The 54,522-nt window shown below is 64.3% G+C and carries 56 protein-coding genes, 1 tRNA gene and 2 pseudogenes (1 of these 59 only partly in view); 34 read left to right on the plus strand and 25 right to left on the minus strand.

Annotated elements, in window-relative coordinates; translation table 11 throughout:
* Window positions 1-97, plus strand: a pseudogene (locus tag IVB36_RS40390) (IS21-like element helper ATPase IstB); the annotation flags it as partial.
* A 61-nt stretch (window positions 98-158) separates the two neighbouring features.
* Here IVB36_RS40390 and IVB36_RS10295 read toward each other — a convergent pair.
* On the minus strand, window positions 159-1,130 hold the full coding sequence (locus tag IVB36_RS10295) for a LysR family transcriptional regulator (protein WP_240543311.1): 972 nt from the start codon (window positions 1,128-1,130) through the stop codon (window positions 159-161).
* Here IVB36_RS10295 and IVB36_RS10300 point away from each other — a divergent pair.
* The 5 genes and pseudogenes from IVB36_RS10300 (at window position 1,106) to IVB36_RS10325 (ending at window position 6,189) form a co-directional block, all read left to right on the plus strand.
* Window positions 1,106-2,173 (plus strand): four-carbon acid sugar kinase family protein, encoded by a 1,068-nt coding sequence (locus IVB36_RS10300; RefSeq protein WP_026232484.1) that lies wholly within the window; start codon window positions 1,106-1,108, stop codon window positions 2,171-2,173. The two genes, IVB36_RS10295 and IVB36_RS10300, sit on opposite strands and share 25 nt — an antisense overlap.
* Window positions 2,170-3,174 carry a 4-hydroxythreonine-4-phosphate dehydrogenase PdxA gene (gene pdxA, locus IVB36_RS10305; RefSeq protein ID WP_026232485.1) on the plus strand — a complete coding sequence of 335 codons (1,005 nt, stop codon included), beginning with the start codon at window positions 2,170-2,172 and terminating at the stop codon, window positions 3,172-3,174. Before IVB36_RS10300 ends, pdxA begins: the two co-directional genes overlap by 4 nt.
* Complete coding sequence (locus tag IVB36_RS40395) at window positions 3,174-4,208, plus strand: cupin domain-containing protein (RefSeq protein ID WP_345946341.1); 1,035 nt, start codon at window positions 3,174-3,176, stop codon at window positions 4,206-4,208. The genes pdxA and IVB36_RS40395 overlap by 1 nt, the downstream gene beginning before the upstream one ends.
* A 73-nt stretch (window positions 4,209-4,281) precedes the next feature.
* A pseudogene (locus IVB36_RS10320) lies at window positions 4,282-4,521 on the plus strand (cupin domain-containing protein); the annotation flags it as partial.
* Between the two features lie 345 nt (window positions 4,522-4,866).
* On the plus strand, window positions 4,867-6,189 hold the full coding sequence (locus IVB36_RS10325; RefSeq protein WP_018453207.1) for an FAD-binding oxidoreductase: 1,323 nt from the start codon (window positions 4,867-4,869) through the stop codon (window positions 6,187-6,189).
* Between the two features lie 101 nt (window positions 6,190-6,290).
* Here IVB36_RS10325 and IVB36_RS10330 read toward each other — a convergent pair.
* Window positions 6,291-6,375 (minus strand) — tRNA-Leu (locus tag IVB36_RS10330).
* Window positions 6,376-6,529: 154 nt separating this feature from the next.
* Here IVB36_RS10330 and IVB36_RS10335 point away from each other — a divergent pair.
* Window positions 6,530-7,069, plus strand: a complete 540-nt coding sequence (locus IVB36_RS10335; RefSeq protein ID WP_018453208.1) for a disulfide bond formation protein B — start codon at window positions 6,530-6,532, stop codon at window positions 7,067-7,069.
* A gap of 3 nt (window positions 7,070-7,072) precedes the next feature.
* Here IVB36_RS10335 and IVB36_RS10340 read toward each other — a convergent pair whose 3' ends face one another.
* Together IVB36_RS10340 and IVB36_RS10345 are read right to left on the minus strand one after the other, a co-directional pair.
* Window positions 7,073-8,158 (minus strand): AbrB family transcriptional regulator, encoded by a 1,086-nt coding sequence (locus IVB36_RS10340; protein ID WP_085350767.1) that lies wholly within the window; start codon window positions 8,156-8,158, stop codon window positions 7,073-7,075.
* Between the two features lie 98 nt (window positions 8,159-8,256).
* Window positions 8,257-8,541 (minus strand): PsiF family protein, encoded by a 285-nt coding sequence (locus IVB36_RS10345; RefSeq protein WP_018453210.1) that lies wholly within the window; start codon window positions 8,539-8,541, stop codon window positions 8,257-8,259.
* A gap of 202 nt (window positions 8,542-8,743) precedes the next feature.
* Between IVB36_RS10345 and IVB36_RS10350 the strand changes: the two genes are divergently transcribed.
* Entirely contained in the window at window positions 8,744-9,235 is a 492-nt protein-coding gene (locus tag IVB36_RS10350; protein WP_085361101.1) for a hypothetical protein, read from the plus strand.
* 47 nt (window positions 9,236-9,282) lie between these two features.
* On the opposite strand, the gene IVB36_RS10355 is transcribed toward IVB36_RS10350, so the two are convergent.
* Complete coding sequence (locus tag IVB36_RS10355) at window positions 9,283-9,831, minus strand: TetR/AcrR family transcriptional regulator (RefSeq protein WP_018453212.1); 549 nt, start codon at window positions 9,829-9,831, stop codon at window positions 9,283-9,285.
* A 109-nt stretch (window positions 9,832-9,940) separates the two neighbouring features.
* On the opposite strand from IVB36_RS10355, the gene IVB36_RS10360 reads away from it, so the two are divergent.
* The 3 genes from IVB36_RS10360 (at window position 9,941) to IVB36_RS10370 (ending at window position 11,607) form a co-directional block, all read left to right on the plus strand.
* The gene (locus IVB36_RS10360; RefSeq protein WP_018453213.1) at window positions 9,941-10,369 is read left to right on the plus strand and encodes an acyl-CoA thioesterase; all 429 of its coding nucleotides are present in this window, start codon (window positions 9,941-9,943) and stop codon (window positions 10,367-10,369) included.
* A gap of 3 nt (window positions 10,370-10,372) precedes the next feature.
* On the plus strand, window positions 10,373-10,849 hold the full coding sequence (locus IVB36_RS10365) for a PaaI family thioesterase (protein ID WP_018453214.1): 477 nt from the start codon (window positions 10,373-10,375) through the stop codon (window positions 10,847-10,849).
* Between the two features lie 98 nt (window positions 10,850-10,947).
* Window positions 10,948-11,607 (plus strand): DsbA family protein, encoded by a 660-nt coding sequence (locus IVB36_RS10370; RefSeq protein ID WP_026232486.1) that lies wholly within the window; start codon window positions 10,948-10,950, stop codon window positions 11,605-11,607.
* Between the two features lie 77 nt (window positions 11,608-11,684).
* Here the strand turns inward: IVB36_RS10370 and IVB36_RS10375 are convergent, their stop codons facing one another.
* The 3 genes from IVB36_RS10375 to IVB36_RS10385 all read right to left on the minus strand — a co-directional run bounded on the left by IVB36_RS10375 (window position 11,685) and on the right by IVB36_RS10385 (window position 14,044).
* Window positions 11,685-11,891: a hypothetical protein gene (locus IVB36_RS10375; protein ID WP_018453216.1), complete on the minus strand. Its 207-nt coding sequence runs from the start codon at window positions 11,889-11,891 to the stop codon at window positions 11,685-11,687.
* Window positions 11,892-11,973: 82 nt separating this feature from the next.
* Complete coding sequence (locus IVB36_RS10380; RefSeq protein WP_018453217.1) at window positions 11,974-13,044, minus strand: phospholipase; 1,071 nt, start codon at window positions 13,042-13,044, stop codon at window positions 11,974-11,976.
* Between the two features lie 28 nt (window positions 13,045-13,072).
* On the minus strand, window positions 13,073-14,044 hold the full coding sequence (locus tag IVB36_RS10385; protein WP_018453218.1) for a S1C family serine protease: 972 nt from the start codon (window positions 14,042-14,044) through the stop codon (window positions 13,073-13,075).
* A 283-nt stretch (window positions 14,045-14,327) separates the two neighbouring features.
* On the opposite strand from IVB36_RS10385, the gene IVB36_RS10390 reads away from it, so the two are divergent.
* The 6 genes from IVB36_RS10390 (at window position 14,328) to IVB36_RS10415 (ending at window position 21,629) form a co-directional block, all read left to right on the plus strand.
* On the plus strand, window positions 14,328-15,746 hold the full coding sequence (locus tag IVB36_RS10390; protein ID WP_018453219.1) for a M20 family metallopeptidase: 1,419 nt from the start codon (window positions 14,328-14,330) through the stop codon (window positions 15,744-15,746).
* A 261-nt stretch (window positions 15,747-16,007) separates the two neighbouring features.
* The gene (locus IVB36_RS10395) at window positions 16,008-17,798 is read left to right on the plus strand and encodes a peptide ABC transporter substrate-binding protein (protein ID WP_026232487.1); all 1,791 of its coding nucleotides are present in this window, start codon (window positions 16,008-16,010) and stop codon (window positions 17,796-17,798) included.
* A gap of 28 nt (window positions 17,799-17,826) precedes the next feature.
* On the plus strand, window positions 17,827-18,786 hold the full coding sequence (locus IVB36_RS10400; protein WP_007597394.1) for an ABC transporter permease: 960 nt from the start codon (window positions 17,827-17,829) through the stop codon (window positions 18,784-18,786).
* Window positions 18,752-19,669, plus strand: a complete 918-nt coding sequence (locus tag IVB36_RS10405; RefSeq protein WP_007597392.1) for an ABC transporter permease subunit — start codon at window positions 18,752-18,754, stop codon at window positions 19,667-19,669. The genes IVB36_RS10400 and IVB36_RS10405 overlap by 35 nt, the downstream gene beginning before the upstream one ends.
* Window positions 19,669-20,664, plus strand: a complete 996-nt coding sequence (locus IVB36_RS10410; RefSeq protein ID WP_085350758.1) for an ABC transporter ATP-binding protein — start codon at window positions 19,669-19,671, stop codon at window positions 20,662-20,664. Before IVB36_RS10405 ends, IVB36_RS10410 begins: the two co-directional genes overlap by 1 nt.
* Window positions 20,661-21,629, plus strand: coding sequence for a dipeptide ABC transporter ATP-binding protein (locus tag IVB36_RS10415; RefSeq protein ID WP_247391468.1), 969 nt, complete (start codon window positions 20,661-20,663; stop codon window positions 21,627-21,629). Before IVB36_RS10410 ends, IVB36_RS10415 begins: the two co-directional genes overlap by 4 nt.
* Window positions 21,630-21,653: 24 nt before the next feature.
* Here IVB36_RS10415 and IVB36_RS10420 read toward each other — a convergent pair whose 3' ends face one another.
* From IVB36_RS10420 to IVB36_RS10430, 3 genes are all read right to left on the minus strand, one after another.
* Entirely contained in the window at window positions 21,654-22,301 is a 648-nt protein-coding gene (locus tag IVB36_RS10420) for an HAD family phosphatase (protein WP_026232488.1), read from the minus strand.
* A gap of 65 nt (window positions 22,302-22,366) precedes the next feature.
* The gene (locus IVB36_RS10425; protein ID WP_018453223.1) at window positions 22,367-24,271 is read right to left on the minus strand and encodes a diguanylate cyclase; all 1,905 of its coding nucleotides are present in this window, start codon (window positions 24,269-24,271) and stop codon (window positions 22,367-22,369) included.
* A gap of 158 nt (window positions 24,272-24,429) precedes the next feature.
* Entirely contained in the window at window positions 24,430-24,651 is a 222-nt protein-coding gene (locus IVB36_RS10430; protein WP_018453224.1) for a dodecin, read from the minus strand.
* A 302-nt stretch (window positions 24,652-24,953) separates the two neighbouring features.
* On the opposite strand from IVB36_RS10430, the gene IVB36_RS10435 reads away from it, so the two are divergent.
* On the plus strand, window positions 24,954-25,955 hold the full coding sequence (locus tag IVB36_RS10435) for a glycoside hydrolase family 16 protein (RefSeq protein WP_018453225.1): 1,002 nt from the start codon (window positions 24,954-24,956) through the stop codon (window positions 25,953-25,955).
* 72 nt (window positions 25,956-26,027) lie between these two features.
* Here the strand turns inward: IVB36_RS10435 and IVB36_RS10440 are convergent, their stop codons facing one another.
* From IVB36_RS10440 to IVB36_RS10475, 8 genes are all read right to left on the minus strand, one after another.
* Entirely contained in the window at window positions 26,028-26,585 is a 558-nt protein-coding gene (locus IVB36_RS10440) for an HNH endonuclease (protein WP_007597381.1), read from the minus strand.
* Window positions 26,586-26,799: 214 nt separating this feature from the next.
* A complete protein-coding gene (locus IVB36_RS10445; protein ID WP_018453226.1) occupies window positions 26,800-27,777 on the minus strand; it encodes a peptidyl-alpha-hydroxyglycine alpha-amidating lyase family protein in 978 nt (325 codons plus the stop codon).
* Window positions 27,778-27,829: 52 nt separating this feature from the next.
* Window positions 27,830-29,617 carry an NAD(P)/FAD-dependent oxidoreductase gene (locus tag IVB36_RS10450; RefSeq protein WP_247299277.1) on the minus strand — a complete coding sequence of 596 codons (1,788 nt, stop codon included), beginning with the start codon at window positions 29,615-29,617 and terminating at the stop codon, window positions 27,830-27,832.
* A gap of 253 nt (window positions 29,618-29,870) precedes the next feature.
* Window positions 29,871-30,500 carry a general stress protein gene (locus IVB36_RS10455; RefSeq protein WP_018453227.1) on the minus strand — a complete coding sequence of 210 codons (630 nt, stop codon included), beginning with the start codon at window positions 30,498-30,500 and terminating at the stop codon, window positions 29,871-29,873.
* A 12-nt stretch (window positions 30,501-30,512) separates the two neighbouring features.
* Window positions 30,513-30,833, minus strand: coding sequence for a hypothetical protein (locus IVB36_RS10460; RefSeq protein ID WP_026232489.1), 321 nt, complete (start codon window positions 30,831-30,833; stop codon window positions 30,513-30,515).
* Between the two features lie 179 nt (window positions 30,834-31,012).
* On the minus strand, window positions 31,013-32,521 hold the full coding sequence (locus IVB36_RS10465) for an acyl-CoA synthetase (RefSeq protein ID WP_247299279.1): 1,509 nt from the start codon (window positions 32,519-32,521) through the stop codon (window positions 31,013-31,015).
* 22 nt (window positions 32,522-32,543) lie between these two features.
* Window positions 32,544-33,728 carry an ABC transporter substrate-binding protein gene (locus tag IVB36_RS10470; protein ID WP_018453230.1) on the minus strand — a complete coding sequence of 395 codons (1,185 nt, stop codon included), beginning with the start codon at window positions 33,726-33,728 and terminating at the stop codon, window positions 32,544-32,546.
* A gap of 33 nt (window positions 33,729-33,761) precedes the next feature.
* Window positions 33,762-34,736, minus strand: a complete 975-nt coding sequence (locus IVB36_RS10475; RefSeq protein ID WP_018453231.1) for a nitronate monooxygenase family protein — start codon at window positions 34,734-34,736, stop codon at window positions 33,762-33,764.
* Window positions 34,737-34,913: 177 nt separating this feature from the next.
* On the opposite strand from IVB36_RS10475, the gene IVB36_RS10480 reads away from it, so the two are divergent.
* Complete coding sequence (locus IVB36_RS10480) at window positions 34,914-35,801, plus strand: LysR family transcriptional regulator (RefSeq protein ID WP_018453232.1); 888 nt, start codon at window positions 34,914-34,916, stop codon at window positions 35,799-35,801.
* Between the two features lie 98 nt (window positions 35,802-35,899).
* On the opposite strand, the gene IVB36_RS10485 is transcribed toward IVB36_RS10480, so the two are convergent.
* A complete protein-coding gene (locus IVB36_RS10485; protein ID WP_085361089.1) occupies window positions 35,900-36,553 on the minus strand; it encodes a DNA-3-methyladenine glycosylase in 654 nt (217 codons plus the stop codon).
* 223 nt (window positions 36,554-36,776) lie between these two features.
* Here IVB36_RS10485 and gluQRS point away from each other — a divergent pair, with 223 nt between their 5' ends.
* Entirely contained in the window at window positions 36,777-37,649 is an 873-nt protein-coding gene (gene gluQRS, locus IVB36_RS10490) for a tRNA glutamyl-Q(34) synthetase GluQRS (RefSeq protein ID WP_026232490.1), read from the plus strand.
* Between the two features lie 104 nt (window positions 37,650-37,753).
* Entirely contained in the window at window positions 37,754-39,055 is a 1,302-nt protein-coding gene (locus IVB36_RS10495; protein ID WP_026232491.1) for an ATP-binding protein, read from the plus strand.
* Here the strand turns inward: IVB36_RS10495 and IVB36_RS10500 are convergent.
* Entirely contained in the window at window positions 38,982-39,875 is an 894-nt protein-coding gene (locus IVB36_RS10500; RefSeq protein ID WP_026232492.1) for a YihY/virulence factor BrkB family protein, read from the minus strand. The genes IVB36_RS10495 and IVB36_RS10500 overlap by 74 nt on opposite strands.
* Before the next feature lie 204 nt (window positions 39,876-40,079).
* On the opposite strand from IVB36_RS10500, the gene IVB36_RS10505 reads away from it, so the two are divergent.
* The 6 genes from IVB36_RS10505 (at window position 40,080) to IVB36_RS10530 (ending at window position 44,083) form a co-directional block, all read left to right on the plus strand.
* A complete protein-coding gene (locus IVB36_RS10505) occupies window positions 40,080-40,274 on the plus strand; it encodes a twin transmembrane helix small protein (RefSeq protein ID WP_018453237.1) in 195 nt (64 codons plus the stop codon).
* Between the two features lies 1 nt (window position 40,275).
* Window positions 40,276-40,848: a cob(I)yrinic acid a,c-diamide adenosyltransferase gene (locus IVB36_RS10510; protein ID WP_018453238.1), complete on the plus strand. Its 573-nt coding sequence runs from the start codon at window positions 40,276-40,278 to the stop codon at window positions 40,846-40,848.
* A gap of 124 nt (window positions 40,849-40,972) precedes the next feature.
* Window positions 40,973-41,722: an electron transfer flavoprotein subunit beta/FixA family protein gene (locus tag IVB36_RS10515; RefSeq protein ID WP_018453239.1), complete on the plus strand. Its 750-nt coding sequence runs from the start codon at window positions 40,973-40,975 to the stop codon at window positions 41,720-41,722.
* On the plus strand, window positions 41,722-42,666 hold the full coding sequence (locus tag IVB36_RS10520; protein ID WP_018453240.1) for an FAD-binding protein: 945 nt from the start codon (window positions 41,722-41,724) through the stop codon (window positions 42,664-42,666). The genes IVB36_RS10515 and IVB36_RS10520 overlap by 1 nt, the downstream gene beginning before the upstream one ends.
* Window positions 42,667-42,858: 192 nt before the next feature.
* Entirely contained in the window at window positions 42,859-43,740 is an 882-nt protein-coding gene (locus tag IVB36_RS10525; protein ID WP_018453241.1) for a 3-hydroxybutyryl-CoA dehydrogenase, read from the plus strand.
* A gap of 148 nt (window positions 43,741-43,888) precedes the next feature.
* The gene (locus tag IVB36_RS10530) at window positions 43,889-44,083 is read left to right on the plus strand and encodes a hypothetical protein (RefSeq protein WP_007615312.1); all 195 of its coding nucleotides are present in this window, start codon (window positions 43,889-43,891) and stop codon (window positions 44,081-44,083) included.
* A gap of 11 nt (window positions 44,084-44,094) precedes the next feature.
* On the opposite strand, the gene IVB36_RS10535 is transcribed toward IVB36_RS10530, so the two are convergent.
* Window positions 44,095-44,784, minus strand: a complete 690-nt coding sequence (locus IVB36_RS10535) for a TlpA disulfide reductase family protein (protein WP_026232493.1) — start codon at window positions 44,782-44,784, stop codon at window positions 44,095-44,097.
* A gap of 106 nt (window positions 44,785-44,890) precedes the next feature.
* On the opposite strand from IVB36_RS10535, the gene argH reads away from it, so the two are divergent.
* The 3 genes from argH to lysA all read left to right on the plus strand — a co-directional run bounded on the left by argH (window position 44,891) and on the right by lysA (window position 47,962).
* Window positions 44,891-46,288 (plus strand): argininosuccinate lyase, encoded by a 1,398-nt coding sequence (gene argH / locus IVB36_RS10540; protein WP_018453243.1) that lies wholly within the window; start codon window positions 44,891-44,893, stop codon window positions 46,286-46,288.
* Window positions 46,289-46,382: 94 nt separating this feature from the next.
* Window positions 46,383-46,673 (plus strand): lipoprotein, encoded by a 291-nt coding sequence (locus tag IVB36_RS10545; RefSeq protein WP_007615309.1) that lies wholly within the window; start codon window positions 46,383-46,385, stop codon window positions 46,671-46,673.
* A gap of 23 nt (window positions 46,674-46,696) precedes the next feature.
* Window positions 46,697-47,962 (plus strand): diaminopimelate decarboxylase, encoded by a 1,266-nt coding sequence (lysA, locus tag IVB36_RS10550; RefSeq protein WP_018453245.1) that lies wholly within the window; start codon window positions 46,697-46,699, stop codon window positions 47,960-47,962.
* Between the two features lie 56 nt (window positions 47,963-48,018).
* Here the strand turns inward: lysA and IVB36_RS10555 are convergent, their stop codons facing one another.
* Window positions 48,019-48,537 (minus strand): SRPBCC family protein, encoded by a 519-nt coding sequence (locus IVB36_RS10555; RefSeq protein WP_026232494.1) that lies wholly within the window; start codon window positions 48,535-48,537, stop codon window positions 48,019-48,021.
* A gap of 182 nt (window positions 48,538-48,719) precedes the next feature.
* Here IVB36_RS10555 and IVB36_RS10560 point away from each other — a divergent pair, with 182 nt between their 5' ends.
* On the plus strand, window positions 48,720-49,418 hold the full coding sequence (locus tag IVB36_RS10560; RefSeq protein ID WP_018453247.1) for a helix-turn-helix domain-containing protein: 699 nt from the start codon (window positions 48,720-48,722) through the stop codon (window positions 49,416-49,418).
* 131 nt (window positions 49,419-49,549) lie between these two features.
* Window positions 49,550-49,876, plus strand: a complete 327-nt coding sequence (locus tag IVB36_RS10565) for a DUF1330 domain-containing protein (protein ID WP_018453248.1) — start codon at window positions 49,550-49,552, stop codon at window positions 49,874-49,876.
* Between the two features lie 400 nt (window positions 49,877-50,276).
* On the opposite strand, the gene IVB36_RS10570 is transcribed toward IVB36_RS10565, so the two are convergent.
* Together IVB36_RS10570 and IVB36_RS10575 are read right to left on the minus strand one after the other, a co-directional pair.
* Complete coding sequence (locus tag IVB36_RS10570; RefSeq protein ID WP_018453250.1) at window positions 50,277-51,173, minus strand: NAD(P)-dependent oxidoreductase; 897 nt, start codon at window positions 51,171-51,173, stop codon at window positions 50,277-50,279.
* Between the two features lie 217 nt (window positions 51,174-51,390).
* Window positions 51,391-51,774, minus strand: coding sequence for a carboxymuconolactone decarboxylase family protein (locus IVB36_RS10575; RefSeq protein WP_007597318.1), 384 nt, complete (start codon window positions 51,772-51,774; stop codon window positions 51,391-51,393).
* A 166-nt stretch (window positions 51,775-51,940) separates the two neighbouring features.
* Here IVB36_RS10575 and IVB36_RS10580 point away from each other — a divergent pair, with 166 nt between their 5' ends.
* Together IVB36_RS10580 and IVB36_RS10585 are read left to right on the plus strand one after the other, a co-directional pair.
* Complete coding sequence (locus IVB36_RS10580) at window positions 51,941-53,887, plus strand: TIGR02302 family protein (protein WP_018453251.1); 1,947 nt, start codon at window positions 51,941-51,943, stop codon at window positions 53,885-53,887.
* Window positions 53,875-54,522, plus strand: the 5' portion of a protein-coding gene (locus IVB36_RS10585) for a DUF4175 family protein (RefSeq protein ID WP_085350740.1). It continues 516 nt past the right edge of the window; only the first 648 of its 1,164 coding nucleotides appear in the window; the start codon lies at window positions 53,875-53,877; the stop codon falls past the right edge of the window. Before IVB36_RS10580 ends, IVB36_RS10585 begins: the two co-directional genes overlap by 13 nt.

The raw sequence follows: 54,522 nt of genomic DNA on the forward strand, positions 1-54,522 counted from the left end.
GACCAGCTCCGACGGTGCGAGCGCTACCGCCAAAACCCGCCGCTCGAAGGGGTCAAAATTGGACGCCGATACGGGGTCAAATTTGAACGCCGATTGACACTCAAGTCGGGTTCAACGCCTGATAGCGCCGAGCCCTTGAGGAGCGCGAAGTTGAATCATTAGATCAGATTGCACTGTTCCTGCAGCCATGAAGCAAGATAGTTCGCTTTCCCAGACAGTTCAGTTTCTCCCGCCCAGATGAGGCCATAGTGGCTTTCGTCCGGATCGAAACCGGCAGGTGCGATGAGCCGCCCTCTATCTACGTCGTCCGTTGCAAGGACCCGCGGGCTGAGGGCAACGCCCAATCCCGCCAATGCTGCTTCGACGATGAGGAAGTGGTGATCGTAGAAGCGTATCTCCGCGGGGCGCCGCACCGACGGGTGGGTGGAAAGCCATCGCGACCAAGCGTCCGCCCGAGTCTTCGAACCTAGGGCGATGTAGTTTCCTGAGGCAAACACCGCTGCGAGCTGAGGGCTCATGACCGGTCCTACCCTTTCAGGAAAAAGGCGCCGGACGTGCCACGCCTCTGGGAGCGCAAAGTCGAGCCGACGTATAGCCAGATCGATCCGATCGCGGCGAAACTCGACGGGGCCGCCGGCGACTGACAGATGTAGAGCGATGTCGGGATGGACGGCCTGAAAGCTTGCAAGCCGTGGAATAAGCCAGCGCATAGCGACTGAAGGCTCGCATGAGAGAACGAGGGAGTTCTGCTGTGCGTTGGCAGCACGCAAGCTCTCAACGGTTGTCGCCAGCTCGGTGAAGAAACGGCCGAGTGTGAGGTTGAGCACTTCTCCAGAGGCAGTGAGACTCAAGCCACGTCCGCTTTTTTCGAAGAGTTTGAAGCCAAGGTCTTCCGACAGTTTGGTGATACGGCGACTCACAGCCCCATGGGTCAAGGCAAGGCTGTTCGCGGCAAGCCGAACCGACCCCAGCCGCGCAGCGGTCTCGAACGCACGCAAGTCGTCCAATGAAGGTATTTCTGATCGCCTCATTGGTGATCTCATATCACCAATGTAGCGCAAAAAATATCGCTTTTTATGTTGAATTTGCTTAGCATAATTGATCCATGCGAACCAATGGCGAATACACAATCGGTATCCTAGCCGACGACCTGACCAGCGCCGCCGATGGGGCCGGTCCGTTTGTCGAGCGCGGTTTGCGAGCCGTTGTCGGCCGACGCCGGCTGCCGCACCAGGAGGCCACGATTGTCGCCGTTGATAGCGGATCTAGATCAGTGCCGGTTTCGCAAGCGGCGCGGCGGCAGTCAGAACTTGCCGAGCAGCTCGCTTCGCGGGTTGTCCTCTACAAGACCGTCGACTCGACTCTTCGCGGGCACGTGACGGCCGAGATGGAAGCGGCCTTCACCGTAAGCGGCCGCAAGATGCTGGTCTTTGCACCTGCGTTCCCTGGCGCTGGGCGTACAACCGTCGACGGCGTTCAGCTTGTGGACGGCATTCCTGTAACGGAGACCGAATACGGTCGCGACCCCGTCCATCCGGCGCGACATTCTCGGCTGGCTGAGCTCGTTCCGGCCTCCATCGGAAGCGTCGTCATCCTTGATGCTGCAACACAGGCCGATCTCGACAAACAAGTTGCGGCCCTGCCGGATCCGGAGTCGATCCTATGGGTGGGCTCTCCGGGCATGGCCCTTGCCCTGGCGAAGCGTCTTGCGCCGCTTGCGGTTGCGTCGGACGTGACCGCCGCGGTTAGTGGGGACATTCTTGTTGCGATCGGCAGCGCCAATCCGCGCAGCCATCGTCAGGCCGACTGCATCGCAATGGAGCCTGGAATCGCTCTGCTGCAGGCTCCGATCGAACGGATGAATGATCCCGGATCCGTCCTGCGCGACATTGCTCAAAATGCGGCTCGACGGCTGGCCGACGAGCGTTTCGATATGGTGATCGCCACAGGCGGGGACACCATGGAGGCGATTCTGGACGGCCTGGACATTTATGAGTTCGAGATCCTGCAAGAGCTCGAGCCAGGCTTTCCGCTTGGCCGCACGTCCCTCGGAGATGGACGAGAGCTGCTGATCGCCATGAAGGCAGGCGGCTTTGGCGACGACGATACGCTGCGTCGTGCGATCACGCGGCTCCGCCTTGGCACCTCGGTATCAGAACTGGTTGTATCATGACCCAATCCGCTCCCCTCGCCGTCACAATGGGCGATGCCTCCGGCATCGGCCCGGAGATCGTGGCGAAGACATTGGCCAAAGCCGGCGAAGGCACGGTCGTATTCGGCAGCTACGTCGTGATGGAGAATATCGTCCATCGTCTGGGTCTCGAGCTGACGGTCAGGCGTATCGCCCGACCTGAAGAGGCGCGCTCTGAGCCGCGGTCCATCGAAGTCGTCGAGGCGACGCAAATCATCGCGCCGCCTCCGCTCGGGAGCGTCAGCGCCATGTCCGGCCAAGCTTCCTTCGATGCCATCGTCGCCGCCGTCGCGGCAGCCAAGGCCGGCAAGGTCAGCGGCATCGTCACCGCACCGATCAACAAGGAAGCGATGGCAAGCGCGGGCATTCGCTATCCCGGGCACACCGAAATCCTCGCCGACTATGGTGGTGCGGAGCGCGTTGCGATGATGCTGGCCAACGATGATATCCGCACGGTTCTCGTCACCATCCACATGTCGCTGCGCAAAGCCATCGACCAAGCGGATTTCGATGCCCAGATGTCGGCGATCCGGCTCGCAAATGAGGGCGGCAAGGCCCTCGGGATCGCGGCGCCGCGCATTGCAGTGGCAGGGCTCAACCCCCATGCCGGCGAAGGTGGTCTCTTCGGCGACGAAGAAATCCAGATCATCCGGCCTGCGATCGAAGCGGCCCGCGCCGAGGGCATCGACGCCAGTGGCCCCTGGCCCGGGGACACTGTCTACATGCAGGCCCGCAAGGGCCGCTTCGATGTGGTCGTGGCCCAATATCACGATCAGGGCCTAATTCCGGTGAAATATCTCGGCCTCGAAAAGGGTGTGAACATCACGCTCGGCCTGCCGTTCGTCCGTACAAGCCCTGATCACGGCACGGCATTCGACATTGCGGGTCGAGGCATCGCCGACACCGGCAGTCTCGAGACCGCGCTGGCTTACGCGCGAAGGCTCGTCGCCGCGCAAATTAAGACCAAAGAAGGGGTAGTCTAATGGGCCTTCGCTTTATCTTCATGCTCACGCGCAACGATCGCACCGTCGGGGACGCCTCTGAACAACTCAAGACCGCCCTGAGGCTTGGCGTTCGCCACATCGGTTTCAAGGACATCGGCCTGCCGATTGATCGACTCAAAGTTCTCAACCGGGTCATCAAGGCAGACGGCGCCACCTCCTATCTCGAAGTCGTCTCACTCGACCGGCAAAGTGAGATCGTTTCGGCGAAAGCGGCGGTTGAAATCGGCGTCAACGTCTTGCTCGGCGGCACACATGTTGACGACGTGTTGCCGATCCTTGCTGGCACCGGCATTCAATACTGCCCCTTCCCGGGTCGCATCACCGGTCATCCGAGCGTGCTCGAAGGGAGCATCGAGGAGATCGTTGAGAGCGCCCAGGCGCTCGCCGTGCGGGAGGGCGTGTATGGCCTCGACCTGCTCGCCTATCGCTCCAAGGAAGACGTCCCGGCCCTCATCAAGGCGGTGTGCGCGGCGGTGCCCAAGCCCGTCTATGTGGCCGGCTCGATTGATACGCCTGAGCGGATCGCCATCCTGAAGGACGCAGGAGCCGCCGGCTTCACTATCGGCACGGCCGCGTTGGACGGCAAGTATCCGGCCGACGACAAGGACGTCGCTCGCCAGCTTGGGGCCATCATCCGTGACGTGGCCGCTCTGAACCGGCATCTCTCGCCGCTCCACAAGAAGAACCTGGCCAGCTCGTTCGGGCAGCTCAAGGAGACTTGGTCTCCGAAGATCGCGGGTCAGATTAACGACATGCAGATCAAGCTCGCCAAGTTCGCGGGCGAGTTCGCCTGGCGCTTTCACAGGAGCGGTGACGAACTCTTCCTGGTGCACAAAGGCCGCCTGCTGATGAAGTTTCGTGATCGGGACGAGATCATCGAGCAAGGCGAGTTCATCGTGGTCCCGCATGGGGTAGAGCATTGCCCTGTCGCGCTGGACGACGTCTGCGAGGTCGTGCTGCTCGAACCCGGCACATCCATGGATGCCGGCACCGCTCACGACCTCGAAGGCTAGACCGTCTGCCTGCGATCGGAGCAAACGCTTGACGCCGTCGACCGGCCTTCGCCGGTCCGGCCTCGATGACCTCAGGACCTGGGAGCAGGACTCCTCCCGCGCCGACTCGGTGAAGACCGGAGTCTGGGAAGCCACGCCTGGCGAGAACCGCTCGATCAAGGGCGAGACCTTTGAGTACTGCCACATCCTTTCCGGCGTGGTGGAGCTGACCGAGGAAGGCAAGGAGCCTCGCATTTTCCGCGCCGGCGACAGCTTTGTGATGAAACCCGGCTATGTCGGCGTATGGAAGACGATCGAGACAGTGCGGAAGATGACTTCGGGCGCCGAAATGGGCTTTGCCGCCGCGCTGGTGCCTTCTCGACGCTCGTGGTTCAGGACATCACTCGTCCCGGTGTCGCCGAGCCAATCGCGACGGTCTGGGTCCATTTTTCTGGGGCATCGAAAAGCGGTCCAGTCTCCGTGGACAAGCAGGTCGCGCCGCCGTTGCGCCGAACTGGGACGATCGCGCTTGAGCAGCTCGTATCGCTCAAGCGCTCAAAAACCCGAACATCTTGCGAAGTCCTAGATGATTTCAGCACATTCTATCGGGCGCCTGATGCGATGAAGGGTTGATCGGAATTTTGCTTCCGCGTTCTTGGCAGCCGAGGTTCGTTGGAACATGTCGCCCCATGTCGAGCGCATTCACAGCGATGAGCGTCTCCCGGCCGAGGCCGATGTCGTCATAGTCGGCGGCGGTATCCTCGGCGCTACGGCCGCCTATTACCTGGCGAAGCGCGGCCTCTCTGTGGCGCTCCTCGAGAAGGGTCACGTCGCCTGTGAACAATCGAGCCGAAACTGGGGTTGGTGCCGGCAGCAGAACCGCGATCGCCGCGAACTGCCACTCTCGGTGATCTCTATGCGGCTGTGGGACGAGCTCACGCGCGATATCAATCGGGACCTCGGATTTCGGCGCTGCGGACTCGTCTATGCGACCCACGACGAGGCTGTGCTCGCCGGCTGGGAAAGGTGGCGCGAGGTCGCCAGGGAGTACGACGTCGACACCCGCGTGCTGAGCCGGGCGGAGGTGGCCGAGCGCGTCCCCGAAGCGCGCGACAAATGGGTCGGCGGGACCTATTCGGCTCGGGACGGCAAGGCCGAACCTGCGCTCGCCGCGCCGGCTATCGCCGAAGGGGCCAGAATTCTGGGCGCCACGATCCACCAGGGATGCGCCGCGCGGGCGCTCGACTTGGCCAATGGCAAGATTGCAGGCGTGCACACGGAGAAGGGCTATATCAGAACCAGCGCGGTGCTTTGCGCCGCCGGCGCCTGGTCCTCGCGCTTCCTTCGGCCGCTCGGGATCAGTTTTCCCCAAGCGAGCATCCGTCAGACCGCGCTGCGTTCCACCCCGACAATCAACATAGGCGAGGCGGTCTCCACACCCTACTGCACGATCACGCGTCGACTGGACGGCAGCTATACGCTTGCGATCAGCGGCAAGGCGAACCTCGAAATCACGCCCCAGGCTATCCGGTACAGCCGGGAATTCATGCCGCAGTTCTTGCGTCGCCTGAAGAACGTCAGGATTGGCGTCGGCCAATCGTTCGTTTCGGGGCCGGATTCAATGACGGCGCTGCTGACCAACGACGATCGGATCTTCGAACAGAATCGCGTGCTGGATCCTCCGCCCTTGAAATGGCTGGTGAGCCAAGTGGTGGCGAGTGTCCGGAAAACCTTCCCCCAACTCGGCGAAATAAAGCTCGGTAGCGCTTGGGGCGGCTTCGTCGATTGCACGCCGGATGCAGTGCCTGTCGTGTCGAAGGTGGACCGGGTGGAAGGCCTCGTCCTCGCAGCGGGCTGCTCGGGTCACGGCTTCGGTTTGGGCCCGGGCCTTGGCTATCTGGCCGCACAGCTTCTCGTCAACGACACTCCTTGCGTCGATCCCGCACCGTTCCGGCTGTCGCGTCTGACCGATGGCTCGAAGCTGGACATCTCGGCCATCTGAAGATCGAGCCGGAAGTCGGGCCTGACGCGTACCGAGCAACGCCAGGTTTGGAGTACTGCGGATGGTTGCGGACGATTTAGAACGGGCTTGAACAGCCTAGTTGGTGCCCCTGGCCGGAATCGAACCAGCACTCCTTGCGGAACTCGATTTTGAGTCGAGCGCGTCTACCAGTTCCGCCACAGGGGCCCTCGGTCGGCCCTAGGCGGGCGTCGCGAAGCCGGCGGACTATAGCCATGGACCAAGCGGGGTCAACCCGCGCCAAAGTGATCCGGGCCGTTCTCGACAGCCGCATGAGCCGGGGTTACAGCCTTGGAAAGCGACCCATCGAAAGGAGGCTGCCGTGACAACCCAGAGTGCCGCAATACCTGCGTTCAAACCGGCGGCCACGACCCCTGCGCTGGCCGCTTCGCTCGCGGTCGCGCTGACGGCAGCCGCGACCATCGCGGGCGCCTGGTTCTTCCAGCTGGTGCTCGGGATTGTGCCCTGTCCGCTCTGCCTGGAGCAGCGCTACGCCTATTACCTCGTGATCCCGCTCGGCCTGCTCATCGCACTCGCGGCGCGGGGCGGTGCGCCGAGACCGCTGCTGCTCGCGGGCCTGGCGATCCTTGCGCTCGCGAGCATCGCCAATGCCGGGCTCGGCACCTATCATTCCGGCGTCGAATGGGGCTTTTGGAAGGGACCGACCGACTGCTCCGGTCCCGTCGTCAATCTCGGCAGCGCCACCGACCTGCTGTCGCGGCTCGACACCGTGAAGGTGGTCCGCTGCGACGAGGTGCAGTGGCGCTTCCTCGGCCTCTCGCTTGCCGGCTACAACGTGCTGATCTCGCTCTTGATGGCTGCGATCGCCGCGTGGGGATTCGTTGCGACGGTGAAGCGCTGAGGCTCAATCATCCACATCGTCCTGCGTCCGGCCGAACAGGTGCACAATGCCCGGCGTCGCGATCGTCACGAAGACGAAGCGCGAGAGGTGATGTGCGCCGACGAAGATCGGATCGATGTGCAGCGTCAGGGCCAGCGCCAGCATGGCGTCCATCGCGCCCGGTGCGTAGGCGACCACGACGTCGGAGAATTTCACCTGCGTGGTGAGCGCCACGATGCCGACGAAGATCGCGGAAACGGCGATGGCGATGGCAAACGAGCCCAGTGCCGCGTTGATGTGGCCGGCGAGCGTCTTGATCCTCATCCGCGCGAAGCGGCTGCCGATCAGGGCGCCGATGCCGACCAGCGCCACGCCGCGTACCCAGTCCGGCAGGCCGCCCTCGACCCAACCGGCGCCATGCAGCACGCTTGAGCCGATCATCGCACCGAACATCCAGCTCGCCGGAAACCTGATCAGCCGCAGGAGGAGTGCCGCGGCCAGCGAGGCCGCGACCAGCTCGACGAGGTCGAGCGGCGAGGCGATCGTCGTCGTCAGCGATGGCGCGACGGAGGGCGCGACGCCGGCGAACGCCAGCACCATCGGCAGGGCCGCGGTGAGGATGATGACGCGCATGGTCTGCACCACCGCGATGCCCGGCAGGTCGGCGCCGCGCTCGACCGCCAAAATCGTGATCTGCGACAGCGCGCCGGGGCTGCCGGCGAGGAAGGCCGAGGTGCGGTCCCAGCCGTGAATGCGCTGGAGATAATAACTGGAGCCGAAGGTCGAGCAGAAGGTCGCGAGCGCGAGCAGCCCGATGGTGAGCGGATAGGCACTGACCTGTTGAAGCAGGTGGCGAGAGACGACTGATCCTAACGAAATGCCGAGCAGCACCAGCACCGTCTGGGTCAGGATCGGCGGCAGCGTCAGCTGGCGACCGGCGATCGCGGCGATCCCTACCGCGATCATGGAGCCCGAGATCAATCCCCCCGGAAGGCCCGCGAGCAGAAACACGAGGCCCCCGGCGGTGCCAATGACGAGCGTTTCCACCGTGCTCAACATCTTGGCACGGCTCGGCCATTCGAACGGCAGGGAGGCGGTGATTTGCTTCACACCACCTTATCGCAAATCAACAAGAGGCGCACAATTGCGGCCACGTCATACCGCAATGCGCGCGCCTCTCGCCGAAGCCGCGAGCAGGGGGGAAGGATTTACTTCTTCTCCGCAGCCGGCGCGGCCATGCCGGCCTTGGCGGTCTTGATGCATTCGGAGCGGAATTTCTTGCGCTCCTTGCCGTGCAGGCCCTTGGCGTCGGCCTGCTTGGAGCATTCGAGCGACTCGGCCGAGTGCTCCTTCGGTGCCTTCTTGTCCATGGGGGCGGCGGTTGTGGTTTTGGTGTCGGTCTTTGCTGCCGGCGCGGCGGTCTGCGCGAAGGCGGTGCCGGTGGCGAGCAGGGAGGCGAGAGCGACGACGGCGAGGCGAGATGTGAGGGTCATGGTGCTGCACTCTTCTTGCGGGAATTGCGAAGGGCGCGAAAGTCGGCTGGCGTTGCTGAACGCGACATGAATAATTGGAACGTGGAGGATCACTATATTTTGGCGGCAGCAGCCATCGCTTCCTTGTCGCGGGCGGGCGGCACGCTAGGATAGCAATCCTCGGTTCACTTCCCTCGGGGGAAGATCAAGGAGGAGACCAAGGATGACCATTCAATCAAAGTTGCTATGTGCAGTTGCGCTGTCGGGCTTTGCCGCGCTGGTGGCAAGTGCGCCGGCGCAGGCGCTGACCTCGCAGGAGTGCAGCGCGAAATACCAGGCCGCCAAGAAGGACGGGTCGCTCGGCACCACGAAGTGGAATGACTTCCGCAAGGCCCAGTGCGGCGCGGACGCGACGCCAGCGGCTGCGCCGACCGCGGCCGCTCCTGCTGCGCCCGCCGCTCCCGCCGAGCCGAAGCAGGCGAAGAAGGAGGCCGCCCCGGCTGCTGCCCCGACCCTGCCGGCCGGCCCCGCGATCTATCCGAACGCGGTCGATCCGAAATACGCCAAGGAGACCCCCGGCAAGGGGCGCCTGCACACCTGCGTCGACCAGTACAACGCCAACAAGGCCACCAACGGCAATGGCGGCATGAAGTGGATCGAGAAGGGCGGCGGCTATTACAGCGAATGCAACAAGAAGCTGAAGGGCGCCGCCTGACGCTTCAAGACGACGCAGAGGCCGGAGCCAAGCTCCGGCCTCTTGCTTTAATCCAGGAGCTTCTCGGCCGATTTTGCCACGAGCTGCGATCGCTTGCGCGGGCCGCGCTCGACGAACAGCAGGCTCTGGCCGAAGATGAAGCAGTAGAACAGGAAGGCCTGCGCTTCGGCTGCCTCGGTATCGAGGCCGGTCGCGCGATAGAGTTCGGCGACGTGCTTCAGCCGCGCGGCGTCCACGTTCGCCACCGCTGCCGCGGCGCCCTCGTCCGAGCGAGCCCATTGCCGGATCGCAAGCTCGATTGCCATCCCGTCCGGATTGAGCCGCTCCGAATAGAGCTGGATCACCGCCCGCAGCCGTTCACGGGGCTCTTGGCCATCGAGACTCGTTTGCTGCGCGATCGCCGTTGAGCGCCCCTCGCGCCAGCGTTCCAGCATGGCACCGAGCAGTGCGGCACGGTCGGCGAAGCGGCGGTAGAAGCCGCCCTTGGTGACGCCCAGATTCTTGGCGAGCACCTCGACCCGAACCCCCTCGACTCCCGATCGGGCGAGCTCGGTGAGCCCTGCCTCGACCCAGACATCGCCTTTGCCGTCACTCATGCAGGCAGCCTCGCCGATTCTTGATACGGTGCCGTATTGCTAACGCGGGAGGAGGTTGATACGCTACCGTATCGACAATCAAAGGCAGAAAAGGCCAGGGAGAATTGCGATGGAGCAGGAGGCGACCTATCGCGGCACGGTCTATCCATGGCAGTGCGATCACGTCGGCCATATGAACATCATGTGGTATGTCGGCAAATTCGACGAGGCCAACTGGAATCTGTTCGCTCGCCTCGGGCTGACGCCGAGTTATCTGCGCGGCTCCGGCCGCGGCATGGCCGCCGTGCAGCAGAACATCACCTATAAGCGCGAGCTGCGCGCCGGCGACATCGTCGAGATCCGCAGCCATCTGCTTGAGATCCGCGACAAATCGATCCGCTTCCGGCACGACATGACCAATGCCGAGACCGGCGAGATCGCCGCGTTCTGCGAGATCACGGGCGTGCACATGGACCGGAGCCAGCGCAAATCGGTGCCGTTCACGGATGCCATCCGCGAGGTGGCCTTGAGGCACCTCGCCGAGAAGGCGGAGGCCTGAGCCATGGCTGCATATGAGCCGAAGAACCCGGGCTATCGCGCGGCTGGCATCGCCATGTTCGACGGCCAGCCGGCGATGCACACGCTCGGTATCGTGATCGTCCGCCTTGCGCCGGGCGAGGCTGAATTAGCCATGCTGCATTCGCCGGCCCTCACACAGCAGAACGGCTTTGTCCACGCCGGCATCATTACCGCAGGCCTCGACAATGCCTGTGGTGTCGCCGCCTTCACCCTGATGCCGCGCGAGGCCGATATCCTCACCGTCGAGTTCAAGACTACGCTGCTCGCGCCGGCACGGGGCGAGCGTTTCGTCTTCAAGGCAGAGGTGGTCAAGCCCGGCCGCACGCTGACCTTTTGCGAGGCCAGGGCGTTTGCCGAGCACGAGGGCAAGGTCACGTTGATCGCCACGATGACCGGCACGCTGATGGCAATGCTGCCCCGCGTTGCCGCTTCCCAAGCGCCGGCCCCGATACCGGCATAGCGTGGCGATGACATCGGCGCCGCGACACTCTATATGACCTGTAACAATTCCCAGTCTCGGACCGTATCCACGGAAATGGGACCGAAATGGAACGAGATATGGCTGGATTCAGGAATAAGAGCCTTGTGCCGACGCGGCGCGCGGCGCTGACGCTGATTGGAGCGGGCGCCCTTGTCGCCGGTGGGATCACCGCGGCGCGGGCGGCAACCGACGAAGACGAGGTGCTGACCGAAGCCAAGGTGCTGCGCGATCCCGACGTTCCCGTGGCCGGCAATCCCGACGGGAATATCAGCATCATCGAATGGTCCGACTATAACTGCCCCTATTGCCGCAAGCTCGAGCCCGAGTTGCGTCAGGTCATCCAGGACGACGGCAAGGTCCGGCTGGTGATGAAGGACTGGCCGATTCTCGGTCCGGTTTCGGTCACGGCCGCGCGGACCGCGCTGGCGGCGAAATTCCAGGACAAATACCACCAGGCCCATGACGCCATGATGGGCGTCAGCTCGCGCCTGACGGAGCCGCGCATCAACGAACTGCTCGCGGCGGCCGGCGTCGACATGGATCGGTTGAAGCGCGATCTCGCCGATCACGCCAAGGACATCGACGCCGTGCTCAAGCGCAACAACGAGCAGGCCGAAGCCTTCGGTTTCCGCGGCACGCCGTCCTTCATCGTCGGCAAATACCGCGTGCCCGGCGTGCTCAGCATGAACGAGTTCGAGCAGGTCATCGCCGACGCCCGCAAGGCCAAGATGAACTGAGCCGAGCGATATTCACCGCGCAATACGAAGGCGCCGCCGCGGACCCGCGACGGCGCCTCATTCATGATACCACATCGTTACTTGGAGGAGATGCGGACCCAGTCCTTGTGCGCGCGATCGCGCAGCGCGTCCCAATCGGCTTTGGCGACATCCCAGTTTACGATGGTGCGATTGGTCGTCGCGACCTCGCCATGAGCAACCGACGACGTCTGCATGGAGTCATAGACATACACGCCGCAGGCAAGCAGCAGCGCGCCCAAAATCATTCCAAGAAACATCCGCATGGCGAAACCTCCGATGACGGGCGATAACGTCGGCCCGGATCGATTGTTCCGCGGCAGTAGGGCGCAGGGAAGGAGAGGTTGTTCATTCTCCATTCAGCCACTGCACCAGCTCCGCGTTGATCTCGCGAGGATAGGTGTGGCTGAGGTCGTCGATCTCGCGATAGGTGACGTCGGCGCCGGCGGCGGCGAGGGCCGCCTGCGTCTGCCGCGCGGTCTGCACCGGAAACATCCAGTCGAGCTTGCCGTGCGCGATGAAGATCGGCAGGCGCTGCAGACGCGCAGCGTCAGCCATTTCGACCCTCAGCGGATGGAAGGTCGCCGACACCGGCGCGAGATGCGTGAAGGGCGAGGCGCCGTCGAGGCCGGTGACATAGCAGAAGGTGCCGCCGTCGCTCATGCCGGTGAGCAGCATGCGCGAGGCGTCGATGGTCCAGCGGCTGCGCACGGTTTCGAGAATGCGCATGAGGTTGGGCGTGTCGGAATCGTCACCCATCAGCGCCCAGGTTGGGCCGGTCGCGGTCGGCGCCACCAGGATCGCACCAAGACTGCGGGCATCGCGCAGCCAGCTCCACAGGAAACCGCGGCCGTTGCCGCTGCCGCCGTGCAACGCCATCACCAGCGGCATGGCGCGATCGGGCGTATAATATTCGGGCACGTAGACCGAAAAGCCACCGCGGCTGCCGGGCTCGTTGTGATCGTGGATGATGCCGGTGTGCGCGTCCGCGCCGGCTTCGAGCCGCGACAACAGGTCGGCATTCTCGCGATTCGCGGCGTTGAGGAAGAAACTGCTGACCGGCGGAAACCGCACGGCCAGCGGATAGAGTGCCTCCTGCGCGCGCGGCACATGACGTAGTGCGCGGAAGACCGCGACGAGGTCGCCATTGCCACGTTCGACCTCGCGCAGGCCGGCAAAGGCGGCGAGCGTCTCGTCGCAGGCACGATCGAGCCGCTCGCGCAGTCCGGTGAACTCCTCCGGCCATTCTCGGATTGCCGCGCGCGCCGTTTGCAACGCCTCGTCGGGAGCGCCAATCGCATTCATCACGGAGCCGAAGGCCGGCGGGTGCAGGTTGCGCTGAAAAAAGGCGAGCGCCTCCAGCGCATTGAGCAGCGGCGGCAGCACGGCCACGATATCGTCAACGACGGCCTCGCTCATCGTCGCTTCCTTGCGTCAGTTCTGATCGTCAGTGCAGCTTCGGCGCCTTCAAGAGCTTGTAGCGATCGGTCGAGGTCACCGTGACGTCGAAGGTGACGCCTTCATGATGTACCGTCAGCGGCACGTCGACGCCGGCAGCGCCGAGGCCCCACAGCTTCTTGTAGAAGCCGGTTTGGCTCGTGACCTTCTCGCCGTCGACCGCGAGGATGACGTCGCCGGTCTTGAGCTCGGCACGGGCGGCGGGACCATTGGCGGAGATCCCGATCACAACCACGCGGTTGTCGATCTCGGTCGAAAACAGTCCGAGCCACGGCCGTGCCGGCTTGTTGACGCGGCCGAATTTGCGCAGATCGTCCAGGATCGGTTTCAACAGGTCGATCGGCACGATCATGTTGACGTGCTCGGCCTTGGCCTCGCGCTCGCGTTCGAGCTGCAGCGAGCCGATGCCGATCAGCTCGCCGCGCTCGTTGAGGAGCGCCGTGCCGCCCCAATTCGGGTGCGCGGGATGGGTGAAGATGGCCTCGTCCAGCAGATATTCCCAGTAGCCGGCGAATTCCTGCTTGGCCACGATCTGGCTCGCGACCGAACGCGTGCGTCCGCCGGCGCCGCCGACCACGACGCGGTCGCCGAGCCGGGTCTCGGCCGAGATCCCGAGCGGCAAGGGGGCGACATCGAGCTGGCCGAGCGCCTGCACCAGGCCAAAGCCGGTGACGGCATCGAAGCCGAGCACATGTCCCTCCACTACGCGCCCGTCTCCGACATGCAGCCACACCGACTCTGCTTCGGTGATGAGGTAGCCGATGGTGAGCACCAGCCCGTCGTCGATCACGACGCCGTTGCCGGCGCGTTCAGTCCCCAGTGTCTCGGCGCTGAAGGCGTCCGGCGGGATGATGGCATGCAGGCCGACGACGGAGGCGAGCGCGCGGTCGAGATCGAAACCGTAATCGCTCGCACGCGGCTGATTGGCCGGTGGCACTCTCCATTCGGTCAGGGCGGGCATGGAGTTCTCCTGGCTGAGAGCATCGCTCCGCCGATTAGCGGAACGACGCGCGAAGCACGGATAATTTAGGCCGGAGGAGGCCGTCTTGAAAGCCTCGTTCCCCAACTATTCCCGAGGCACCGGATGAAATCTTTGAAAGGCGCGGGAAGGCTTGATGCACGGTCGGTCGAGCGGGCCTCCGGCATTGGCCGCATGGCTGCTGTCCGGCGAGGTGCTAGGCGCGGTACAATGAAGCTGCTAACCATTGCCGCTTCGTTTGACCGAGGGATCACGGGGCCGAAGCATGGACAACCGCAGCGACATCTGGCGTGGCATCGACACGATCAAGGCACGTTTCATCGACCTCAGCGACAAGGTCTGGGGCATGCCCGAAGTCTGCTACACCGAGGCGCGATCCGCCGCCGAGCATCTCGCCGAGTTGCGTCATCAGGGTTTCCGCATCACCGAGCAGGTCGCGGGCATTCCGACCGCGGTGATGGGCGAATGGGGCGAGGGCGGACCGGTCATTGCCTTCATGGGGGAATATGACGCGCTCCCGGGCCTGAGCCAGGAGGCCGGCGTCGCGGAGCATCGTCCGGTCGAGACTGGCGGCCACGGCCATGGCTGCGGTCACAATCTGCTGGGTTCCGCAGCTCTCCTCGCCGCGACGGCGGTGAAGGACTGGCTTGCCGAGAACAAGGTGCCGGGCCGCGTGCGCTATTACGGCTGCCCCGCGGAGGAGGGCGGCGCGGCAAAAGCCTTCATGGTGCGCTCCGGTGCATTCGAAGACGCCGACATCGCCATCACCTGGCATCCGCACAGCTTCTGGGAAGTCGCGGTGACGCCGTCACTCGCCAACACCCGCGCCGATTTCATCTTCACCGGCCGTACCTCGCATGCGGCGGCCTCGCCGCATCTCGGCCGCTCCGCGCTCGACGCCGTGGAGCTGATGAATGTCGGCGTGAACTATATGCGCGAGCACATGCCGAGCGACGCGCGCGTGCACTACGCGCTGCTCGACACCGGCGGCATCGCCCCGAACGTGGTGCAGGCGCATGCGCGCGTGCGCTATTCGATCCGCGCCCGTGATCTGCCCGGCATGAACGAGCTGGTCGGACGCGTGAGCAAGATCGCGGACGGCGCGGCGCTGATGACCGAGACCAAGGTCGAGATGAAGATCATCTCCGCGGTCTCCAACATCCTGCCGAACACGCCGCTGGAGCAGGCGCTGCATCGGGTCATGGAAGAGCTCGGACCGCCGCATTTCGACGACGTAGACAAGGGCTTTGCCACGGAGATCCGCGCAACGCTGAGCGACAAGGACATCGAGTCGGTCTATTACGCGATCGGCATGGAGCCGACCGACCGGCCGCTGGCTGACTTCCTGGTGCCACTGGATGCCAAGCGCAATCCGCTGGTCGGCTCGACCGACGTCGGCGACGTGAGCTGGGTGGTGCCGACCGTGCAGGTCCACGCACCCACGGTTGCAATCGGTACGCCCTTCCACACCTGGCAGGTGGTCGCGCAGGGCAAGAGCGCGCATGCGCACAAGGCCATGGTGCAGGCCGCCAAGGCGATGGCCGGCATCGGTATCAAGGCGCTGACGGACCCGGAGCTGATCAAGGCTGCCACGGCTGACCTCCAGAAGCGGACAGCCAAGACGCCTTACGTCTGTCCGCTGCCAGACCACGTCGCGCCGCCGCTCGACATGTCCGTGGCGTAGAATTTCGCCTCGATACTTCGTCTGATGCGGCGATCAAATTTTCTGCAGTGCAGCGCGGAATTCAGCGTGTTTTGATGCTGGATTGCCGATCGGATGGGCTGCGGAATATGGTTTTGCCCAACAGACAGTCAGAAGACCGTTTGCATACACACGGTCGCAGTTGACGCGCACCCCATTCGGTGTGCCATCTACCGCCAGCCAAGCCCGGTGGTCGCCTCGCGCGACCGCCTGCATCCATACGGGAACCAGACGGGGACAACCATGCTGGATAAACAACTGCGTTCGATGATCGGTGACGTGAAGGACGGGCGGATGGATCGCCGCGGCTTCATTCAGCGTCTTGCCGCCGTGGGTCTCACCGCGCCTTTGGCCAACCAGATTCTCGCCCTTGGCGGCGTCGCCATGGCCGAGGGCGCCTCGACCTACAAGCCGACCAAGCGCGGCGGCGGTGGCGCGCTCAAGCTGCTGTGGTGGCAGGGGCCGACCCTGCTCAATCCGCATTTCGCCACCGGCACCAAGGACCAGGACGGCGCGCGTCTGTTCTACGAGCCGCTCGCCTGTTGGGATCCCGACGGCAACATGAAGCTGGTCCTGGCCGCCGAAATTCCCTCGATCCAGAACGGTGGCCTCGCCGCCGACGGCAAGTCGGTGACCTGGAAACTCAAGCCCGGCGTCAAATGGCATGACGGCACGCCGTTCACGGCCGACGACGTCGTCTTCAACTGGGAATATGCCAAGGATCCGGCGACCTCCGCACTGACCATCGCGACGCTCCGCGACATCACCGTCGAGAAGGTGGACGACCTCACGGTCCGCATCCTGTTCAACAAGCCGACGCCGTTCTGGGCCGACGCTTTTGTCGGGGCTCCCAATACCATCATCCCGAAACATCTGTTCAAGGACTATATGGGGTCCAAGTCGCGGGAGGCGCCGACCAACCTCTCGCCGGTCGGTACCGGCCCCTACAAGTTCGTCGAGTTCAAGCCGGGCGATCTTGTCCGCGGCGTGATCAATCCCGATTATCACATGGCCAACCGCCCCTATTTCGATTCGATCGAGATGAAGGGCGGCGGCGACGCCGTCTCTGCCGCGCGCGCGGTGATCCAGACTGGCGAATATGATTTCGGCTGGAACATTCAGGTCGAGGACGACGTGCTGCTGCGCCTGGAGAAGGGCGGCAAGGGAAAAACCGTCTACGCCGTCGGCGGCGACACCGAATTCATCGCGCTGAACTTCACCGATCCCAACACCGAGGTCGATGGCGAACGCTCCTCGATAAAGACCAAGCACCCGCTGTTTTCTGATCCAGCGGTGCGCAAGGCGCTCTCGCTGCTGATCGATCGCGAATCGGTCAAGAAGGCCATCTACGGCCGCGCCGGCCGCACCACCGCCAACTTCCTCAACGGGCCCGAAAAATTCGTGTCCAAGAACACCTCGTGGGAGTTCAGCGTCGAGAAGGCCTCGAAGATCCTCGACGACGCCGGCTGGAAGCCGGGCGCCGACGGCATCCGCGAGAAGGACGGCAAGAAGCTGAAGCTCCTCTACCAGACCGCGATCAACGGGCCGCGCCAGAAGACGCAGGCCATCGTCAAGCAGGCCTGCCAGAAGGCGGGTATCGACGTCGAGCTGAAATCGGTCGTCGCCTCCGTGTTCTTCTCCTCCGACGTCGGCAATCCCGACACCTATTCCAAGTTCTACGCCGACATGGAGATGTTCCAGATCCCGCTGAGCCAGCCCGATCCGTCGCAGCACATGCGTCGTTACCTTTCGAACCTCGTCGCCACCAAGGAGAACAAGTGGCAGGGCACCAACTTCCCGCGCTGGGTCAACAAGGAGTACGACGCGACCATCCTGGCCGCCGACGGCGAAATGGATCCGGTCAAGCGCGCGGCGCTCTACATCAAGGCCAATGATCTCATGTACCACGACATCGTTTTCATCCCGGTGCAGCACCGTCTGAAGGTCGAGGCGGCCGCCAACAATCTGCGCCCGGTCGTTTCCGGCTGGGCCAACGAGACCGACAATTTGTTCGACTGGTACCGCGAAGAATGATCACGCACGCCTAGAGCGGTCCTTCTTCATGAGCCAGTATGTCCTGCGTCGCCTCCTGATCGCGATTCCGAGCCTGCTCGGAATTTCGCTCGTGCTGTTCGTCGTGCTCGCACTCGCCCCGGGCGATCCCTTCTCCGAGCTAGCGACCAATCCGAACGTGCCGCCCGAAGTCGCTCTCGCGCTTCGGGCGAAGTTCGGCCTCGACGATCCGATCTACCTTCGTTACCTGCACTGGCTCAACGCCATGCTGCACGGCGACTGGGGTTTCTCCTTCGTCAGCCGGATGAACGTGGACACGCTCATTCTCCAGCGACTGCCAACGACGCTGTACGTGATCGGCTCGGCGCAGATCCTTGCGCTCCTGATCGCGATCCCGGTCGGGGTCTACGCCGCGACGAAACCTTATTCGCTGTTCGACCAGGTCGCCAACACGCTCGCCTTTGTCGGCTTCTCGCTGCCGACCTTCTTCACCGGCATCCTGTTCATCCTGATCTTCTCGGTCACGCTGGACTGGCTGCCTTTCGTCTACACGACCGACATCAAGGGCACGGGGATTCACTGGGTGCTGGAGATGATCCGTCAGGCGATCATGCCGGTGGCGGTGCTCGGCCTGTTCCAGGCTGCGTCGATGACGCGTTTCGTGCGCTCGGCGATGCTCGACGTGATCCGGCTCGACTACGTCACCACCGCGCGCGCCAAGGGCATCGGCCAGAGGCGGGTGATCATCAAGCATGTGATGCGCAACGCGATGATCCCGGTCGTCACGTTGATTGCGTTGCAAATCCCGGCGGTGTTCGGCGGCGCCATCGTCACCGAGCAGATCTTCCGCATCCCCGGCATCGGCTCGCTGCTGATCTCCTCCATCCTTTCCAACGACACGCCGGTGGTGATGGCCGTCACCTTCGTCTTTGCGTGCCTGGTCGTGCTGTTCAATCTCATCGCGGACGTTCTTTATGGCTGGCTTGACCCTCGCATCTCCCTCCGCTGAGCGGCGCGTCTACTCGCCCTGGCGCGAGACGTGGCGGCGCTATAGCCGCCACAAGCTTGCCGTGGTCAGCGCGTTCCTGCTCCTCGTTCTGATCCTGGCGGTGGTGGTCGGCCCCTTTATCTGGCGGGTCAAGATCGACGACATCGACATCGTGGCGGGCATGCAGGGGCCGTCGCTGGCCCATCCCTTTGGCACCGACGATCTCGGGCAGGATATCCTCGCCCGCATGATCTATGGCGGGCGCATCTCGCTCGCGGTCGGTCTCGCCGCGATGCTGGTCTCGGTCTTTGTCGGTGTGCTGATCGGCGCGCTCGCCGGCATGTCGCGCGGCGCGCTCGGCCATGGGCTGATGTGGCTCACCGATCTCTTTTTGTCGCTGCCGCAATTGCCCCTGCTGCTGCTGCTGATCTATCTCTTCCGCGACGGGCTGAAGGCAGCGTTCGGCCCCGAGGGCGGCATTTTCATCCTGATCGTGCTCGTGATCGGTGGCTTGCGCTGGATGCCGGTCGCCCGCCTCGTTCGCGCCCAGTTCCTGTCGATCCGCGAGAAGGAATTCGTCGAAGCCGCGCGCGCTCTCGGAGCCAGCCCGGTACGGCAGGTGGTGCGCCATATCCTGCCCAATGCGCTCGGTCCGGTGATCATCGCCGGCACCATCGACGTGGCCGCAGCCATCATCGCGGAATCGACGCTGTCCTTCCTCGGCCTCGGCTTCCCGCCGGATACGCCGACCTGGGGCCGGCTGCTTTATGACGCGAAAGACTTTCTCGACATCGGCCCGCACTGGGCGCTGTTCCCGGGCGGCGCGATCTTCATCGCAGTGGTCGCCATCAATTTTATCGGCGACGGCCTGCGTGACGCGCTCGATGCGCGGCGGGTGATCTGATGGCGCCGCTGCTCGAGATCAAGGGACTGAAAACCCACTTCTCCACCGACGACGGCATCCTCCAGGCGGTCGACGGTGTCGACATCTCCATCAACCGCGGCGAGACGCTCTGCGTCGTCGGCGAATCCGGTTGCGGCAAGACCGTCACCGCGATGTCGATCCTGAAGCTGATCGCGATGCCGCCGGGCCGCATCGCGGCAGGCGAGATCATCTTCGAGGGCCGCGATCTCGTGCCGCTGACGAGCAGTCAGCTCGACGAGATCCGCGCCAAGGAGATCGGCTTCATCTTCCAGGAGCCGATGACCTCGCTCAATCCGGTGCTGACCATCGGCGAGCAGATCGCCGAAAGCCTGCGCCGCCATGAGAATGTCACCAGGAAACAGGCGCTCGATCGCACCATCGAGATGCTCAAGCTGGTGCAGATTCCCAACGCCGAAGGCCGCGTGCACAACTATCCGCATCAGTTCTCCGGCGGCATGCGCCAGCGTGTGATGATCGCGATGGCTCTCGCCTGCAAGCCGAAACTGATCATCGCCGACGAGCCCACCACGGCCCTCGACGTCACTATTCAGGCGCAGATCCTCGACCTGCTCCAGGACATGAAGGAACGCTTCGGCATGGCGGTGATGCTGATCACCCATGCCATGGGCGTCGTCGCCGAGACCGCGCAACGCGTCGTCGTGATGTATGCCGGCAAGGTGGTGGAGGAGGCGCCCGTCGACGACCTCTTTGGCAATCCCGGCCATCCCTATACCCAGGGACTGATCCGCTCGATCCCGCGCATCGATCTCGCCAGCGAGCACAAGGTGCGGCTGGAGGCGATCGGCGGCTCGGTGCCGATCCTGATCAATCCGCCGGTCGGCTGCCGCTTCGCTCCGCGCTGCCGCCACGCCATGAGCGTCTGCACCGAGAGGGAGCCGCTGCTGCGCGAGATCGCGCCCGGCCACCGTATGGCCTGTCATCTGGGAGATACGCAGTTGGGAGGCGCAGCATGACCGAGCCCCTGCTCCGCGTCAGCAGCCTGAAGAAATATTTTCCCGTGCATGGCGGCCTGTTGTCGCGCCAGGTCGGCAGCGTTTATGCCGTCGATGGGGTCTCGTTCTCGGTCAACCGCGGCGAGACGCTCGGCCTCGTCGGCGAATCCGGCTGCGGAAAGTCGACGACGGGACGCTGCGTGCTGCGCCTGATCGAACCGACCGACGGCGAGGTCGTGTTCGACGGTCAGGATGTCCGCCAGCTCGGCGGCAACGATTTGCGCGCGATGCGGCGGAACATGCAGCTTGTGTTCCAGGACCCGTTCGCCTCCCTCAATCCGCGCATGACGGTCGGCGCCATCCTCGGCGAAGCCCTCGTCATCCATAAGCTCGGCTCATCCGCCAAGGAGCGTGAGGATCGCGTCGCGAGCCTGCTGGTGAAGGTCGGGCTCAAGGCCGAGCACATGCGCCGCTATCCGCATGAATTCTCCGGCGGTCAGCGCCAGCGCATCGTGATCGCGCGTGCGCTCGCGGTCGAGCCGAAACTGATCGTCTGCGACGAACCGGTGTCTGCGCTCGACGTCTCGATCCAGGCGCAGGTCATCAACTTGCTGGAAGATCTCCAGGCGGAGCTGAACCTCACCTATCTCTTCGTTGCGCACGATTTGTCGGTGGTCGAGCACATCTCCGACCGGGTCGCGGTGATGTATCTTGGCCGTATCGTCGAGCTCGCCAAGGCCAGCGACCTCTACCGCAATCCGCAGCATCCCTACACGAGGGCGCTGTTATCGGCGGTGCCGGTGCCCGATCCCAAGCTCAAGCGCGAGCGCATCCGCCTCAAGGGCGACGTTCCGAGCCCGATGAAGCCGCCGTCGGGCTGCCACTTCCACACCCGCTGTCCTATCGCCCAGCCGCGTTGCGCGGAAAGCGCACCGGAGCTGAAGGAGGGAGCAGGCGGGCACTTTGTGGCGTGCCATCTCGCCTGACGCCGGGAAAAGCGGATCGCGCATTCATGCGTGAAGCAGGCCGTGCTCCGACAGGGCCCGCCTGAAAGCCTCAACCGAGGTGTGGTGATGCGCGAACAGGCCCGCCTCTCGCGCACCGGCGACATTGGCCATGAGATCGTCGACGAACAGGACGTTCTCCGGTTTGACGTCGAGCTCCGACAGACAGAGGCGGAAGCAGCGCGGGTCCGGCTTCGCCGTCTTGAACCGGGCCGAGGCGTAGATTCGCGAGCCGAACAGCGGTGGCAATTCCGGCAGCAGCGCTGCGATATGGTCGGCGACCAGCGTCGTGTTGTTGGTCAGGACGGCAATGTCGACGGTTTGACGCAAGCTGCCGACAATCTCCAGCATGGCACGATCGGCCTGCATTGAACGGCGTCGCGCCTCGATCCACTCGTCCAGTGACAGCGGATAGCCGATGCGGTCGCCGAAACCCCGCAAATAGTCCGCGGCATCGAGTGTGCAGGAATCGCCGAGCAGCTCGAAGCCGCTGTCCCAGATCGCCTTGTGGACGGATTCGCTCGTGGTCCCCGCAACCTTCGCCAGCCATGCGACACGCTTTGCCGTGTCGTAGTCGCAGAGGACATTGTCCATGTCGAAGAGGACGAGTTTGATTTGACCGGTCACCGCAGCACTCTCGGATTGGCCGAACATCCGGCCGTGATCCAAGCCATACCGCGCTGGAGCGCAGGCAACAAATCGGGCCAGCGGTCGATCCGTCACGCGCTCCTGGCGGGCCAGGGAACGACCTGTCCCGACATCACCAGCCGGTCACGGCCGTTGTCCTTGGCGGCGTAGAGCGCGCGGTCGGCGGCGCCGACCAGCGTGCTGCAGTCCGCCGTGGTTTGGGACGGCAGACTCGTCGCGCCGCCAACGCTTGCGGTCACCAGGCGCGAGGGGGGACTTTGCGCATGCGGCATGGCGAGATCGTGCAGAGCCTTGCGAATCCCTTCGCCGACCTCGGCGCAGCCCTCGGGACCGGTGTTCGGCAACAGCACGGCGAATTCTTCGCCACCGTAGCGCGCCGCGACGTCGGCCTGGCGCTTGGTGTGGGTTGATAGGATCCGGCCCAGCGCGCGCAGGCATCCGTCGCCCGCCAGATGCCCGTATTGGTCGTTGAACTTCTTGAAATGATCGACATCGATCAGCAGGAGCGAGAGCTGCGTGCCATCGCGCCGGGCCCGGGCCCATTCCTCGGCGAGGCGCTCGTCGAACGCGCGCCGGTTGACGAGTCCGGTGAGGCCGTCGGTCGTTGCAAGCGAGGCGAGCTTGTCCTGAAGATCCTTCTGCTCGGTGATGTCGCGCACCACCGCGACGACGCCGTCGATCTCACCGCTGTCCGACGCCAGGGTCACGTGCAACGCCGCCTCCGCCCAAATCTCGCCCTTGTCGCGATGACGGTGGCGATAGACGAACCGCGTCTCCTCGGCCTCGCCATTCTTAAGCGCGGCGATAGCCTGCTCGACCCGCTCCATGTCGTCGGCGTGAATGCCGGCCAGGGCCGAGGTGGATAGCAGCTCGTCGGAGGACCAGCCCGTGATGCGTACGCACGAGGGGGAAACGTAGAGCAGCCGGTTGTCCAGCCCGATCCGGGTCACCATGTCGCTGGATTGCTCGGCCAACAGGCGGAAGTTTGCTTCGTTGACGACGAGGGCCTGGGCCGTGCGCTGCCGCTGTACGAGCTGACGGACCAGGTAGAAGCCGATCACCGCGATCAGCAGCACAAGGCCGAGGACGAAGGTGGTGCGCGCAGCCGCGGCTTGCCGCCACGGCGCCAGCACGTCGTCCCGCGACTTGCTCGCCAGCACCATTAGGGGATAGCGGCTGCTGCGTTGGTAATAGCTCAGCCGCTGGACGCCATCGAGCGGCGACTTGAAATAGTAGACTGCTGCGGCGGGGCGACTTTCCCATCCCTTGAACAAGGGCGCATTGGACAGGTCGCGTCCGACAAAGGCGCCACTGTCGTCGCGGCTGCGCGCCAGCATGATGCCGCTATCGTTGAGCAGCGATGCCGAGCCGTTCGTACCGATGTCGAACCGCTCGTAGAACTTGACGAAATAGCCGACGTCGATCGTGAGCAGGGCAACGCCGGCGAAGCCGCCGTCGGCATCGTTGATCCGGCGGGACGCGGTGACGACCCATTGGCCCCCGGCTCGACTCTTCACGGGCGGTCCGATCAGCGTGCCCATCTCCGGCGAGTGCCGATGACGCTGGAAATATTCGCGGTCGCTGTTGTTGAGCTTGGAGAAGTCGAGCCGCTCGGTCGTGGCAAGCCACTGCCCGCTCGCGTCATAAACGAAGATGCCGCGGATCCGGTCCGATGATTTTCGTGTCGGCAGATAGGCCTGAAGCTTGGTGATCGTGTCCGGACCCGTCCCGTCGATTTCGAGCCGGTGGACCAGGCCTACGAGGATTGTATCAACGAGTTCGAAGGTGTCGTCCGCGTGCTGGATCAGCGAATGCGCCAGATTGGCGACGTCGATCTCGGCGTTCTTGAGATCGGCATTGCGTGTTTCCCATTCACGCCAGGCGCTCAAGCCGAGGATGGCGAAGCAGGTCAGGATGACGAAACCCGCTGCCCAGAGCGGAAGGCGCGTCTTTCCGAGTTCGCGGCCCGTGGTCATCAGGCTTGCTCCATTTCGGCGCAAACCTCTCACTTTGGCCTTAACGGGCTGTTGCAACTTCCGTGCGGATTGTGCGCTTCCGGTCGGAACAATCCTCGACAATTGACGGGCTATCGTCGAGCTAACCAGGCTGACCCCGCGCGCCGGGCCTTTCTGCCTCACTCATCCAGCGTGAAGCCGACCCGCAGCGTCACCTGGTAGTGGCGCACGGCACCGTTCTCGATATGGCCGCGCGTTTGCACCACCTCGAACCATTTCATCTCGCGAACGGTCTTTGCGGCCCGGCTGACCGCGTTCTTGATCGCATCCTCGATCGACGTCTCGGACGATCCGACCAGTTCCAGGATCTTGTAGACGTGATCCGTCTCGCTTGTGGCCATGACTATTCTCCCCTCGTGCTGTGGCGGGACCGGATATGTCTGTCGCGGACAACTGGCGCCCGCGCGACATCCGGCCTCGACTCTGAACGGATGCCGGCGCCCCGAGTTCCGTCCCGGCAGGAGCCTGCCGCTCGCCTTCCGAGCGCTGCCTAGGCGTCCCAATTTTTCTAAGTGCACGAAAATCTGGATCGCGTGTGCAAGCGGCGCTCCTGAATTGGCGCGCGGTCGCCGGCCCGCTCTTGCCGGTTCCGATATGAGTAAGCTAACCTTGGCCTTTCCTCTGGCGTCTTCGAAGTGCGGTGATGATCGAGCGTTGGACGAGGGGCGCTCTGGCTGCGATCGGTCTCTGCGTTGTGCCCGCGCCGGCCATCGCGCAGGACGATCTCGACGGTGCCCCGATGAGCATGTCGCTGCAGGTCACGACCGATCCCTCCACCATCGAGTGCCGTCGGCTGGAGAAGGTCAATCCGGCCTCGCTGGTCTTCTTGCCGCTACGCCGGACCTTCAACGAGGATTTTGACGAGCATCCGCTGGCAAACGGACGCTGGGTGCCGCATTACGCCGGCGGCGCGGCCTGGCCGGAGGCGCGTTACTGGGGCGGCGACGGCTCCGACTTCAAGCGCAAGACCAGCGCCAATGGCGAGCAACAGATCTATGTCGATCCGCGCTATGCGGGGCGCAACGCGGCGCCGCTCGGGCTCGATCCGTTCAAGGTCAAGGACGGCGTGCTGTCGATCGTCGCCAGCCGTACCCCGCCGGGGTTGAAGCCGGTGCTGTTCGACAACGAGTACATCTCCGGGATACTGACGACCCAGGGCACGTTCGCGCAGAAGCACGGCTATTTCGAGATCCGCGCCAAGGTGCCGGTCGGGCACGCAGTGTGGCCGGCGTTCTGGATGCTGGCGGATGACGGTGGCTGGCCGCCGGAGGTGGACGTGCTGGAAGGCCGCGGCGAAAAGCCGGGCGATCTCGTGATGACGACGCATTGGCGGATTCCCTCGACCCAGAAGATTCAGTCCTGCGGCTTCGACTTCGCGGTCGGCGACGCGTCGAGCGCATTCCACACTTACGGTGTGCTGTGGGAGGAGGATCGCCTGGTCTATTTCATCGACCGCAGACCGGTGTCCGACATCAAGGTGCCGATCGGTTTCGACGATCCCATGTACATGATCGTCAATCTCGCGATCGGATCCAAATTCTTTCTCGGCGTCGGTCCGGTCGACGCGGAGTCGCCGCCTACCGTCGCATTCGAGATCGACCGGATTTCCGTCTATCAGATCGATCTGGAGCAGGCGCGCAGATAGAAGCTCGCTGATCTCTCCCGGCGTTGGGCGGCGCGAGTCAACGATGGATTGCCGAGGGCCTGCACGCCGACGTTACGGATCCAGCTCCGTATCCCAGTAGAGATAATCCAGCCAACTGTCGTGCAGATAGTTCGGCGGGAACAGGCGGCCGTTACGGTGGAGCTGGTGCACGGTCGGCGCGAAGGCGTGCTGGCGTGGAAACATCTTGGCCTGCACCGGCGTCAGATTGCCCTTGCGCAAATTGCAGGGGGAGCACGCCGCGACCACGTTCTCCCAGGTGGTCTGGCCGCCTTTGCTGCGCGGGATGATGTGGTCGAAGGTGAGGTCTTCGGGCGAGCCGCAATATTGGCAGGCGAAACGATCGCGCAGGAAGACGTTAAATCGGGTGAAGGCAGGGTGGGTGGTCGGCTTGACGAAGGATTTGAGCGAGACGACGCTCGGCAGCTGCATTTGCAGCGTGGGGCTATGGACCGCCTGATCGTAATGCGCGACGATGTTGACGCGGTCGAGGAATACCGCCTTGATCGCGTCCTGCCACGACCACAAAGACAGTGGGTAGTAACTCAGCGGCCGGAAGTCCGCATTCAGCACCAACACCGGCCAATGGCCTTGCGAGACATGTGCGTTCAAGTAACGCTCCTGGCCTCCAATGTACGCTGCGAAGCAGCACGTAACTGACATACTACATGCAGCGTGACGGGATTGTGAAGCCCGTTGAGCGACTTATTCCGGCACAAGCAATGCGGCCGGGGGGTGGCAAAGCGCGCAAAACGCTGTGATTTCCAAGTCCGAGGCCGTTGAGGCAGCGTCATCCTGACAGCGCGACGTGGATGTGCCGAGGCAGCTACTCCCGCACGCGCTCCAGCTTCTGCAAACATCGCGTCGCGCGCACCACGGCCGGCATCTCCTCGTCCGGAAAGCTGGTCTTCCAGTCGGTGACGCCGACCTCGCCGACATAGATGTCGCCCCTGGAATCCAGTGCGATGCCGTGCGGCGCCAGGAACTTGCCGCTCGCAACGCCCGGGCCTTCCTCGCCACCGAGCCGCGCGATGCGGTTGCCCTTGGCGTCCACGATCGAGAGCCGCGGGCCGAGATTGGGCACCTTGCGGTTGACGGCCAGGCCAGGGCCGAGTTCCCCGATGACGAAGGTCGGGCTCTTAGCCCCACCGCAACAGCATAGCGCACAAGGGCGGTGCAGATTGTTCCACTGCGTCTCGTACTTGCCGTTGCCGTCGAACACCTGCACGCGGTGGTTCTCGCGGTCGGCGACATAGACAAAGCCGTCGGCGTCGGTGGCGATGTTGTGCACGATGTTGAACTGGCCGGGATCGGTGCCGGGTTCGCCCCAGCTTGTCATCAGCTTGCCGCCGGGCGTGAATTTGTGCACGCGCGCATTGCCATAGCCGTCGGAGACGTAGATTTCACCCTTCGGCGACAGCGCGGTGTGGGTGCAGCGGTGGAAGGGATCGCCGCTCATGAACGGCGACGGTTTCTCGGGGATGCCGATCGTCAGCAGCACCTTGCCGTCGGTGGTGCACTTGCGCACGGTGTGGTCGCCGTCATCGGTGCAATAGAGATTGTCGTCGGCATCGATGTGCAGGCCGTGGGCGCGCGAGAACAGGCCTTCGCCCCAACTTCGCAAGAAATTGCCCTCGCGGTCCAGCACGACCATCGGATGGGCCCCGCGGTTGAAGACGTAGACGCGGTCCTTGCTGTCGACCGCGACCGAGGCGACGTCGGTGAGCTGCCATCCGTCCGGCAGCTTTGCGAAGTTTTCAACGACGCGGTAGCGGTGCTCGCCGGTGCCGAGAATGGCTGGCATGAATTCTCCTCTTGTTCGTTATCGTGATGCGACACTGCTTCTACGGTGTTGTTCAAGCGGTGCTCGCCGCTGCCGCTCCAGCCTGCCCCAAAATCCCTTCCTCGATCGCCTTGATCTGCAGCGCCAGATATTTCGAGTTGATCCGGCATTGCGCGAGGCTGCCGGCGATGAACCAGAGGCCGGGCTGCCTGGTGCGCGTATACATGTTACGCAGCTCGAGGCCGTCGCCAAAGCCCCAGATCGGGCCGACCCGGTCGGCGACGGCGTCGCCGAACAGTTTCTGCACCAGATATTCCTGTGTCTTGTAACCGGTCGAGAGCACGATCAGGTCGGCCGAAAGGGTTGTGCCGTCCTTCATGCGAACGCCCTCGGTGACGAAGCTCTCGATGTCGGAAAACTGCCTGAGCTTGATCGCGCCCTCGATGATGAGGTTGGAGCAGCCGACATTGAAATAATAGCCGCCGCCACGGGTGAGATATTTGAACTGCCAGCCGGTGCCGGCCTCGCCGAAATCGAGCTTGAAGCCGACGCGCCGCAACCCGTCGAGCAGTTCCTTGTCGAGCTCCTTCGACTGCTCCGTCAGCATCACATGGGTCTTTTTCGCGAGCGGTGTCGGCATCGAGGTCGCGATCAGATCGTTGTCCTCGAGCGTGCCCTCATTGTAGGTCGCATAAGCGAGTTGGGCCGACGGCTCGATATTGGTGACGAGCGTAGGTGAACGCTGCACCAGCGTCACTTCGGCACCACTGGAGTGAAGATCCTGCGCGATGTCGTGGCCGCTATTGCCGGTGCCGATGACGATGGCGCGTTTTCCTGTCCAGGTCTCGCCGTCCTCGTAGCGGCTCGAATGCAGCAGCGTGCCCTTGAAGTTATCCAGGGTCGGAATGACAGGCACATTGGCGATGCCGCTGACGCCGGTCGCCATCACCACATGGCGCGGGTGCATGATACGCTCACTGCCGTCGGTGTGCCGCAGTGTGACGGTCCAGTGGTCTTTCGCATCGTCGTAGGCGCCGCCCTCGAATTCGGTTCCGGTCCAGAAGTTCAGCTCCATCGCCTCGACGTAAGCTTCGAACCAGTTGGCGAGCTTGTCCTTGGGGATATAGGTCGGCCAGCTCGGCGGAAACGGCATGTAGGGCAAATGATTGACCTGCACCTGGTTATGCAGGGTCAGCGCGTGGTAGCGCTTGCGCCAATTGTCCCCGATCCGTGCCTCGCGATCGACGATCAGGGTGTCGATGTTCAACTGTTTCAGCCGCGCCGCGATCGCGAGCCCGGCCTGGCCGCCGCCGACCACCAGCACGGCGGGATCGCGATCGGCGTAGTCGCGCGAGCCGTTGCGCAAGTCCAGCCAGTTCGGTCCACGGAAGTCGCGCGAATAGGCCTGGCCGCGCGGCCGCGAGGTGCCGAGCTGCTCCTCGAAGCCCTTGAGCTCGTCGAGCGCGGTGAGGAGCGTCCACGCTTTCAGGCGGTCGCCGTCGGTGGCGTCGGGCACAAGCCTGACGATGCCGCTGCCGCGCCCCAGTGCGGTTTCGAAATTGAAGATCACCTCGATAGTGTTGGTCCCGGCACGCGTCACCCAGCGCGGTGGCGCTCGGTTCGGCGCAATCTTGAAGCTGCCCGGCGCAGCCTTTGCCGCGAGCGTTGTCAGCTCCCGCTTGATCGAGTCGCCGCCGCCGATCGTTTGCAGGTTCCAGCTTAGTGCCAGCACATCGCGCCAATAGCTGTCGGCGAGGAAAAGACGATCCAGCGCAGCGCTATCGGCTGCGCCCAGCGTTAGCTCGACCTCATCGAGCCAGGCTTGCGCGGATGCGACAATGTCCTTGGTCCTGTCCAGCATGCGCGACCTCGTGCCGTCTCCGCGGCGTTTCCTCTACGGTCGAAAGCTATACTGTTTCGCAGACGGCCAATAGCCGATTACCCGAGCAGTGAGAACATGTGGCCCTGCTTCAGCGGAATGCGCTCGTTGAGAGAGACCTGCGGCACCCTCGTGGTGTTCGAGGAGGGGCACGCGAAAAAGGCTCCACCTTGGTGGAGCCTCCCTCGCGCTCTTGGGATTCACTGCCGCTGGCGTGGCGGCGAGCGGAACATCCCTACCTCACCCGCGTGCCGGCGCCGTACAGCTCACGCTCACGGCCGACATCGTCGGGTGACAACGGCGGGCTTGCGGCATCGAAGCCGTTCCAGCCGGATTTTTGCCAGGCGGCGCTCCGTTCCTGCAGGTTCACGGCCTTCTCGTGCAGAAGGGCATCGAGACGTGTGCTGTCCTGGTCGGGTACCCGCGCCGATACCAGCGTTCCGCCGCGACGGACGCCCTCCGCGTAGCGCGACGCATCATCCTTGGAGACGCCGGCTTCGGTCAGCGCGCCAACGATGCCGCCCGTCGCGGCGCCGGCCGCGGCACCAACTGCGGTCGAAGCCAGCCATCCGGCGGCAACCACCGGTCCGAGTCCCGGAATGGCCAGCAGGCCGAGTCCGGCAAGCAGGCCGGCCGCGCTTCCGAGGCCTGCGCCGATGCCGGCACCCGTGCCGGCACCTTCGGCGCGATCGTCGACGCCGTCGCGATCACGGTCAACCTTGCCGGTGGAGGAGCCGTACCAGTTATCGGAATTGTTCGCGACGATGCTGATGTCGGAGTGCGGCACGCCCGCGGCCTCCAGACGCCTGACCGCACGTTCCGCATCCGAATAGGTGTCATAGAGTCGAGAAATAGTGGTCGTCATGTTTCATCCTCCTTACTTGGCGGGGTTCACGTTGCCCTGGAAATCGACGCTCACGTCCGCCTTGGTCCCGGCCTTGTCGGCCTTGCCGCGCCAGACGCCGTTGTCGTCCTTTTGCAGTCCGGAAACATTGGAATAACCCGCGCCCTCGATCTTCGACTTCGCCTGGCCCTCGGTGAAGCTGTTGCGGCCCGCGACCGGTGCGTTGGAGTTGTTGTGATCAGAGCTGTTGACGGCGTTGTTGCCCGGCCCGCTCTGCGCAGGCTGTGACTGTGCACTGACAGGCGCTGATCCGAGCAGCAGCAGAGCTGCGGCGAGCATGGTGAGACGAGACATTTTTTATTCTCCGGCTGTTGATTGTGCCGGTCGACAACAGGCGAGATTCGAATTGGTTGCTCTTCCATTTGCGACGGAAGCGCGCGTCTTCAATCTGCCGAATATTGGAGAGGCGCAGGAACGATTGCCACTCGTTCCCGTTTATGCGGTCCCGCACTCTCGGACGGCGTTGCCTGTCCTCACATCGTCCAATAGGGCTCCCGCAGCTTGCGCTTGAGAATCTTTCCCGTGGCCTCGCGCGGCAGCGCGTCACGGAATTCGACGTCCTTTGGCACCTTGAAATTGGCAAGCCGCCCGCGCAGGAACGATCGGACGGCGTCGGCCGAGAGCTCGGCATCCGATTCAGGCTCGACAAAGGCGCACAGCCGTTCGCCGAATTCCGCGTCGGGGATGCCGAACACGGCACAGTCGCGCACGCCGGGCATTCCGATCAGCACGTTCTCGATCTCGGCGGGATAGATGTTGACGCCGCCGGAGATCACCATGTCGCGCTTGCGATCGCACAGGAACAGATAGCCGTCCGCGTCGAGATAACCGACGTCGCCGACGCTGACCAGGCCGTCACGGCCGGCTTCGGCCCTTGCCTGCGACCTGCCGTGATAGTCGAAATCGGGCACTGACGTCTGGCGCATGTAGATTTCGCCGACTTCGTTTGCACCGCACGGGCTGCCGTCATCGCGGAAGATCCTGACGATGCCGCCTTCGATGGGGCGGCCGACCGTGCCAGGCTTCTTCAGTGCTTCCTCGGCCGAGTGCCACACCGGGATCCCGGTCTCGGTGGAGCCGAAATATTCGTTGATGACCGGTCCCCACCAGTCGATCATGGCGCGCTTGACGTCCGGCGGGCAGGGGGCGGCGCCGTGCACGACGAAACGCAGCGACGACAGGTCGTAGCGCTGCCTGACCGCTTCGGGCAACCGCAGCAGCCGGACGAACATGGTCGGTACCATGTGAATGTGCTTGACGCGGTGGCGCTCGATCAGCGCCAGCAGCTCCTCGGCATCGAACCGCGCCTGGAGGATGATGGTGCAAGCGCTGCGGAACGCCAGCATGCCGTAGGAATGCGGCGCCGAGTGATACATCGGGCCGTTGATCAGCACGATTTGGTCTTCCCGCGGCTTGATGCCATAGGCGATCCCGCCCACGCGTTCGGAGGCGGCCGCCTGTTCGGGCTGCATCGGCATGCGCCGCACGCCCTTCGGCATGCCCGTGGTGCCGGATGTATAAATCATCGCTGCGGCCCGCCGCGGCGGCTCCTGCGCTTGCGGATGGTCGTCGCGCCAGCGGTCCCAATCGGTCAGTCCCACCGGGATCTCGGTCAGTTCCCCAGGGATCGAAAAGGTCGCTGCGAGTTCGGGCGGCGTCGCGACGACCAGGAGAAGGACATCCGCCGGTACGCCGTCGCGGATCTGCGGCAGCAAATCCGCGTGGCAGACCAGGATCTTCGCCCCGCTGTCGGCCAGGATGTAACGGACCTCCTCGGCCTTCAAATGCCAGTTGATCGGCACCACCGGACTGCCCAGCGCGGCCGAGGCCGCAACCACCTCGAACAGAGCGAAATCGTTGCGCAGCATCATCGCGACCGGCGCGGCCTCGGCAAGCCCCAGGGCGCGGAAGCCGCTCATCGCCCGCCTGATCCGAGCCCGGATGTCGTCATAGCTGATCTGGCGTTCGCCGCTGATGATCATGGCGTCTCCTCATCCCGCTCGTCTAGCGATCATCCAGCACGTCGCCGAAGCCGACCCAGCTCTTGCCATTGAAGCGCCGGAGCTGAAGCTGCTGGAACGGCAGATAGTCGTCGGGGCCGGTCGTAACCGCCATTCCCGGCAGCAGCAGCGGCAGCTTCACATCCTTCAACGAGGCCGCCTGGCGCATGATGTTGTCGCGGCTGATATCATCCTTGCACCCCTTCAGCACCGTCATCAGCAGCGTGGCATAGTGATAGCCCGCGGCGTAGTTGGAGTTGGAGAGGTCCGCGGCCGGCATGTAGCGCTTCATGAAGGCGAAGTATTCCTTCACGCCGGGATCGTCGACCCATTGCGGGTCCATCGTGTCCTTCTGATTGCTCGACGAGATCAGGCCGACCGCGTTGTCGAGCCCTGCCGGTTCCAGGAAAGAGATCGACGACGCCGAGGTCGGCACGAAGAACAGCTCCGGCTTCCAGCCGATCTCGGCCACGCCCTTGACCATTTGCGAGGTGAACTTGCCGAGCACGACGCCGAACAGCACGTTGGCGCCCGAGGCCTTCAAGGTCGAGAGTTGCGAGCTGATCGTCGGCGCGCTGGTCTCGTAGCTCGCTTCCGCGATGATCATGCTTGCGGCCTTAGGCCCGAGCGCTCGCTTGAAGCCGGCGACATAGTCGCGGCCGAAATCGTCGTTCTGCGAGAGGATCGCGATCCTGGCGTTGGGCTTGGCCTGCAAAATGTATTTGGCATAGACCACGCCCTCGGATTCGTAGGCCGCCATGCCCGGCATGGTCCACGGGTTCTTCTGCGGATCGGCCCATTTGGTGGCGCCGGAGAGCACGAACAGCTGCGGCACTTTCTTGGCGTTGAGATAGCGCTGCACGGCGCTGTTGGTGGCGGTGCCGAGCGAGCCGAACATCATCAGCACCTCTTCTTGCTCCACCAGCTTGCGGGTCTGCTCGACGGTCTTCGGCGGCGAATAGGCGTCGTCCAGCGTGATGAACTTGACCTTGCGGCCGTTGATGCCGCCTTCGGCATTGACCTTCTCGAAGAACGCTTCCTGCGTCCGTCCGATCGCGCCGAAGCCGGAGGCCGGGCCGCTGTAGGGCAGGGTCTGCCCGATGCGGATCTCGTCGCTGCCTTCGGCATGGGCGCTGCCGCCGGCGAGCATCAGCAACGACATCCCGATCAGTGCGGCTGCCAGCTTCATGGTGTCCTCCCGTTTTATTGTCGGTCCGAGACGTCAGGCGCTGACGCGCATCAGGAAATCCTGTCGGGCCTGGTCGAATTCCCGTTTCATCCGGTCGACGAGCTCGGCGACCGGCGGCGCGTCGGCGATCTGGCCGATACCCTGGCCCGAGCCCCAGATGTCGCGCCACGCCTTGGACTTCATGTTGCCGCCGGAGCCGAAATTCATCTTCGTCTTGTCGGCCGCCGGCAGATTGTCCGGATCGAGCCCGGCCGCGGCGATCGAAGGCCCGAGATAGTTGCCGTGCACGCCGGTGAAGAGGTTGGTGTAGACGATGTCATGCGCGGTGTGCTGCGTCAGCGCCGACTTGTAGGCTTCGTCAGCGTTGGCTTCCTTCGTCGCGATGAAGCGCGTGCCCATATAGGCGAGGTCGGCGCCCAGCGTCAGCGCGGAGGCGATCGCGAAGCCGTCGCTGATTGCGCCCGACAGCAGGATCGCACCGTCGAACCATTGTTTGACCTCGCGTACCAGTGCGAAAGGCGAGAGCGTTCCTGCATGTCCTCCAGCGCCGGCGCAGACCAGGATCAGACCGTCGACGCCCTGCTCGGCGGCCTTGCGCGCGTGCTTGACGTTGATGACGTCGTGGAACACGAGGCCGCCGTACGAGTGTGCGGCCTCGACGAGCTCGGCGGGCGGTCGCAGCGAGGTGATGATGATGGGCGCCCTGTGCTTCACACAGGTCTCCATGTCCTTCATCAGCCGGTCGTTGGAGGCGTGGCAGATCTGGTTGACGGCGTAGGGTGCGACCTTCTTGCCGGGATTGCGCGACTTGTATTCGCCGAGTTCGTCCTCGATGCGGCTCAGCCATTCGTCGAGCTTTTCCACCGGACGGGCATTGAGTGCCGGAAACGAGCCGACCACGCCGGCCTTGCACTGGGCGATCACCAGCTCAGGGCCGGAGACGAGGAAGAGCGGCGAGCCGACCACGGGCAGCTCGAGCGAATCCTTCAAGAGAGCGGGCAGCGCCATGATGTCCTCCCGGAAACGCAGCCCGCCGGCAGGCGGATGACGAGGCGTTTCCTTCTTTGATTGTCGCGGGCGAGTTGCCGCCCATGTTTCATTTGACGTCATTATAGGGGTTGGAGTGGGGCCTCTTATCGTTCAATATTGAACGGACGACTTTTCAGATTTGAACAGAGGCCGCTCATGGACTGGGACCTTTGCAAGACCTTCCTCGCGGTCGCCGATACCGGCAGCTTCACCGGCGCGGCGCGCCGGCTGCACAGCAGCCATCCCACCGTCAGCCGCAAGATTGCGGCGCTGGAAGCCCAGCTCGGCACCAGGCTGGTGGCGCGTGCCGCCGACGGCCTTGCGCTGACGGCGGATGGACGGACGCTGCGCGAGCACGCCGAGGTAATGGCGGCGGCCGCGCTGCGGGCGGAGACGGCAGTCTCGGCCGGAGGGCATAAGGCGCGCGGGACCGTCAAGCTATCGATCGGCGCAACGCTGGCCTCGCATTGGCTGATGCCGCGCCTGCCTGCGTTCCTGCGCGCGCACGATCACGTCCAGCTCGAGATCATCACCCATCCGTTTCCGGCGAGCGTGCGCCGGCGCGAGGCGGACGTGGTGTTGCGGCCCTTCGACAGCGGCGAGGAAAATCTGGTCGGCCGCAAGATCGGCCGTCTCGGCACGGGATTCTACGCCTCGCGCGGCTACGCCGGCGGGCGGTCCTTGCCGGAACGGCGCGGCGAGTGGAAGGGGCACAGCGTCATCGGTTTCGCCGATCAGACCTCCAATCTCCAGCTTGCGCGCTGGAGCGACGTCGTCACGCGTCAGGCCTGGGTGGTGATGCGCTGCTCGTCCCAGGGCGACATGCTGGCGGCGGTCCGCGCCGGACTCGGAATCTCCGCCCTGTCGTGCTTTGTCGCCGAAAGCTATCCCGATCTTGTGCGTGTCGCGCCGCAGAAGCTCGCCAGCGTGGCGGACCTGTGGCTGCTCGCCCATCCCGACCTCGTCGAACTGCCGGCGGTGCGGGCCGTCATCGACTTCGTCGCCGATTGCGCCCGGACCGATCGCGTCGGGCTGCGGGGCTAGAGCGTGTTCGAGCGAAGTGGACACCGGTTCGCGTCAAGAAAACGCGTCAAAACAAAACACTAGAGCCCCGTTCCGATTCCATCGGAACGGAACTAGCTCTAGGTTGATCCCGCGATGACGCCTTCGCGTTTTTTCACCGCGCGATAATAGCTCCACCACAGATGTGCCGCCGCTCCGCGCAGGGGGCGCCAGGGTTCGGCGAGCGGCGCCATCTGCTTCTCCGTTGGCCGCGCCTGCAAGCCGAGCCCGATGCGGATGCCTTCCTGCACGGCGAGGTCGCCGGCCGGCCAGGCGTCGCCATGGCCGAGGCAGAACAGCAGATAGACGTCCGCGGTCCAGGGTCCGATGCCGGGCAGTGCGATCAACGTGTGATGCGCGGCATCAGCGTCTTCTTCCGCGAGCACGTCGAGGTTCAGCCGTTCTGCGGTGATCTCGCGCGCGAGATGTTTCAGCGTCTTGATCTTGGCGGCGGACAGGCCGAGCCGCCCCAGCCGGTCGGTGCGGGCGCGGCGGACAGCCTCGTGGTCGAACGGATCGAACGCGGCGGACAACCGTCCCCAGATCGCCGCGGCGCTCGCAGTCGAGAGCTGTTGCCCGCAGACGATGTGGGCAAGCCCCGCAAAACCCGGCTCGCGCCGCCGCAACGCCGGCATGCCGGCAGTCGCCAGCACTGGCTTCAGGCGCGGATCGCGCTTGACCAGCGCGTGGACGGCCTCTTCGAGATCGGATTGGGTTTCGAGGTGGATGGTCATGGCAATCGTCAACTCTCTCCGGCGTCATGGCCGGGCTTCCACCCGGCCATCCACGTCTTTCCAACGTGCATCATTGTTAGCACGGCTGGTGATCATCGCATTCTCGGGGACCTTGACACGATCGGTGCGCCGCTCCGAAGAACGTGGATGGCCGGGACACAGGCGAGCGGAAGCGACGCCATCCGTCTAGACGGCTATGCCCGGCCATGATGAGTTCCGAAGCATGTCGCCACCCGTTTTCCGATTTGCCCCCAGCCCGAATGGCTACCTGCATCTCGGCCACGCTTATTCCGCGCTGCTCAATTCCGACCGCGCGCGCGAGACCGGTGGGCGGCTGTTGCTGCGGATCGAGGACATCGACGCGACGCGTTGCCGGCCGGAATATGAGACAGCGATCTACGAAGACCTCGCCTGGCTCGGCATCGCCTGGGAGACGCCGGTGCGGCGGCAGTCGGAGCATCTCGATGCGTATCGGACGGCGCTGGACAGGCTCTTGGCGCTCGGCCTGGTCTATCCAGCCTTCGAAAGCCGCGCCGAGATCGCAAGGCTGGTTAAGGCGCGTGAAGCGGATGGGCCGTGGCCGCGCGATCCCGACGGCGTGCCGCTCTATCCCGGCGCCGCCAGATCGCTGTCCGCGGACGAGCGCGACCGCCTCATCGACACCGGTGCGCCTTACGCGCTTCGGCTCGACATGGCAGCCGCCTGCCGCCGCGCTGTGGGCCTGAGCTGGAACGAACTGGGCGAGGGGCCGGATGGTGAGCGTGGCGTCGTCCCGGCGCGGCCAGAAGCCTGGGGCGACGTCATTGTGGCCCGCAAGAAGACGCCGACGAGCTACCATCTGTCCGTTGTTGTCGACGATGCGCTCCAGGACATCAGCGAGATCGTGCGGGGCCAGGACCTGTTCCACGCCACTTCGGTCCACCGTCTGCTTCAGGTTCTGCTCCACCTGCCCGAACCCGTCTACCGCCACCACGGGCTACTTCGCGACGAGCGCGGCCGGAAGCTGTCGAAATCAACCAGCTCGACCGGCCTTCGTGAACTGCGCGCCGGCGGCGCCACGCCGGCCGGTATCCGCCGGTTGGTGGGATTAGGTTAAGTTTCTCTGGGGGTTAGCCAAACGGCGCCGTGACTCCGGGTGTTCCGCCGTGCCATGCTCGCCTGACAGCGCGGGGTTCGAAGGGGATACTTCGAAGGGGAGTTATGGCGGCGAAAACGCGCGCAGCGCGCACTACGGGGACGTCCAAGCGAGTGGCTCGGAAGCGCTCCGGGCCGACTGCCCGGTTGCGCAAGCGCAGCACCAAGCGGGTCGAGCTGGACGTCGTCCAAGCCGCGCTTGCCGCCTTTGCCCATGAGGTCCGCACCCCCCTGACCGGCATTCTCGCGATCAGCGACCTGCTCGCGACTTCGGATCTCGGGGAACGGGAAAGACGCTGGGCCGACACGATCAAGGCCGGGGCCGAGCATCTGGCGAACCTTGCCACCCTGTTCGTCGATGCCGCCCGAAGTGGCAAGGGGACCGGGAAGGGGGTCGGGGGTGGAAGCTCGCTGCGGCAGGATTTGTTCGACCTGCGGACGCTCGCCCGCAACGCCGGCGATTCGCTGGCCGGTCGCGCCGCGGCCAAGGGTCTCCAGGCTGAGGTCGATATCTCGGAGAAGCTGCCGGGGCTGGTGGTCGGTGATCCCGTCCGCCTGCGCGCCGCGCTCGAGAACCTGATCGACAATGCCGTGAAATTCACCGAGCACGGCGGCGTGGCGCTCACGGTCGCGCCTTGGCGTTCCGTCAAGAGCAAGGACAAGACCAAGAGCAAAGGCAAAGCAAAGGGCAAAGGCAGCGTCGGTGTCGCCTTCGCGGTGTCCGACAGCGGCATCGGCCTCACCATGGCCGAGATCAAACGGCTGTTCCGGCCGTTTACCCAAGCCAATGTCACCATTGCCTCGCGCTTCGGCGGCGCCGGACTGGGCCTGTCGTCGGTGAAGCAACTGGCGCGCGCGATGGGCGGCGACATCACGGTCGCGCCTCGGCCCGGCGGTGGCGCCACCTTCACATTGACGGTGTCGGTGTGTGCCACGGGATCGGGCAAGTCCCGCAAGTCGAAGGGCGAAGCCGAGATGGATGCGGTTCCGGCGCTGCGCTTGCTCAGCGTCGAGGACAATCCGTTCGGCCGCGTTGTGCTCAACACCATCCTGACCGAACTCGGTCATCATGCCGAGTTCATCGGGCGCGGCGAGGACGCGGTGAACCGGCTCGCGCAGGGCGCCTTCGACGCGGTGCTGATGGATATGGTGCTGCCGGGCATCAATGGCGTCGAGGCGATCAGGCGGATCCGCACCATGGCGACGCCGCTGGCTCAGATCCCCATCATCGGGGTGTCAGGTCGGGGCGAAGATGAAGTCGCCTCACGCGAGGCCGGCGCCGACGCCTTTCTGGTCAAGCCTGTGTCTCCGCGGGCGCTAGCGACTGCGCTGCTTGCAGCGACACGCCGTGAGGAAGCCGCGACTTGATGATCGCGGCGTTGAGCTCGCCGCCGTAAACGAAGATCGCGGCGATGAAATACAGGAACACCAGCGCGATGATCACCGAGGCGAGCCCCGCATACATCGTCACGTAATTATTGGCGAAGCGCGCCAGATATTGCCCGAACACGATGCCCGAGATCAGCGACGCCACGATGGTGAAGACGATGCCGGGCAGGATCTGGAGGAACCGGCGCCGTCCCGCCGGCAGCCAGGTATGCAGGATCATCAGCGCCACCACCAACGCGCCAACGGTGATGCCGTAGCGCAGCCAGGTGAGGATCCTCTCGTTGGATTCAACGAACAGCGGGATGTGCGCACGCGCGGCCTCGATGAGCAGCGGCCCGAGCACGATCAGGAATGCCATGGCGAGCGCGGTGAAGGCCGCAATCAGCGTGTAGGCGATCGATTCCAGCCGTAGCCAGTACCAGGGCCGCATCTCCACGACCGCATAGGCGCGGTTCAGTGCGACCCGCAGCGCCTCGACGCCGTTGGAGGCGAAGTAGACCGACAGCACCGCGCCGATGGTGAATAGGCCGGTGCGGGTCGTGGTCAGCACGTCGTGGACTTCCCCCGAGATCGAATCCGCGACCTGCTTGGGCCAGACCTGGAGCATGAGGCTCGCAGCCTGATCGGCGAGTTCCTTGGAGCCGAAGAAGCCGGCGAGCGATGTCAGGACGATCAGGAACGGGAATAGCGCCATCAGCGTCGACAGCGCGATGTGGCTCGCGATCGCCCAGCCGTCATCGGCGAGGAACGTGTAGAACGCGTCCATTACGACAAGGTAGATGGTGCGGATTGCCTTCACGCACCACCTGCACTGCTGTTGCTGCTTCCGCTTCCCGCGCGCGGGAAACGCATTCCGACCTCTCCCCGCAGGCGGGGATAGGTCAAGAGGATAGGCAATTGGCGCAAATCCAGATTCATCCAGCTAGCTTCTGATATTATTGGCTTAAAAGCCAGATCGGGAACGCCATGGCGGACCGGCGCGGAGGGTGTTATTTACCCTCGAATGGCATCTCTCCTGAGTACTTTCATCCTGCCGATTGCGGTCGGCGCCGTGGCGTTGGTGCTGCTGCTCGGTCTCATCAACATGATGCGCGGCGGCTCGCCCAACACCTCGCAGAAGCTGATGCGCTGGCGCGTGCTGCTTCAGTTCGTGGCGATCGTCATCGCGATGGCCGCCGTGTGGGCGATGGGGCGTTAACATGGTCGTGCTCAACCGCATCTATACGAAAACCGGTGACGACGGCACGACAGCGCTCGGCTCGGGCGAGCGCCGGCCGAAATACGATCTGCGCATCGAGGCCTATGGGACTGTCGACGAGACCAATGCTGCGATCGGCGTGGTCCGGCTTCACACCGGGGATGCGCCCGAGCTCGACGCGATGCTTGGCCGCATCCAGAACGATCTGTTCGACCTCGGCGCGGACCTCGCGGTGCCCGAACGTGAGGGCAAGGCGGAGCGGCTGCGGGTGGTGGCAAGCCAGGTCGAGCGGCTCGAGCGCGACATCGACGCGCTCAACGACAAGCTGGCACCTCTGACCTCCTTCGTGCTGCCGGGCGGCACGCCAGCCGCCGCCTACCTCCATGTCGCCCGTACGATTTGCCGCAGGGCGGAACGCGTGATGGTGGAACTGGCGGCCCGGCCGGAAGAACCTGTTGGTGCCGCTGGCATCCAGTATATGAACCGCCTGTCGGACTTCCTGTTCGTGGCCAGCCGCGCGGTCAACGAAGACGGCGCCGGCGACGTGCTCTGGGTTCCGGGCCAGAATCGCTGACCCATTGGGCCGCGCATTTCTGGGCGCCAAAATTAGACCCCTTCGCGCGTTGACCGGGCCGGATCAGGCCTTTAGGTTCCGCGCCAGTTGATAACCCCCTCCCAGATTGAGTGAAAGAGGATCGATGAAGGTCTTGGTGCCGGTAAAGCGGGTGGTCGATTACAACGTCAAGGTCCGCGTCAAGAGCGATGGATCGGGTGTTGAACTCGCCAACGTCAAAATGTCGATGAACCCGTTCGACGAAATTGCGGTCGAAGAAGCGCTGCGCCTGAAGGAAGCCGGCAAGGCGACCGAAGTCGTGGTGGTCTCGATCGGACCGGCGCAGGCGTCGGAAACGATCCGCACCGGTCTCGCCATGGGCGCCGATCGCGGCATCCTGGTGAAGGCCGAGGGTGCGGTCGAGCCGCTCGCGGTCGCCAAGATCCTGAAGAAGATTGCGGACGAAGAGCAGCCGGGCCTCATCATTCTCGGCAAGCAGGCGATCGACGACGACAGCAATCAGACCGGCCAGATGCTGGCCGCGCTGCTCGGCTGGTCGCAGGCGACCTTCGCCTCGAAGCTCGAGGTCGAAGGCAGCGACTTCAAGGTCACCCGCGAAGTCGACGGCGGCTTGCAGACCGTGAAGCTGAAGGGACCGGCGATCGTCACCACCGATCTCCGTCTCAACGAGCCGCGCTACGCCTCGCTGCCGAACATCATGAAGGCCAAAAAGAAGCCGATTGCGGACAAGACTGCCGCCGATTATGGCGTCGATCTCACCGCGCGCCTCGAGGTTCTCAAGACGACCGAGCCGGCGGGCCGCAAGGCGGGCGTCAAGGTCAAGGACGTCGCCGAGCTGGTGTCGAAACTCAAGAACGAAGCCGGGGTGCTCTGATGACGACGCTTCTGATTGCCGAACACGACAATGCGTCGCTCAAGGATGCGACCAACAAGGCCCTGACCGCGGCGGCCGCGCTCGGCGCGGACGTCGAGGTTCTGGTGGCCGGCGAGAACGCCAAGGCCGCGGCGGACGCCGCCGCAAAGCTCGCCGGTGTGAAGAAGGTGCTGCTCGCCGACGGCGCGCTTTACGCGCACGATCTGGCCGAGCCACTGGCCGCGCTGATCGTCTCGCTGGCGCCGTCCTATGACGCCATCGTCGCGCCCGCGACCTCGCGCTTCAAGAACGTGATGCCGCGCGTCGCGGCCCTGCTCGACGTCATGCAGGTCTCGGAGATCACCAAGGTGATCGCCCCCGACACCTATGAGCGCCCGATCTACGCCGGCAACGCCGTCCAGACGGTGAAGTCGAAGGACGCCAAGAAGGTCATCACGGTGCGCACCTCCACCTTCGCCGCAGCGGGTGAAGGCGGCAGCGCGTCGGTCGAGAGCGTCGCGGCGGCGGCCGATCCGGGCCTGTCGTCCTTTGTCGGCGAGGAGGTCGCGAAGAGTGACCGTCCCGAGCTGACCTCGGCCAAGATCATCGTCTCCGGTGGCCGCGCCATGCAGAGCCGCGAGAACTTCGCAAAGTACATCGAGCCGCTCGCCGATAAACTTGGCGCCGGTGTCGGCGCTTCGCGTGCGGCGGTGGATGCGGGCTATGCGCCGAACGACTGGCAGGTCGGCCAGACCGGCAAGGTCGTGGCCCCCGAGCTCTATGTCGCGGTCGGCATTTCCGGCGCGATCCAGCATCTGGCCGGCATGAAGGACTCCAAAGTGATCGTCGCGATCAACAAGGACGAGGACGCGCCGATCTTCCAGGTCGCTGATTACGGCCTGGTCGCCGACCTCTACCAAGCGGTTCCGGAGCTGACGGCCGAACTCGGCAAGCTCGGCAAGTAAAACGCGCTAAACACCGGCCGGAGCTATAAACTCCGGCCGGTGTTGCTTTTTGAGGCGTTTTCTTTGGCGCGGGACACGCCTTCGAAGCGATCCAATCTAGGTTTCGAGGCCGGGTTCTGATTAAATCAGACCTCCCGGCTCAGGGGGATAGGCAGGCGCGGTTGATAGCGCGCCGTTCCGGTGGATGACATTATGGCGGCAGTAATCAAGAAGGTCGGCGTGATCGGCGCGGGGCAGATGGGCAATGGCATCGCGCATGTCGCTGCGTTGGCCGGCTTCGACGTGGTGCTCAACGATATTTCGACCGACCGCCTCAAGTCAGGCATGGCCACGATCAACGGCAATTTGACGCGCCAGGTCTCCAAGAAGGCCGTCAGCGAGGACGACAAAGCCAAGGCGATGGCGCGTATCGTAGCCGGCGAGAAGCTGGACGATCTCGCGGACTGCGATCTCGTGATCGAGACCGCCGTCGAGAAGGAAGAGGTCAAGCGCAAGATTTTTCACGATCTCTGCGCTGTGTTGAAGCCCGAGGCGATCGTCGCTTCCGATACTTCCTCGATCTCGATCACGCGGCTGGCCGCCGCCACTGACCGGCCCGAACGCTTCATCGGCATTCACTTTATGAATCCGGTGCCGTTGATGGAACTGGTGGAGTTGATCCGCGGCATCGCCACCGACGACCAGACCTTCGAGGCGTCAAAGGAATTCGTAGGCAAGCTCGGCAAACAGGTCGCGGTCTCCGAGGATTTCCCGGCCTTCATCGTCAACCGCATCCTGCTGCCGATGATCAACGAGGCGATTTACACGCTGTACGAAGGCGTGGGCAACGTCGAGGCGATCGACGCGGCGATGAAGCTCGGCGCGCACCATCCGATGGGCCCGCTGGAGCTCGCTGATTTCATCGGCCTCGATACCTGCCTGTCGATCATGCAGGTGCTGCATGAGGGCCTCGCCGACTCCAAGTACCGCCCGTGCCCGCTGCTGGTGAAATACGTCGAGGCGGGCTGGCTCGGTCGCAAGACCCAGCGCGGTTTTTACGACTACCGCGGCGCCAAGCCGATTCCGACGAGATAAGGGGTTTCGTGCCGGGACATTGCGCAGCGCGTTAGCGATACGCAGCAGAGCCGGGAGACGGAGAAAGCCTACCTTACGGCGACTCGCGACAATTCATGTCCCGTTAACCGCCCGCCTCTAGGTTACCGCCGGTACGAGGGTTTGCGTAATGGACATGATGGCGATGGTCAGCAGCATGCTGGCCTCTCAGCAAGGCGCGCTGCAGTCGAATATCTCGGCGACGCTGATGAAGCAGAACGCGGATGCGGAGAAATCCACCGTCCTGACGCTGCTCGGCGCCGGACAGCCCTCGCTTGCCAATGTCGGCGCTGGCGTCGGCAGCAACCTCAACGTCACCGCCTAAAACATCATCGCTTAGAACGACGCTGCGGCTTTGCCCGTCGCAGCCCGGATCAGCTTGAGCGCATCCTCGCTCGCCCATTCCGCCGGCCCCGCGATCGTCGCGATCTCGCAGCCTTGAGGATCGACCAGCACCGAGGTGGGCATGCCCAAGGCCCGGCCTATCGCCTTAAGATCCTGAAAAACCTTGGCTTTCTGATCGCTGAAATAGCCGAGCCTGATGAGATTGGCCTCTTTCAGAAACGTCTTGGGCTTCTCGGGGTCGCGGGTGTCGATATTGATCGCCACCACCTCGAAATTCGGGCCCGAAAGTTTGCCCTGGAGCTCGTCCAACGCCGGCATTTCCTTGCGGCAGGGCACGCACCAGGTGGCCCAGAGGTTCACCAGCAGCGTCTTGCCGCGGAAATCCGACAGCTTCTTCGGCCTGCCGTCGGCGTCCTCGAAGGCCAGGTCCGGCAGCTTTAGCGGTGCGGTCGCCATGGTCAGCGCCGCCACCTCGCCATGGGCAAGCGGCGCGATCTTCTGTGCGGTGTTCACCGCGGCCCGGCAGGCGGGATCGCCGGAGGGGGCCCGGCCCAGGCCCAGCCCGTACAGCGCGGCAAAGCCAGCCAGGCCCCCGACCACCACGGTGGCGATGACCACGGGGATACGGCGCGTGGCCGACCGTGCTGTCCTTTGGTCGAGCCTGTCGTTGGGGTCGAGCATATCGTTTGTCATCCGGTCGCAGATATGGCTATCAGAGGCCTCTTAATACGGCTGGCAGCCGTCAGCAAACGTGCGGCGGCCACAGGCAAGGCGTGAGCAGGGGATCATGAGCAACAAGATGTGGGGCGGCCGGTTCTCGGAACGTCCCGACGAGATCATGGAAGAGATCAACGTCTCCATCGACGTCGATCGTCACCTCTTTGCCCAGGACATTGCCGCGTCCAAGGCCCACGCCGCGATGCTGGCCGCGCAGGGCATCATCACGGACTCTGATGCGAAAAATATCGGCAAGGGTCTAGACACGATTTTGTCAGAGATCGGCAAGGGCGCCTTCGAATTCAAGCGCGCGCTCGAGGACATTCACATGAATGTCGAGAGCCGCCTGTCCGAGCTGATCGGCCCTGCCGCCGGCCGCTTGCACACCGCGCGCTCGCGTAACGACCAGGTCGCGACCGATTTCCGTCTCTATGTCCGCGATGTCCTCGATGAGACCGACGCCTCGCTCGCCGCGTTCCAGCAGGCGCTGGTCGAGCGCGCGCTGGAGCACGCCGGAACGGTCATGCCGGGCTTCACGCATCTGCAGACCGCGCAGCCGGTGACCTTCGGCCACCATCTGCTCGCCTATGTCGAGATGGCCGCGCGCGATCGCGGCCGTTTCCAGGACGCGCGCAAGCGGCTGAATGAGTCCCCGCTCGGAGCTGCAGCGCTCGCCGGTACCTCGTTCCCGATCGACCGTCACGCCACGGCGAAGGCGCTCGGTTTTGACCGTCCGATGGCGAACTCGCTCGATGCGGTCTCCGATCGCGACTTCGTGCTGGAGACGCTGTCGGCGGCCTCGATCTGCGCCGTGCACATGTCGCGCTTTGCCGAGGAGATCGTGATCTGGACCTCGCCGCTGGTCGGCATGATCCGCCTCAGCGACAAGTTCACCACGGGATCCTCGATCATGCCGCAGAAGCGCAATCCTGACGCCGCCGAGCTGGTGCGCGCCAAGACCGGCCGCGTCATCGGCGCGCTCAATGGGCTGCTGATCGTCATGAAGGGCCTGCCGCTCGCCTATCAAAAGGACATGCAAGAGGACAAGCAGGGCGCCATGGAAGGCTTCGCCGCGCTGTCGCTCGCGATCCGCGCCATGACCGGCATGGTCCGAGATCTCGTGCCTGATGAAGCGAAGATGAAGCTTGCTGCAGGCGAGGGCTACGCCACCGCGACCGATCTTGCCGACTGGCTGGTGCGGACGCTGAAGATGCCGTTCCGCGAGGCCCATCACGTCACCGGCCGCATCGTCGCGAAAGCCGCCGAGGGCGGCGTGGCGCTGCACGAGCTGCCGCTGAGGGAGATGCAGGCAATCGAAGCGAAGATCACGAAAGACGTGCTTGGCGTGCTCTCGGTCGAATCGTCGGTGAAGAGCCGGACCAGTTTCGGCGGTACCGCGCCGAAGAACGTGGCATCGCAGGCCAAGGCCTGGCTGAAGCGGCTGGAAAAAGAGCGAAAATTGGGCTGAGGAGCAAAATTTCGCTTATGTTTCATGGTCATCCGGGTCTCGCCAGAGCGCGCCAATCTCTGTATGGTGCGCCGCGCGTAGTGGGGATTTCGTCGTGACGTCAAAGTTTCGCCCGGCCGGCTCGGGGTGGGCCATCATTGTCTTGAGCCTGACGGCGCTCGCGCTTGCCGGCTGTGGCCGCAAGGGCCCGCTGGATCTGCCGCCGACCGCCTCCAGCGCGTCAACGGCCAACGTCGCGCCGCCGACCGATACCGAGACCGAAGCCCAGAAGACGCCGAGCGTGTTCAACCCCACCTATGGCGCGGACGCCGCACCGGCGGCGACCAAGGGCAGGAAGAAACCGTTTATCCTCGACCCGCTCCTGGACGAAAGACCCAGCCGATAGGCTGGGGCAACTGAGCCAACGCCATGAATCATTTTGACTATCGCAACGGCGTGCTGCACGCCGAGGCGGTGAACCTGTCCGAGCTGGCTGCAACCGTCGGCACGCCGTTCTATTGCTATTCGACCGCGACGCTCGAGCGGCACTATCGCGTTTTCACCGACGCCTTCGCGGGCGAGAAGGTGCTGGTCTGCTACGCCATGAAGGCAAATTCCAACCAGTCGGTGCTGCGCACGCTGGCCAGGCTCGGCGCCGGCGCGGACGTGGTGTCCGGCGGCGAATTGAAGCGCGCGCTGGCCGCCGGCATTCCAGCAAGCAAGATCCTGTTCTCCGGCGTCGGCAAGACGGAAGCCGAGCTGCGCGCTGCGCTGGCGGCCGACATCCTCTGCCTCAATGTCGAATCCGAGCCCGAGCTCGAGCTGCTGTCGCGCCTTGCGACCGAGACCGGGAAGACCGCGCGGATCTCGATCCGTGTCAATCCTGACGTCGATGCCGGCACGCATGCGAAGATTTCGACCGGCAAGTCCGAGAACAAGTTCGGCATCCCGATCGCGCATGCCCGCGAGGTCTATGCCCGCGCCGCGAAGCTGCCGGGCATTGAGGTCACAGGCACCGACGTGCATATCGGCAGCCAGATCACCGACCTCTCCAAGATGGAGATCGCGTTCCGCATCCTCTCCGAATTCGTGCAGACGCTGCGTGCCGACGGCCACAACATCTCGCATGTCGATTTCGGCGGCGGTCTCGGCATTCCCTATTACATGGACCGCGAGGCGCCGCCGGCGCCCGACGCCTATGCCGCGATGGTCAAGCGCGTCAGCCACAATCTCGGCTGCACGCTGATGTTCGAACCGGGCCGCATGATCGTCGGCAATGCCGGCATCCTGGTCGCCAAGGTGATCTATGTGAAGCACGGTGACGGCAAGAATTTCGTCATCATCGACGCCGCCATGAACGATCTGATCCGCCCGACGCTGTACGAGGCCCATCACGACATTCTGCCGGTGACGCAGCCTGCGACGGGGGCCGCGACCATCATGGCCGACGTCGTCGGCCCGGTCTGCGAGACCGGCGACTATCTCGCACTCGATCGCACGCTACCGACGCCAAAGCCCGGCGACCTCATCGCCATCATGACCGCCGGCGCCTACGGCGCAGTGCAGGCCGGCACCTACAATACGCGGCCGCTGGTGCCCGAAGTGCTGGTGAAGGGCGACCAGTACGCGGTCGTGCGTCCGCGCATCGAGGTCGAGCAATTGATCGCGATGGATACGCCGGCGCCGTGGCTATGAGGCTGTGATTGTCCACGATGAGCGCAGCTAGCGCTGCGCCCATCGCTGCATTGACCCTACTTCTTGAACCGGTCCCTGATTGCGGCGAGGCCGGAATCATAGACGCCGCCGAGGGCATCGACCGCTTCCTTCTCCCGCCCCGGGTCGGGCGTGTAGATGCCGGTCCATGTCACCACCGATGCGCCTTCACCCTTTGCCGTGACCTTGATGGTCGACTTGTACTGGCTCACCGGCAGTGGGCTCGACAGGAACGCGTAGGAATAGCTGTAGTCTTTGTCGTTCCGCGCAGTCTGCGTCTCCACGAACGAGGCCTTGCCGTCCCTGGTGACGAGCGTCCGGGTTGGCGGCGACTTGCCGTCCGCAATGCACTGCCCCACCGGCGGCAGCCAATCCTTGATCGCGCAGAACGGCCCGATGACGGACCACACCTCGGCCGCAGCACTGCTGACCTCGATGCTCCTCGTCAGATTGGCTGCGGACGCCGGCATGACGCCGACGCCCAGGCCGAGGGTGCAAATCGCGGCGCTGCGAACCGAAACGAGCAATCTGGAAGCCGTTGAATCGTATTTCTTCATGGTAATCTCCTGTGTCCGGCGGGCCGCGATTGCGGCGGCCGGCTTGCCAATGCCGGTCGAATAGACGCTCACCACGGTCCGCGGCCAGTTCAGAGAATGAATCGCTGCTGATACAGAAACTGAACTAGGAAGCCGCGCGCCGCGGCCCTAAGGTTGCGCCTTCGCTTGTCACGGAGGCCCGCATGACCATCGGCAGCTACAGGCAGTTCTGTCCGGTCGCGATGGCGGCCGAGATATTGTGCACGCGCTGGACCGTCGTGCTGCTACGTGAACTCGTCGCCGGCTCGACCCGGTTCAACGAGTTGCGCCGCGGCGTTCCCCGCATGTCGCCTGCGCTGCTTTCCCAGCGCCTCAAGGAACTCGAAGCTGCAGGCATCATCATCCGCCAGCCGTCGGCTTCCGAGCGCGGCGTGATCGAGTATCAGCTGACCGCTTCCGGACGCGAACTCGGCCCCATCGTCGAGGCGTTCGGCATCTGGGGCCAGCGCCGCATCGAGTCGGATCTGTCGCTTCAGCATCTCGATGTCCAGCTGTTGATGTGGGACATGCGGCGGAATTTGAACACGACGCCGATGCCGACCCGCCGCAGCGTGCTGCAGTTCGCGTATCCGGAATTACCTTCGACGCAGCGATTGTGGTGGCTGATCGTCGATCCCGACGACAGTGTCGACCTCTGCTCGATTGATCCCGGTTTCGACGTTGACCTTTACGTGTCGGTTGATCTGCGCACCATGACGGCGATCTGGATGGGACTCGATTCCGTGCGGGCGGCCGCCGCAAGCCGGCGGATGCTGCTCACCGGCGATCGGCAGCTTGCCGCGGCCATGCAAAGTTGGCTCGGCCTTAGCCCGTTCGCCAAGGAACGCAAGCTGGCGAGCTGATCCAGGGCGGCGCAATTCAGTATTTGTATCGCCCCGCTACAGTTCCCGTACTGGCAAGTCCGCGCCGTGTTCTGGCACCAAGTGATGCCCGCCCTTCAACGCGGAGCTGAACTCGAGCCAGGAGACACGACATGACAGCGTATCTGATCGCGGACATCAAAGTGACTGACGGAAAGTGGGTGCCGGACTACGCCGCGTCCGTCCACGAGCTGGTGCACAAGCATGGCGGCAAGTATCTTTCCCGCAGCGGCAATGTGAAAACTCTTGAAGGTGCCCCTCTCGACACATCGCTGATCGCGATCATGTCTTTTCCCACGGCGAAAGCGGCGGAGTCCTTCGTTACTGATCCCGCCTACGGCCGATTCGCGGCAGCGCGCAGGGGCGGCAGCGAGAGCCGCTTCCAGTTGATCGACGATACGGACTTGGCCGGCACGATCCCCTATCTCGCCAAGGCTTGAACTGCGTCTTCGTCAAAAACCCGGCCGCAGGCGCAGACGTGCCCGGCCAACACAGGAGATCGAATGAACGATTCACTCGCCGGCGCCGGCCTGCTTCGCATGCTTTTCGTAGCTTGCAGCGTGGCCTTCGTGCTCGGACTCTCCGGCGTCGCGTCGGCCCGGGTCACACGGTGCGACATTACGTGGGTCAGCTGCAACAATACCTCTGCGAAATGCTCGAGCGAGAGACGGTGCATGCGCAGGTGCGACGAGAAGTATATCAAATGCAGCGGGGGCTCGGCCTCCCTGCAACTGGAGCAGCCGATCGACCTTCCGGAACTTGGCAGACGCCGCTCGTAGCAGATCGATCCAAGGAGGACAGCGCAGCGCCGGTCGTCGGCGCTGCGCTGTCGTGTTGGCGCTAGCCGGGTGGCCTGCCGCCCACCACAACGCCCGCCCTCTTCTCGATCGGCTTGATCGCCGCGGTGAAATCGGACTCGGCGCCTTCCGTGCTGATGACCGTCTCCCACAACCGGCAGACCGCCTCCGCGACCTCCATCGACAGGCCGAGCTGCTTCATCTCCTCCAGCGCCAGCCGCACGTCCTTCACCATCAATCCCGTGGCGAAGCCGAAGTCGAAGCTGCGCGGCAGCACCGAGCGCGGAAACTTGTCGCGGCTCGCGGTGTTCATGCCGGAGCCGGCATTGATGACGTCGATCATCACGGCGGGATCGAGCCCCGCCTTGACGCCCATCACCACCGCTTCCGAGGTCGCCACGATCGCGGTGGCCGACAAGAAGTTGTTGGCGAGCTTCATGGTCTGCGCCGCGCCGGGCTTCTCGCCAATGAAGAACACTTTCCCGATGACGTCGAGCGCGGGCTTGAGCAGCTCGAACTCGGTCTTCGGCCCCGAGACCATTACCGCGAGAGTGCCTTTCTCGGCGCCGCCGACGCCGCCGGAAACTGGGCAATCGATCTGCACGATGTCATGCTTGGCGAGCAGGCCGTGAATCTTCACCGCCATCGCTGAGCCGACGGTGGAGAGATCGACGAAGCGTTTGACGCGGCTTCCCTCGATCACGCCGTTCGGCCCCGTCGCAACCGCGAGCGAAGCCTGCAGCGAAGGCAGGCTCGCCATGACGGTCTCGACCTGGTCGGCGACGTCCTTCGGCGACGTCGCCGCAGTGGCGCCGCGCGCCACCAGCTTGTCGACGACCTCCTGGCGCGTGTCGAATACGACGAGCCGGTGGCCGGCCTCGATCAGCCGCCGTGCCATCGGGAAACCCATATTTCCGAGGCCGATGAATCCGATGTCCATGGTGTTTCCTTGTGGTGATTATTCGTTGTTGTTGATCGGCCCGTATCCATCCTCGGTGTCTTCCTGGCGAAAGCCAGGACCCATTACCCCAGGGAGACGTTTTGGCGCGAAGTGGCAACTCCGAGTGCCCGTAACCACACCTGCCAGTGGCTATGGGTCCGGCTTTCGCCAGGACGACATGGGGACGTCGCGTCCCCGTCCTTCACGCCGGCACCCCTCACGCCTTGCCGTCGATCTCCGCGAACACCTCGCGCGCGATTCGAAAACTGTCAACCGCGGCCGGCATGCCGCCATAGATTGCGACCTGCATCAGGATCTCGCGGATCTCGTCGCGGCTGACGCCGTTGGTGAGTGCACCCTTCAGATGCGCGCGGAATTCGTGCTGACGATTGAGGATCGCGATCATCGCGATGTTGAGCATGCTGCGGGTCTTGCGCGGCAGCTCCTCGCGGCCCCACACCGTGCCCCAGCAATATTCGTTGAGCATCTCCTGGAACGGACGGTTGAAGTCGTCGACGGTCTTCAGGGCGTTGTTGACATAGGCCTCGCCCAACACTGCTTTGCGGACTTCCAGGCCCTTGTCGTGCATCTTCTTGTCCATGGTGTTTCCTTTGTTTTCCTTGGCTGTCGGCGCGGAAATTACGGGGTTGCGGCGGGCCAGTCACGTCCTCGTGTTATGCGGGAAAAGGGGTGTCTCCCGTACAGGAACGGATGCCTCAGTGCTGCCGTTGTGGTACGCTTCTCTACCGGGCAACCTGGAGAGTTGATTGAACGGCGTCACCCCCGACCCGTCAGACCCGATCCGCGATGGCGACGCTCTGTCGCGGCTGAAGCTGGCGCAAGCCCTGCAGCGGGCCACTTATGCCATCGCGTGGGAGCGTGCCTGGCCAAATTTGGCGCGGCTTCTCACCGTCGTCGGTCTGTTCCTGGTGGTGTCCTGGGCCGGCCTCTGGCTGGCGCTGCCGTCCATTGCCCGCGCCATCGGTCTCGTCGTTTTCGCCGGCGTCGCGATTGTCACCCTGTTCCCGTTGAGTCGCTTCCGCTGGCCGAGCCGCGAGGAGGCGCTGGCCCGACTCGACCGCGGCTCCGGCATCCGTCACCGGCCGGCCACCACGCTGACGGACACGCTGAGCTCGCAGGACCCGGTTGCGCAGGCCTTGTGGCGGGCGCAGCGTGAGCGCACGCTGGCTTCGATCAAGCGCATCCGCGCCGGTCTGCCGAAGCCCCGGCTCGCTCTGCATGATCCCTGGGCGCTGCGCGCGCTGGTCATGGTGATGCTGGTTGCGACCTTCTTCGCTGCCGGCGACGAGCGTGCGATGCGGCTCGGGGCCGCCTTCCACTGGAACGGCGTGCTGGCCCCGACGAATGTTCGCGTCGATGCCTGGGTCACGCCGCCGCTCTACACCGGCAAGCCGCCGGTCATTCTGTCGGCCGCGAACAAGGAGGCCGCCGCGCTGCCGGCCAGCGGTCCGCTTGCCGTTCCCGCCGGCTCGACCCTGATCGTTCGCTCCTCCGGCGGCAGCCTTGATGTTGTCGTCTCCGGCGGCCTCAAGGAAGTAGCGCCCACCGAAGCCGCGCCCAAGGGCACCAACGAGAAGCATTTTGCCATCAGCGGCGACGGCACCGCGCATGTCCGCGCGCCCTCCGGCCAGCCGCAATGGGCGTTTGCGGCAACGCCGGACCGCGCGCCGACGATCGCGCTGGCCAAGGATCCCGAGCGCCAGGCCCGTGGCGGACTCCAGCTCACCTACAAGATCGAGGACGATTACGGCGTCACCGGCGCCGATGCGCAAATCGGCCTGCGTGCCGCCGATACCAAAGATGGTGTCAAGGATGGCAGCAAGGAGGCCGACACCAAGGCCGCCGCGCGGCCGCTATTCCAGCCGCCGCAATTCCCGCTCGTGCTGCCGAATGCGCGCACCCGCAACGGCGTCGGTCAGACGGTGAAGGACCTCAGCGAGGATCCCTATGCCGGTGCCGATGTCACGCTGACCCTCACCGCCAAGGACGAGGCCGGCAACGAGGCCAAGAGCGAGCCCTTCAACATGCGCCTGCCCGAGCGGCTGTTCACCAACTTGCTCGCGCGCGCGCTGGTCGAGCAGCGCCGCATCCTGGCGCTCGACGCCAACAAGAATTCGGATGTCTACGCCGCCCTCGACGCGCTGATGATCGCACCCGAATTGTTCACGCCGGATGCGGGCTGCTATCTCGGCCTGCGCAGTCTGGCGCTGCAGCTGGAAGCCGCCCGCACCGACGACGCGCTGCGCGATGTAGTGGGAAGCATGTGGGCGTTCGCGGTCACCATCGAGGACGACGGTGTCGCCGGCAGCGTCAACGCCGCGCTGCGCTCGGCTCAGGACGCGCTCAAGCGGGCGCTGGAACGCGGCGCCAGCGAGGACGAGATCAAAGCGCTGACGCAAAAGCTTCGCGAGGCGATGGCCGGCAAGGTGCGCGATCTCGCCCGGCGCGCCGAGCAGAATCCGCTTGGACCCCGGCAGCCTTTCCCGGCAGAGGTTCAGCTCATCCTCGACAAGGCGGTCGAGCTGCGACAGAAGACCCAGCATGCCAAGCCCGAGCAGCTCGAAGAGCTGGCGCAGCAGCAGGACGTCTTGCGCCAGCAGCTGCAGGCCTATCGGAAGTCGGCGAACAGCCGGGCGAAGGGGGGCGAGGACGGCGCCAATCAGTTTACGCGGGACCGGAAATGCGGAAGCTAGCGCGCGTGCCAGTCGTGAAGGCGATCTCGATCGCCTGTCTTGCCCTCCTCCTGGGAGGCTTCCCCGCTGCCGTCTCGGCCCAGCAGGACCAGGATCCCGATGCGCTGCTCGATAGCGCGGAAAAGGCGATGCAGGAGTCCGGCGACAGCCTCAGGCAAAAGGAGTCCGGACGGAGCCTGAACAATCAATCCGATGCGATTCAGAAGCTCGAGGACTACAAGCGCGCGACGGAAAAGAGCCAATCCTCCAATCGCGATCGTTCCGTCATCACGCAGCGCGATCTCGACGAGCTGTTGAAGCAGATCGAGAAGGCCGCGAAGGAAGGCAATCGCGAGGCGGCCCAGCGCCTGCTCGAGCAGCTCGCGCAGATCATGGAAAACCTCCAGATGGCGCAGCCCGGGCAATCCGGCGACAGCGACATGGAGCAGGCGCTCAACGAGCTCAGCGACATGATCCGCAAGCAGCAGCAATTGCGCGACAAGACTTTCAAGCAGGGGCAGGATTCCCGGCGTGAGCGCTCGCGCGGCAAGCAGCAGGGCGACCAGTCGATGTCGGATCTCCAGCAGGATCAGCAGTCGCTGCGCGACCGCCTGAAGAAGCTGCAGGACGAGCTCGCCAAGCGCGGCCTCACGCAG

It is taken from the genome of Bradyrhizobium sp. 35, assembly GCF_023073215.1.
Classification (GTDB): domain Bacteria; phylum Pseudomonadota; class Alphaproteobacteria; order Rhizobiales; family Xanthobacteraceae; genus Bradyrhizobium; species Bradyrhizobium canariense_D.

What these genes read in the sequence shown, in the direction of transcription:
- IVB36_RS10300 (WP_026232484.1), top strand. Translation starts at nt 1,106, where the DNA reads ATGCGAACCAATGGCGAATACACAATCGGTATCCTAGCCGACGACCTG.
- pdxA (WP_026232485.1), top strand. Translation starts at nt 2,170, where the DNA reads ATGACCCAATCCGCTCCCCTCGCCGTCACAATGGGCGATGCCTCCGGC.
- IVB36_RS40395 (WP_345946341.1), top strand. Translation starts at nt 3,174, where the DNA reads ATGGGCCTTCGCTTTATCTTCATGCTCACGCGCAACGATCGCACCGTC.
- IVB36_RS10325 (WP_018453207.1), top strand. Translation starts at nt 4,867, where the DNA reads ATGTCGCCCCATGTCGAGCGCATTCACAGCGATGAGCGTCTCCCGGCC.
- IVB36_RS10345 (WP_018453210.1), bottom strand. Translation starts at nt 8,541, where the DNA reads ATGACCCTCACATCTCGCCTCGCCGTCGTCGCTCTCGCCTCCCTGCTC.
- IVB36_RS10350 (WP_085361101.1), top strand. Translation starts at nt 8,744, where the DNA reads ATGACCATTCAATCAAAGTTGCTATGTGCAGTTGCGCTGTCGGGCTTT.
- IVB36_RS10355 (WP_018453212.1), bottom strand. Translation starts at nt 9,831, where the DNA reads ATGAGTGACGGCAAAGGCGATGTCTGGGTCGAGGCAGGGCTCACCGAG.
- IVB36_RS10360 (WP_018453213.1), top strand. Translation starts at nt 9,941, where the DNA reads ATGGAGCAGGAGGCGACCTATCGCGGCACGGTCTATCCATGGCAGTGC.
- IVB36_RS10365 (WP_018453214.1), top strand. Translation starts at nt 10,373, where the DNA reads ATGGCTGCATATGAGCCGAAGAACCCGGGCTATCGCGCGGCTGGCATC.
- IVB36_RS10370 (WP_026232486.1), top strand. Translation starts at nt 10,948, where the DNA reads ATGGCTGGATTCAGGAATAAGAGCCTTGTGCCGACGCGGCGCGCGGCG.
- IVB36_RS10375 (WP_018453216.1), bottom strand. Translation starts at nt 11,891, where the DNA reads ATGCGGATGTTTCTTGGAATGATTTTGGGCGCGCTGCTGCTTGCCTGC.
- IVB36_RS10380 (WP_018453217.1), bottom strand. Translation starts at nt 13,044, where the DNA reads ATGAGCGAGGCCGTCGTTGACGATATCGTGGCCGTGCTGCCGCCGCTG.
- IVB36_RS10385 (WP_018453218.1), bottom strand. Translation starts at nt 14,044, where the DNA reads ATGCCCGCCCTGACCGAATGGAGAGTGCCACCGGCCAATCAGCCGCGT.
- IVB36_RS10390 (WP_018453219.1), top strand. Translation starts at nt 14,328, where the DNA reads ATGGACAACCGCAGCGACATCTGGCGTGGCATCGACACGATCAAGGCA.
- IVB36_RS10395 (WP_026232487.1), top strand. Translation starts at nt 16,008, where the DNA reads ATGCTGGATAAACAACTGCGTTCGATGATCGGTGACGTGAAGGACGGG.
- IVB36_RS10400 (WP_007597394.1), top strand. Translation starts at nt 17,827, where the DNA reads ATGAGCCAGTATGTCCTGCGTCGCCTCCTGATCGCGATTCCGAGCCTG.
- IVB36_RS10405 (WP_007597392.1), top strand. Translation starts at nt 18,752, where the DNA reads ATGGCTGGCTTGACCCTCGCATCTCCCTCCGCTGAGCGGCGCGTCTAC.
- IVB36_RS10410 (WP_085350758.1), top strand. Translation starts at nt 19,669, where the DNA reads ATGGCGCCGCTGCTCGAGATCAAGGGACTGAAAACCCACTTCTCCACC.
- IVB36_RS10415 (WP_247391468.1), top strand. Translation starts at nt 20,661, where the DNA reads ATGACCGAGCCCCTGCTCCGCGTCAGCAGCCTGAAGAAATATTTTCCC.
- IVB36_RS10420 (WP_026232488.1), bottom strand. Translation starts at nt 22,301, where the DNA reads ATGTTCGGCCAATCCGAGAGTGCTGCGGTGACCGGTCAAATCAAACTC.
- IVB36_RS10425 (WP_018453223.1), bottom strand. Translation starts at nt 24,271, where the DNA reads ATGACCACGGGCCGCGAACTCGGAAAGACGCGCCTTCCGCTCTGGGCA.
- IVB36_RS10430 (WP_018453224.1), bottom strand. Translation starts at nt 24,651, where the DNA reads ATGGCCACAAGCGAGACGGATCACGTCTACAAGATCCTGGAACTGGTC.
- IVB36_RS10435 (WP_018453225.1), top strand. Translation starts at nt 24,954, where the DNA reads ATGATCGAGCGTTGGACGAGGGGCGCTCTGGCTGCGATCGGTCTCTGC.
- IVB36_RS10445 (WP_018453226.1), bottom strand. Translation starts at nt 27,777, where the DNA reads ATGCCAGCCATTCTCGGCACCGGCGAGCACCGCTACCGCGTCGTTGAA.
- IVB36_RS10450 (WP_247299277.1), bottom strand. Translation starts at nt 29,617, where the DNA reads ATGCTGGACAGGACCAAGGACATTGTCGCATCCGCGCAAGCCTGGCTC.
- IVB36_RS10455 (WP_018453227.1), bottom strand. Translation starts at nt 30,500, where the DNA reads ATGACGACCACTATTTCTCGACTCTATGACACCTATTCGGATGCGGAA.
- IVB36_RS10460 (WP_026232489.1), bottom strand. Translation starts at nt 30,833, where the DNA reads ATGTCTCGTCTCACCATGCTCGCCGCAGCTCTGCTGCTGCTCGGATCA.
- IVB36_RS10465 (WP_247299279.1), bottom strand. Translation starts at nt 32,521, where the DNA reads ATGATCATCAGCGGCGAACGCCAGATCAGCTATGACGACATCCGGGCT.
- IVB36_RS10470 (WP_018453230.1), bottom strand. Translation starts at nt 33,728, where the DNA reads ATGAAGCTGGCAGCCGCACTGATCGGGATGTCGTTGCTGATGCTCGCC.
- IVB36_RS10475 (WP_018453231.1), bottom strand. Translation starts at nt 34,736, where the DNA reads ATGGCGCTGCCCGCTCTCTTGAAGGATTCGCTCGAGCTGCCCGTGGTC.
- IVB36_RS10480 (WP_018453232.1), top strand. Translation starts at nt 34,914, where the DNA reads ATGGACTGGGACCTTTGCAAGACCTTCCTCGCGGTCGCCGATACCGGC.
- IVB36_RS10485 (WP_085361089.1), bottom strand. Translation starts at nt 36,553, where the DNA reads ATGACCATCCACCTCGAAACCCAATCCGATCTCGAAGAGGCCGTCCAC.
- gluQRS (WP_026232490.1), top strand. Translation starts at nt 36,777, where the DNA reads ATGTCGCCACCCGTTTTCCGATTTGCCCCCAGCCCGAATGGCTACCTG.
- IVB36_RS10495 (WP_026232491.1), top strand. Translation starts at nt 37,754, where the DNA reads ATGGCGGCGAAAACGCGCGCAGCGCGCACTACGGGGACGTCCAAGCGA.
- IVB36_RS10505 (WP_018453237.1), top strand. Translation starts at nt 40,080, where the DNA reads ATGGCATCTCTCCTGAGTACTTTCATCCTGCCGATTGCGGTCGGCGCC.
- IVB36_RS10510 (WP_018453238.1), top strand. Translation starts at nt 40,276, where the DNA reads ATGGTCGTGCTCAACCGCATCTATACGAAAACCGGTGACGACGGCACG.
- IVB36_RS10515 (WP_018453239.1), top strand. Translation starts at nt 40,973, where the DNA reads ATGAAGGTCTTGGTGCCGGTAAAGCGGGTGGTCGATTACAACGTCAAG.
- IVB36_RS10520 (WP_018453240.1), top strand. Translation starts at nt 41,722, where the DNA reads ATGACGACGCTTCTGATTGCCGAACACGACAATGCGTCGCTCAAGGAT.
- IVB36_RS10525 (WP_018453241.1), top strand. Translation starts at nt 42,859, where the DNA reads ATGGCGGCAGTAATCAAGAAGGTCGGCGTGATCGGCGCGGGGCAGATG.
- IVB36_RS10530 (WP_007615312.1), top strand. Translation starts at nt 43,889, where the DNA reads ATGGACATGATGGCGATGGTCAGCAGCATGCTGGCCTCTCAGCAAGGC.
- IVB36_RS10535 (WP_026232493.1), bottom strand. Translation starts at nt 44,784, where the DNA reads ATGCTCGACCCCAACGACAGGCTCGACCAAAGGACAGCACGGTCGGCC.
- argH (WP_018453243.1), top strand. Translation starts at nt 44,891, where the DNA reads ATGAGCAACAAGATGTGGGGCGGCCGGTTCTCGGAACGTCCCGACGAG.
- lysA (WP_018453245.1), top strand. Translation starts at nt 46,697, where the DNA reads ATGAATCATTTTGACTATCGCAACGGCGTGCTGCACGCCGAGGCGGTG.
- IVB36_RS10555 (WP_026232494.1), bottom strand. Translation starts at nt 48,537, where the DNA reads ATGAAGAAATACGATTCAACGGCTTCCAGATTGCTCGTTTCGGTTCGC.
- IVB36_RS10560 (WP_018453247.1), top strand. Translation starts at nt 48,720, where the DNA reads ATGACCATCGGCAGCTACAGGCAGTTCTGTCCGGTCGCGATGGCGGCC.
- IVB36_RS10565 (WP_018453248.1), top strand. Translation starts at nt 49,550, where the DNA reads ATGACAGCGTATCTGATCGCGGACATCAAAGTGACTGACGGAAAGTGG.
- IVB36_RS10570 (WP_018453250.1), bottom strand. Translation starts at nt 51,173, where the DNA reads ATGGACATCGGATTCATCGGCCTCGGAAATATGGGTTTCCCGATGGCA.
- IVB36_RS10575 (WP_007597318.1), bottom strand. Translation starts at nt 51,774, where the DNA reads ATGGACAAGAAGATGCACGACAAGGGCCTGGAAGTCCGCAAAGCAGTG.